This window comes from Streptomyces sp. NPDC091280 (assembly GCF_044768565.1).
Taxonomy (GTDB): domain Bacteria; phylum Actinomycetota; class Actinomycetes; order Streptomycetales; family Streptomycetaceae; genus Streptomyces.
This window is the reverse complement of record NZ_JBIVUZ010000020.1, coordinates 110,664-166,599: the sequence shown is the minus strand read 5'-3', so window position 1 is coordinate 166,599 and position 55,936 is coordinate 110,664. Positions and strand designations below refer to the sequence as shown.

Annotated in this window: 56 protein-coding genes (2 of these 56 only partly in view); 26 read left to right on the top strand and 30 right to left on the bottom strand. The window is 70.3% G+C overall.

Annotation, left to right across the window (positions count from 1 at the left end; all coding sequences use genetic code 11):
- Positions 1-1,590: the 3' portion of a hypothetical protein gene (locus tag ACIQPR_RS44040; RefSeq protein WP_403661605.1), read on the top strand. It extends 315 nt beyond the left edge of the window; only the last 1,590 of its 1,905 coding nucleotides appear in the window; the start codon falls outside the window, past its left edge; the stop codon is at positions 1,588-1,590.
- A gap of 100 nt (positions 1,591-1,690) precedes the next feature.
- On the opposite strand, the gene ACIQPR_RS44035 is transcribed toward ACIQPR_RS44040, so the two are convergent.
- Complete coding sequence (locus ACIQPR_RS44035; RefSeq protein ID WP_019075810.1) at positions 1,691-2,047, bottom strand: iron-sulfur cluster assembly accessory protein; 357 nt, start codon at positions 2,045-2,047, stop codon at positions 1,691-1,693.
- Positions 2,048-2,332: 285 nt separating this feature from the next.
- On the opposite strand from ACIQPR_RS44035, the gene nadA reads away from it, so the two are divergent.
- Complete coding sequence (gene nadA, locus ACIQPR_RS44030; RefSeq protein WP_403661602.1) at positions 2,333-3,517, top strand: quinolinate synthase NadA; 1,185 nt, start codon at positions 2,333-2,335, stop codon at positions 3,515-3,517.
- Positions 3,518-3,538: 21 nt separating this feature from the next.
- On the opposite strand, the gene ACIQPR_RS44025 is transcribed toward nadA, so the two are convergent.
- From ACIQPR_RS44025 to ACIQPR_RS44005, 5 genes are all read right to left on the bottom strand, one after another.
- On the bottom strand, positions 3,539-5,854 hold the full coding sequence (locus ACIQPR_RS44025; RefSeq protein ID WP_403661599.1) for a protein kinase: 2,316 nt from the start codon (positions 5,852-5,854) through the stop codon (positions 3,539-3,541).
- Positions 5,855-5,958: 104 nt separating this feature from the next.
- Positions 5,959-6,642: a response regulator gene (locus tag ACIQPR_RS44020; protein ID WP_403661596.1), complete on the bottom strand. Its 684-nt coding sequence runs from the start codon at positions 6,640-6,642 to the stop codon at positions 5,959-5,961.
- On the bottom strand, positions 6,639-7,859 hold the full coding sequence (locus ACIQPR_RS44015) for a sensor histidine kinase (protein ID WP_403661593.1): 1,221 nt from the start codon (positions 7,857-7,859) through the stop codon (positions 6,639-6,641). Before ACIQPR_RS44015 ends, ACIQPR_RS44020 begins: the two co-directional genes overlap by 4 nt.
- Positions 7,860-8,123: 264 nt before the next feature.
- Positions 8,124-8,402: a hypothetical protein gene (locus tag ACIQPR_RS44010; RefSeq protein WP_403661590.1), complete on the bottom strand. Its 279-nt coding sequence runs from the start codon at positions 8,400-8,402 to the stop codon at positions 8,124-8,126.
- Positions 8,403-8,444: 42 nt separating this feature from the next.
- Positions 8,445-9,245 (bottom strand): PspA/IM30 family protein, encoded by an 801-nt coding sequence (locus tag ACIQPR_RS44005; RefSeq protein ID WP_200716465.1) that lies wholly within the window; start codon positions 9,243-9,245, stop codon positions 8,445-8,447.
- A gap of 248 nt (positions 9,246-9,493) precedes the next feature.
- On the opposite strand from ACIQPR_RS44005, the gene ACIQPR_RS44000 reads away from it, so the two are divergent.
- From ACIQPR_RS44000 to ACIQPR_RS43990, 3 genes are all read left to right on the top strand, one after another.
- A complete protein-coding gene (locus ACIQPR_RS44000; protein ID WP_403661626.1) occupies positions 9,494-10,135 on the top strand; it encodes a DUF3043 domain-containing protein in 642 nt (213 codons plus the stop codon).
- Between the two features lie 83 nt (positions 10,136-10,218).
- Positions 10,219-10,920 carry a class I SAM-dependent methyltransferase gene (locus ACIQPR_RS43995; RefSeq protein WP_403661587.1) on the top strand — a complete coding sequence of 234 codons (702 nt, stop codon included), beginning with the start codon at positions 10,219-10,221 and terminating at the stop codon, positions 10,918-10,920.
- A gap of 75 nt (positions 10,921-10,995) precedes the next feature.
- Positions 10,996-12,072: a S1C family serine protease gene (locus ACIQPR_RS43990; protein ID WP_403661585.1), complete on the top strand. Its 1,077-nt coding sequence runs from the start codon at positions 10,996-10,998 to the stop codon at positions 12,070-12,072.
- Positions 12,073-12,114: 42 nt separating this feature from the next.
- Here ACIQPR_RS43990 and ACIQPR_RS43985 read toward each other — a convergent pair whose 3' ends face one another.
- The gene (locus ACIQPR_RS43985; RefSeq protein WP_403661582.1) at positions 12,115-12,327 is read right to left on the bottom strand and encodes a hypothetical protein; all 213 of its coding nucleotides are present in this window, start codon (positions 12,325-12,327) and stop codon (positions 12,115-12,117) included.
- A gap of 114 nt (positions 12,328-12,441) precedes the next feature.
- On the opposite strand from ACIQPR_RS43985, the gene ACIQPR_RS43980 reads away from it, so the two are divergent.
- Entirely contained in the window at positions 12,442-13,644 is a 1,203-nt protein-coding gene (locus tag ACIQPR_RS43980; protein WP_403661579.1) for a bifunctional adenosylcobinamide kinase/adenosylcobinamide-phosphate guanylyltransferase, read from the top strand.
- Between the two features lie 208 nt (positions 13,645-13,852).
- Here ACIQPR_RS43980 and ACIQPR_RS43975 read toward each other — a convergent pair whose 3' ends face one another.
- Positions 13,853-14,377: a methyltransferase domain-containing protein gene (locus tag ACIQPR_RS43975; RefSeq protein WP_403661576.1), complete on the bottom strand. Its 525-nt coding sequence runs from the start codon at positions 14,375-14,377 to the stop codon at positions 13,853-13,855.
- Positions 14,378-14,515: 138 nt separating this feature from the next.
- Here ACIQPR_RS43975 and cobT point away from each other — a divergent pair, with 138 nt between their 5' ends.
- From cobT to ACIQPR_RS43960, 3 genes are all read left to right on the top strand, one after another.
- Positions 14,516-15,613: a nicotinate-nucleotide--dimethylbenzimidazole phosphoribosyltransferase gene (gene cobT, locus ACIQPR_RS43970; protein ID WP_403661573.1), complete on the top strand. Its 1,098-nt coding sequence runs from the start codon at positions 14,516-14,518 to the stop codon at positions 15,611-15,613.
- Between the two features lie 115 nt (positions 15,614-15,728).
- The gene (locus ACIQPR_RS43965) at positions 15,729-17,495 is read left to right on the top strand and encodes a phosphatidylglycerol lysyltransferase domain-containing protein (protein ID WP_403661570.1); all 1,767 of its coding nucleotides are present in this window, start codon (positions 15,729-15,731) and stop codon (positions 17,493-17,495) included.
- Positions 17,492-18,154, top strand: a complete 663-nt coding sequence (locus tag ACIQPR_RS43960; RefSeq protein WP_403661568.1) for a hypothetical protein — start codon at positions 17,492-17,494, stop codon at positions 18,152-18,154. Before ACIQPR_RS43965 ends, ACIQPR_RS43960 begins: the two co-directional genes overlap by 4 nt.
- A 358-nt stretch (positions 18,155-18,512) precedes the next feature.
- On the opposite strand, the gene ACIQPR_RS43955 is transcribed toward ACIQPR_RS43960, so the two are convergent.
- A complete protein-coding gene (locus ACIQPR_RS43955; RefSeq protein ID WP_403661565.1) occupies positions 18,513-19,280 on the bottom strand; it encodes a hypothetical protein in 768 nt (255 codons plus the stop codon).
- 60 nt (positions 19,281-19,340) lie between these two features.
- On the opposite strand from ACIQPR_RS43955, the gene ACIQPR_RS43950 reads away from it, so the two are divergent.
- The 4 genes from ACIQPR_RS43950 (at position 19,341) to sucB (ending at position 25,494) form a co-directional block, all read left to right on the top strand.
- Positions 19,341-20,126 carry an adenosylcobinamide-GDP ribazoletransferase gene (locus ACIQPR_RS43950; RefSeq protein WP_403661562.1) on the top strand — a complete coding sequence of 262 codons (786 nt, stop codon included), beginning with the start codon at positions 19,341-19,343 and terminating at the stop codon, positions 20,124-20,126.
- Between the two features lie 263 nt (positions 20,127-20,389).
- A complete protein-coding gene (locus ACIQPR_RS43945) occupies positions 20,390-21,907 on the top strand; it encodes a leucyl aminopeptidase (RefSeq protein WP_403661560.1) in 1,518 nt (505 codons plus the stop codon).
- A 326-nt stretch (positions 21,908-22,233) separates the two neighbouring features.
- Positions 22,234-23,622, top strand: coding sequence for a dihydrolipoyl dehydrogenase (lpdA, locus tag ACIQPR_RS43940; protein ID WP_403661558.1), 1,389 nt, complete (start codon positions 22,234-22,236; stop codon positions 23,620-23,622).
- A gap of 57 nt (positions 23,623-23,679) precedes the next feature.
- Positions 23,680-25,494, top strand: coding sequence for a 2-oxoglutarate dehydrogenase, E2 component, dihydrolipoamide succinyltransferase (gene sucB / locus ACIQPR_RS43935; RefSeq protein WP_403661555.1), 1,815 nt, complete (start codon positions 23,680-23,682; stop codon positions 25,492-25,494).
- Between the two features lie 66 nt (positions 25,495-25,560).
- Here sucB and ACIQPR_RS43930 read toward each other — a convergent pair whose 3' ends face one another.
- Positions 25,561-26,181 (bottom strand): hypothetical protein, encoded by a 621-nt coding sequence (locus ACIQPR_RS43930; RefSeq protein WP_403661552.1) that lies wholly within the window; start codon positions 26,179-26,181, stop codon positions 25,561-25,563.
- Positions 26,182-26,429: 248 nt separating this feature from the next.
- Here ACIQPR_RS43930 and ACIQPR_RS43925 point away from each other — a divergent pair, with 248 nt between their 5' ends.
- The 5 genes from ACIQPR_RS43925 to ACIQPR_RS43905 all read left to right on the top strand — a co-directional run bounded on the left by ACIQPR_RS43925 (position 26,430) and on the right by ACIQPR_RS43905 (position 32,322).
- Positions 26,430-27,053, top strand: a complete 624-nt coding sequence (locus ACIQPR_RS43925) for a GntR family transcriptional regulator (protein WP_403661549.1) — start codon at positions 26,430-26,432, stop codon at positions 27,051-27,053.
- 319 nt (positions 27,054-27,372) lie between these two features.
- On the top strand, positions 27,373-30,084 hold the full coding sequence (aceE, locus tag ACIQPR_RS43920; protein ID WP_403661546.1) for a pyruvate dehydrogenase (acetyl-transferring), homodimeric type: 2,712 nt from the start codon (positions 27,373-27,375) through the stop codon (positions 30,082-30,084).
- Positions 30,085-30,156: 72 nt separating this feature from the next.
- Positions 30,157-31,137 carry a helix-turn-helix transcriptional regulator gene (locus ACIQPR_RS43915; RefSeq protein WP_403661544.1) on the top strand — a complete coding sequence of 327 codons (981 nt, stop codon included), beginning with the start codon at positions 30,157-30,159 and terminating at the stop codon, positions 31,135-31,137.
- 78 nt (positions 31,138-31,215) lie between these two features.
- The gene (locus ACIQPR_RS43910) at positions 31,216-31,737 is read left to right on the top strand and encodes a DUF4240 domain-containing protein (RefSeq protein WP_403661623.1); all 522 of its coding nucleotides are present in this window, start codon (positions 31,216-31,218) and stop codon (positions 31,735-31,737) included.
- 57 nt (positions 31,738-31,794) lie between these two features.
- On the top strand, positions 31,795-32,322 hold the full coding sequence (locus ACIQPR_RS43905) for a carboxymuconolactone decarboxylase family protein (protein ID WP_403661541.1): 528 nt from the start codon (positions 31,795-31,797) through the stop codon (positions 32,320-32,322).
- Between the two features lie 38 nt (positions 32,323-32,360).
- Here ACIQPR_RS43905 and ACIQPR_RS43900 read toward each other — a convergent pair whose 3' ends face one another.
- Entirely contained in the window at positions 32,361-32,591 is a 231-nt protein-coding gene (locus ACIQPR_RS43900; protein ID WP_403661538.1) for a hypothetical protein, read from the bottom strand.
- 190 nt (positions 32,592-32,781) lie between these two features.
- Here ACIQPR_RS43900 and ACIQPR_RS43895 point away from each other — a divergent pair, with 190 nt between their 5' ends.
- The gene (locus ACIQPR_RS43895; RefSeq protein ID WP_403661534.1) at positions 32,782-33,912 is read left to right on the top strand and encodes a lipid II:glycine glycyltransferase FemX; all 1,131 of its coding nucleotides are present in this window, start codon (positions 32,782-32,784) and stop codon (positions 33,910-33,912) included.
- A gap of 54 nt (positions 33,913-33,966) precedes the next feature.
- On the opposite strand, the gene ACIQPR_RS43890 is transcribed toward ACIQPR_RS43895, so the two are convergent.
- Positions 33,967-34,785 (bottom strand): peptidoglycan recognition protein, encoded by an 819-nt coding sequence (locus ACIQPR_RS43890; RefSeq protein WP_403661531.1) that lies wholly within the window; start codon positions 34,783-34,785, stop codon positions 33,967-33,969.
- 188 nt (positions 34,786-34,973) lie between these two features.
- On the opposite strand from ACIQPR_RS43890, the gene ACIQPR_RS43885 reads away from it, so the two are divergent.
- The gene (locus ACIQPR_RS43885) at positions 34,974-36,158 is read left to right on the top strand and encodes a MarP family serine protease (RefSeq protein ID WP_403661528.1); all 1,185 of its coding nucleotides are present in this window, start codon (positions 34,974-34,976) and stop codon (positions 36,156-36,158) included.
- A 7-nt stretch (positions 36,159-36,165) separates the two neighbouring features.
- Here the strand turns inward: ACIQPR_RS43885 and ACIQPR_RS43880 are convergent, their stop codons facing one another.
- Positions 36,166-36,654 carry a GNAT family N-acetyltransferase gene (locus ACIQPR_RS43880; protein WP_403661525.1) on the bottom strand — a complete coding sequence of 163 codons (489 nt, stop codon included), beginning with the start codon at positions 36,652-36,654 and terminating at the stop codon, positions 36,166-36,168.
- Positions 36,655-36,727: 73 nt separating this feature from the next.
- On the opposite strand from ACIQPR_RS43880, the gene ACIQPR_RS43875 reads away from it, so the two are divergent.
- Positions 36,728-37,624, top strand: a complete 897-nt coding sequence (locus tag ACIQPR_RS43875; protein ID WP_403661522.1) for a TIGR01777 family oxidoreductase — start codon at positions 36,728-36,730, stop codon at positions 37,622-37,624.
- Positions 37,625-37,862: 238 nt separating this feature from the next.
- Positions 37,863-39,371, top strand: coding sequence for an NAD(P)/FAD-dependent oxidoreductase (locus ACIQPR_RS43870; protein WP_403661519.1), 1,509 nt, complete (start codon positions 37,863-37,865; stop codon positions 39,369-39,371).
- Positions 39,372-39,462: 91 nt separating this feature from the next.
- Here ACIQPR_RS43870 and ACIQPR_RS43865 read toward each other — a convergent pair whose 3' ends face one another.
- Complete coding sequence (locus tag ACIQPR_RS43865) at positions 39,463-40,899, bottom strand: regulator (protein ID WP_403661516.1); 1,437 nt, start codon at positions 40,897-40,899, stop codon at positions 39,463-39,465.
- Between the two features lie 283 nt (positions 40,900-41,182).
- Here ACIQPR_RS43865 and lipB point away from each other — a divergent pair, with 283 nt between their 5' ends.
- From lipB to ACIQPR_RS43845, 4 genes are all read left to right on the top strand, one after another.
- Complete coding sequence (lipB, locus tag ACIQPR_RS43860) at positions 41,183-41,983, top strand: lipoyl(octanoyl) transferase LipB (protein WP_403661513.1); 801 nt, start codon at positions 41,183-41,185, stop codon at positions 41,981-41,983.
- Between the two features lie 74 nt (positions 41,984-42,057).
- On the top strand, positions 42,058-43,023 hold the full coding sequence (gene lipA, locus ACIQPR_RS43855; RefSeq protein ID WP_403661510.1) for a lipoyl synthase: 966 nt from the start codon (positions 42,058-42,060) through the stop codon (positions 43,021-43,023).
- 243 nt (positions 43,024-43,266) lie between these two features.
- The gene (locus ACIQPR_RS43850) at positions 43,267-43,467 is read left to right on the top strand and encodes a hypothetical protein (RefSeq protein WP_262062993.1); all 201 of its coding nucleotides are present in this window, start codon (positions 43,267-43,269) and stop codon (positions 43,465-43,467) included.
- Between the two features lie 59 nt (positions 43,468-43,526).
- The gene (locus ACIQPR_RS43845) at positions 43,527-44,225 is read left to right on the top strand and encodes a DUF4191 domain-containing protein (protein WP_403661506.1); all 699 of its coding nucleotides are present in this window, start codon (positions 43,527-43,529) and stop codon (positions 44,223-44,225) included.
- On the opposite strand, the gene ACIQPR_RS43840 is transcribed toward ACIQPR_RS43845, so the two are convergent.
- From ACIQPR_RS43840 to ACIQPR_RS43765, 16 genes are all read right to left on the bottom strand, one after another.
- On the bottom strand, positions 44,113-46,221 hold the full coding sequence (locus ACIQPR_RS43840; protein WP_403661503.1) for a recombinase family protein: 2,109 nt from the start codon (positions 46,219-46,221) through the stop codon (positions 44,113-44,115). The genes ACIQPR_RS43845 and ACIQPR_RS43840 overlap by 113 nt on opposite strands.
- A 272-nt stretch (positions 46,222-46,493) precedes the next feature.
- Complete coding sequence (locus ACIQPR_RS43835) at positions 46,494-46,940, bottom strand: deoxycytidylate deaminase (RefSeq protein ID WP_403661500.1); 447 nt, start codon at positions 46,938-46,940, stop codon at positions 46,494-46,496.
- Positions 46,937-47,185: a hypothetical protein gene (locus ACIQPR_RS43830; RefSeq protein ID WP_403661497.1), complete on the bottom strand. Its 249-nt coding sequence runs from the start codon at positions 47,183-47,185 to the stop codon at positions 46,937-46,939. Before ACIQPR_RS43830 ends, ACIQPR_RS43835 begins: the two co-directional genes overlap by 4 nt.
- Entirely contained in the window at positions 47,182-47,325 is a 144-nt protein-coding gene (locus ACIQPR_RS43825; RefSeq protein ID WP_403661494.1) for a hypothetical protein, read from the bottom strand. The genes ACIQPR_RS43830 and ACIQPR_RS43825 overlap by 4 nt, the downstream gene beginning before the upstream one ends.
- Before the next feature lie 4 nt (positions 47,326-47,329).
- On the bottom strand, positions 47,330-47,527 hold the full coding sequence (locus ACIQPR_RS43820) for a hypothetical protein (protein WP_403661491.1): 198 nt from the start codon (positions 47,525-47,527) through the stop codon (positions 47,330-47,332).
- A 15-nt stretch (positions 47,528-47,542) separates the two neighbouring features.
- Positions 47,543-49,336 carry a DNA polymerase gene (locus ACIQPR_RS43815; RefSeq protein WP_403661488.1) on the bottom strand — a complete coding sequence of 598 codons (1,794 nt, stop codon included), beginning with the start codon at positions 49,334-49,336 and terminating at the stop codon, positions 47,543-47,545.
- A 184-nt stretch (positions 49,337-49,520) separates the two neighbouring features.
- Positions 49,521-50,231, bottom strand: a complete 711-nt coding sequence (thyX, locus tag ACIQPR_RS43810; RefSeq protein WP_403661485.1) for an FAD-dependent thymidylate synthase — start codon at positions 50,229-50,231, stop codon at positions 49,521-49,523.
- A gap of 58 nt (positions 50,232-50,289) precedes the next feature.
- The gene (locus tag ACIQPR_RS43805) at positions 50,290-50,796 is read right to left on the bottom strand and encodes a hypothetical protein (protein WP_403661482.1); all 507 of its coding nucleotides are present in this window, start codon (positions 50,794-50,796) and stop codon (positions 50,290-50,292) included.
- 76 nt (positions 50,797-50,872) lie between these two features.
- Positions 50,873-52,924, bottom strand: a complete 2,052-nt coding sequence (gene nrdJ, locus ACIQPR_RS43800) for a ribonucleoside-triphosphate reductase, adenosylcobalamin-dependent (RefSeq protein WP_403661480.1) — start codon at positions 52,922-52,924, stop codon at positions 50,873-50,875.
- Positions 52,921-53,478 carry a hypothetical protein gene (locus tag ACIQPR_RS43795; RefSeq protein ID WP_403661478.1) on the bottom strand — a complete coding sequence of 186 codons (558 nt, stop codon included), beginning with the start codon at positions 53,476-53,478 and terminating at the stop codon, positions 52,921-52,923. The genes nrdJ and ACIQPR_RS43795 overlap by 4 nt, the downstream gene beginning before the upstream one ends.
- Positions 53,478-54,272, bottom strand: a complete 795-nt coding sequence (locus tag ACIQPR_RS43790) for a metallophosphoesterase (protein ID WP_403661620.1) — start codon at positions 54,270-54,272, stop codon at positions 53,478-53,480. Before ACIQPR_RS43790 ends, ACIQPR_RS43795 begins: the two co-directional genes overlap by 1 nt.
- A 14-nt stretch (positions 54,273-54,286) precedes the next feature.
- Positions 54,287-54,685, bottom strand: coding sequence for a DUF3310 domain-containing protein (locus ACIQPR_RS43785; protein WP_403661476.1), 399 nt, complete (start codon positions 54,683-54,685; stop codon positions 54,287-54,289).
- A complete protein-coding gene (locus ACIQPR_RS43780) occupies positions 54,682-54,846 on the bottom strand; it encodes a hypothetical protein (RefSeq protein ID WP_403661473.1) in 165 nt (54 codons plus the stop codon). Before ACIQPR_RS43780 ends, ACIQPR_RS43785 begins: the two co-directional genes overlap by 4 nt.
- Positions 54,847-54,878: 32 nt before the next feature.
- Positions 54,879-55,481, bottom strand: a complete 603-nt coding sequence (locus tag ACIQPR_RS43775) for a topoisomerase (RefSeq protein WP_403661470.1) — start codon at positions 55,479-55,481, stop codon at positions 54,879-54,881.
- Positions 55,405-55,761 (bottom strand): CHC2 zinc finger domain-containing protein, encoded by a 357-nt coding sequence (locus ACIQPR_RS43770; protein WP_403661467.1) that lies wholly within the window; start codon positions 55,759-55,761, stop codon positions 55,405-55,407. Before ACIQPR_RS43770 ends, ACIQPR_RS43775 begins: the two co-directional genes overlap by 77 nt.
- A gap of 163 nt (positions 55,762-55,924) precedes the next feature.
- A protein-coding gene (locus tag ACIQPR_RS43765) for a hypothetical protein (protein ID WP_403661464.1) crosses the window boundary here: on the bottom strand, positions 55,925-55,936 show its 3' portion. The gene runs 399 nt beyond the window's last position; 12 of the gene's 411 nt are visible here — the last part of the coding sequence; its start codon lies off the right edge, out of view; the stop codon is at positions 55,925-55,927.

The window sequence follows — 55,936 nt, the reverse complement described above, 5'->3', positions numbered from 1 at the left end:
GAGCTTTCCGAAACCCCCGAACCTCCCGAAGCCGCCCACCCGCACGACGACGCGGACCCCACAGATCACGCGGACCACGCGGACCACCCGGTCCATGCGATCCACGTGGCCCACACCGACGACGAGCCCCCGGCGCGGGCCGGTTCCCGTTCCCGGTCGCCGCTCGTCATCGCCTCCGTGGCCGCCGCCGTGCTGCTCGTCGGAGGTGGCGGCGCGTATCTCGCGTCGTCCTCCTCGTCGGCCGGAGGTTCCGGGGACGGGACCGGATCCGCCGCGTCCGGCGGTGACGGCACTCCCCCGCCGCTCGCGCTCGACGGGTTCGCGCCGGGCGGTACGAGCGGTACGGGCGGGATCGCGTCCGGGGAGCCGAATCCGTACGGCGAGACCTACAAGGCCCAGGGCACCCTGCCCGGTGGACCCGGTTCCGCGGCCGTCTACGCGGCGGAGGGCCAGGTCGCCAAGGACGAGGTGGCGCGGCTGGCGAAGGCGCTCGGTGTCGTGGGGACACCGGTGGCCGAGGGCCAGTACTGGAAGGTCGGCGGGCAGGACGGCAGCGGGCCGAGCCTCCAGGTGAACCGGACGGCGCCGGGCCTGTGGACGTTCAGCCGCTACGCGCCCGGCACCGACACCTGCACGAGCACCGTCAAGTGCACGCACGATCCGGGCACTTCGGCCACCGATCCGGTGAGCGTGGCCGTGGCGAAGCAGGCCGCCGCCCCGGTCCTCAAGGCCGTGGGCCAGGACGACGCGAAGGTGGACGCGAGTCAACTCATGGGCGCGCAGCGGGTGGTGAACGCCGAACCGGTGATCGGCGGGTTGCCCACGCACGGCTGGACGACCGGGCTGACCGTCAGCGCCCAGGGTGAAGTGGTCGGCGGGAGCGGGCAGTTGGCGGCGCCGCTGAAGGGGGACGTGTATCCCGTACTGAGCGCGGCGAAGGCGCTGGCCCTGCTGAACGCGGCGCCGGGGACCGACCACCGCATGGGCATCGGCGGCTGCGCCACTCCGGTACCGCTGAAGGACCGGCTGGAGGCGCCCTGCGGATCGTCGACCGCGGGCTCGGCCACGCCCGCGCGGGCCGCGGCCGTGGTGGAGCACGCGGAGTTCGGGCTCGCCACGTACTCCGTGGGCGGGCGGCAGACGCTGGTGCCGGCCTGGCTGTTCGAGGTGAAGCAGTCGGGCGCGCAGGACACCTTCACGGTGACGTACCCGGCGATCGATCCGAAGTATCTGGCCTCGGCCGGCACGCCCACGCCCACTCCGACCTCGACGGCGACCGCGGCTCCGCACGAGGTGAAGGCGGACGGTTACTCGGCGGACGGGAAGAGCCTCACCGTGGCCTTCACCGGCGGGGTGTGCGCCGACTACCGGGTGACGGCCGCGGAGAGTGCGGACGAGGTGACCGTCACGGTGACCGCGACGCCCTGGCCGAACAAGATCTGCGTGATGATCGCCAAGATCTACCACCGGACCGTGGAGCTGAAGGCGCCGCTCGGGGACCGGAAGGTCGTGGGTGCGGACGGCAAGGCGATCCCCGTGGAGAAGAGCACCGTGCCGACGGCGGGCGCGGGCCCCTCGCTGGCCCGGTGAGCGGCTGAGCACTCCCGCACGGGCACCGGAGAAGCCCGAAGGCGGCGGCCCCGTCGGAGGGGGCCGCCGCCTTCGCCGTGGCGCAACTGCTCTGTGGGGCTCAGCTGAACGAGTCGCCGCAGGCGCAGGAGCCCGTCGCGTTCGGGTTGTCGATCGTGAAGCCCTGCTTCTCGATGGTGTCGACGAAGTCGATCGAGGCGCCGCCCAGGTACGGGGCGCTCATGCGGTCGGTGACCACCTTGACGCCGCCGAAGTCCTTGACGACATCACCGTCGAGGGAGCGCTCGTCGAAGAAGAGCTGGTACCGCAGGCCCGAGCAGCCACCGGGCTGCACGGCGACGCGCAGCGCCAGGTCGTCCCGGCCTTCCTGGTCGAGCAGGGCCTTGACCTTCGCCGCGGCGGCGTCGGACAGAAGGATGCCGTCGGTGACGGTGCTGGTCTCGTCCGATACGGACATCTACATCTCTCCCGGGTTGTACGGAGACTGCTTGCCGACGATGTCAACCGCCGGGGCCGTGGATTCATTCCGGGCCGTGCCCGATGTTTTCCCCCGGCACCTCTCTCCATGCTCGCACACCCCCGCAAGGTGCCCGGCTGAGCGCGTATCGAGCGGCTGCCGGGATTGATGTCACATCGACGCTATGGCCATCGTCAAACTGACGTGAAGCGGTTATGATAGATAACGTCAATTAGACGAAAAGGCCCTACCGGGCCGGTCCGCAGAACAGAAAGGGTGCGTGTCGTGACCACCGCCCAGACCCAGGCGCTCGACGTCCAGCCGACGCCCCTCGCCCTGCTGCTGCTCGGCCGGGAGGCCGACCCGAGGAGCGAGCGGGGTGTCGAGTGCCCCGGCGACCTGCCCTCGCCGTCCGACCCGGACCTGGTCGAGCGGGCCCGCGCGGCCAAGGAGAAGCTCGGCGACAAGGTGTTCGTGCTCGGCCACCACTACCAGCGCGACGAGGTCATCCAGTTCGCCGACGTCACGGGCGACTCCTTCAAGCTGGCCCGGGACGCCGCCGCGCGCCCCGAGGCCGAGTACATCGTGTTCTGCGGTGTGCACTTCATGGCGGAGTCCGCGGACATCCTCACCGGCGACGACCAGAAGGTCGTGCTGCCCGACCTCGCGGCCGGCTGCTCGATGGCCGACATGGCCACCGCCGAGCAGGTCGCCGAGTGCTGGGACACCCTGACCGAGGCCGGCATCGCCGAGCGGGTCGTCCCGGTGTCGTACATGAACTCGTCCGCCGACATCAAGGCGTTCACCGGCAGGCACGGCGGCACGATCTGCACCTCGTCGAACGCGCGGCGCGCGCTGGAGTGGGCCTTCGAGCAGGGCGAGCAGGTGCTGTTCCTGCCCGACCAGCACCTGGGCCGCAACACGGCGGTGCGGGACCTGGGCATGAGCCTCGACGACTGTGTCGTCTACAACCCGCACAAGCCGGGCGGGGGTCTCACCGTCGAGCAGTTGCGGGCCGCGAAGATGATCCTGTGGCGCGGGCACTGCTCGGTGCACGGCCGCTTCTCGCTGGAGTCGGTCGAGGACGTCCGGGCCCGGATACCGGGGGTCAATGTCCTGGTCCACCCCGAGTGCAAGAACGAGGTCGTGGCCGCCGCCGACCACGTGGGCTCGACCGAGTACATCATCAACGCGCTTGAGGCGGCCCCGGCCGGCTCCAAGTGGGCCATCGGCACCGAGCTGAATCTCGTACGACGGCTCGCGAACCGTTTCGCCCCCGAGGGCAAGGAGATCGTCTTCCTCGACAAGACGGTCTGCTTCTGCTCGACCATGAACCGCATCGACCTGCCCCACCTGGTGTGGACCCTGGAGTCGCTGGCCGAGGGCAACCTGGTCAACCGCATCGAGGTCGACAAGGAGACGGAGGCGTTCGCCAAGCTGGCGCTGGAGCGGATGCTGGCGCTGCCGTAACGCTGCCGCGCCCGGCCCCGCTCACCCCGACGTGGACTTCCGCTCGGGGTCGGCGGGGTCGAGGCCGAAGAGCGTGCCGTGGGGTGTCATGACGGTCAGGGCGCCTTCGTAGAGGAACACCTGCGGTTCGGCCGCCTCGTCCGGCGAGGTCGCGTCGGTCCGGGCGGCGGTCTCCCACAGGAGGGCGCCCCCGCGGGCGTCCAGGGCCGCGACCCGGCCGCTGCGGCTGGCCAGGTAGAGGGTGTGGGTGCGGGCGTCGTAGGTCGGGGAACCGGAGTTCTCCACGCTGGTGCGGGTGGTCCAGAGTTCCTTGCCGGTCAGCGCGGACACCGCCGTCACCTGGCCGTTGGAGCTGGTGATCCACAGAGTGTCGGCGGCCAGCGTCGCCGAACCCGGGAAGGTCTTGGCGAGCTTCGTCGTGGTCTGGCCCTTGGTCGTCGGGTCGGCCAGCAGAATCCTGCCGAACTCGGAGTCCGCGAGGGACACCGAGCCGTTCTCCCCCTCGGCGAGGAGCAGCGCGGGCCGGCCGTCGACGGCTCCGACGAGACCGCTCTCGAAGGGGACCTTCAGGCGTACGGCGACCTTCCCGCCGACGCGGTCCAGCTTGAGCAGCCAGGAGTAGTCCACGTTCTGCTCGGTGGGGAAGCACTGGGCGTACAAATCCGCGCCGACCGACGCGAAGGCGCAGTACTGCTTGGCGGGCAGGGTCATGGTCCAGCGGGCCGCGCCGGCGCGCGGGGAGCGGGCCGTGACCTTCCTGCCCGCGGAGTCGGAGGTCAGGACGAGGTCGCCGGACATGGCCAGCCCGACGTTGTCGTCGTTGATCCGCTGCCGCCACAGCTCGGCGCCGGTCGTCGCGTCGAGGGCCACGACGGAGGTCAGATTGGTCGCGGAGTCGTCCTTGACGATGGACTGCCGGACGAGGACCGCGCCGTCCTGGACACCGAGGACCGACGAGGTGTACCCGGTGGGGTCGGTGCCCTTCGGCGCCAGGCCGGCGGCCCGCCAGAGCGTCGCCCCGGTCCGGGCGTCCAGCCGTTCCGGCAGCACGCCGTCGCCCGCGCAGTAGACGGCGGCGCCCTGGCTCAGGCAGGTGGACTGGGCGGTCGGCGGCAGGCCGTCGGCGGCGCCCAGGGCCTTGGCCTCGCCGCGCCGCGCCGCCGCGAAGACCGTGGTCTGCCAGGGCTTCCAGCCGGTGGGGACCGCGGCCCACCGTGAGCCCTGCTCGGGGCTCGGCCCACTGGTCCAGTCGGCCGGGAACCCGGGGCCGTAGGTGAGATAGGCCAGCAGGCCGAGGGCCACCGCGCCGACGGCGCCGGCCGTCGCCCACAGCGGGCGGACACGACGGCCGCGACGGGCCGGGCCGGTACGCCCCCGGTGATCCTCGTCCGTCCCGTCCGGTCCGGGGCGGTTCCAGCGGCCGAAGCCGATCGCCGGTGTGGCCTCGGTGGCGATCCCGAGGGAGACTCCCCGGCCGCGCGGACCGTCCGGGCGCAGGGTCATGGTGACCGGGTCGGCGGGGTCCTCGTCCGGCAGGAACTCGGTGAGTTCCACGGCCAGTTCGTCGAGGGACGGCCGCTCCTTGGCCTCCTTGGCCAGACAGCGTTCCAGGGTCGCGCGCAGCGGTTGGCCGACCGCGTCCAGCACGGGTTCGTTGTGGACCACGCGGTAGGCGGTGAGATAGGGGCTGTCGGCGTCGAAGGGGCCGCGCCCGGTGAGGGAGTACGCCAGCAGCGCGCCGAGCGAGAAGACGTCCGAGGCGGGGCCGACCGAGCGGGCGTCGGTGAACTGCTCCGGGGACATGAAGGGCGGGGTGCCGATCATCTGCCCGGTCTCGGTCAGGGTGTTGTGGTTCTCGGCCGCGCGGGAGATGCCGAAGTCGATGACGCGGGGGCCGTCCTCGGCGAGCAGGACGTTGGCGGGCTTGAGGTCGCGGTGCACGACCCCGGCCCGGTGGATGTCCCGCAGCGCCTCCACCAACCCCAGGGCCAGTCGGCGCAGTTCGGCCTCGCGGAGGGCGCCCTGTTCGCGGATGCGTTCGGCGAGGGAGCGGCCGGGGACGTACTGGGTCGCCATCCAGGGCCGGGCCGCCTCCGGGTCGGCGTCCACGACGGGGGCGGTGAAGGCACCGCTGACCTTGCGCACGGACTCGATCTCCAGGCGGAAGCGGGCCCGGAAGACCTGGTCCTCGGCGTACTGGGCGTGCACCACCTTGACGGCGACCTCGCGGCCGGAGCGGGCCCTGGCCCGGTAGACGATGCCCATGCCGCCGGCCCCGAGCCGGTCGACCAGTCGGTAGCCGCCGACCGATTTCGGGTCGTCCTTCTGCAATGGCACGCCCGAATCCCTTTCCCGCGCACGGCAGTTCGAGACCTCACCATACGCACGCCGACCGGGACGGCGGTCGCTCTCCGGCCAACGGGCGGCCCCCCTGACCCCGTTCAGTCCACCCGCGGCCGGACCAGGCCCGACTCGTAGGCGATGACGACGAGTTGGGCCCGGTCGCGGGCGCCCAGTTTCGCCATGGCCCGGTTGACGTGAGTCTTCACCGTCAGCGGGCTGACTTCGAGCCGTTCGGCGATCTCGTCGTTGGAGTGGCCGCCGGCGACCTGGACGAGGACCTCGCGTTCGCGCACGGTGAGGGCTTCGAGGCGTTCGGCGCGGGCCGGGTCGTGGTCCTCGTCCAGTTCGCCCTGGGCGAGGAAGCGGGCGATCAGGCCCTTGGTCGCCACCGGCGAGAGCAGGGCCTCGCCGGCCGCGGCGACCCTGATCGCGTTGAGGAGTTCCTCGGGCTCGGAGCCCTTGCCGAGGAAGCCGGAGGCGCCCGCGCGCAGCGACTGCACCACGTAGTCGTCGACCTCGAAGGTCGTCAGTATCACCACCCGGACGTGGGCCAGCGACGGGTCGGCGCTGATCATGCGGGTGGCGGCGAGACCGTCCGTGCCGGGCATCCGGATGTCCATCAGGACGACGTCGGCCCGCTGCTCCTTGGCCAGCCGGACGGCCTGCGCGCCGTCCGAGGCCTCGCCCACGACCTCCATGTCGGGCTCGGAGTCGACGAGTACCCGGAAGGCGCTGCGCAGCAGGGCCTGGTCGTCGGCGAGCAGGACACGGATCGTCGTCATACGGGGTCCCCCGAGGCGCGTGGGCGGGTCTTGACCGGCAGGATCGCATGGACGCGGAAGCCGCCCCCGTACCGGGGACCGGTGGTGAGGGTGCCGCGCAGGGCGGTGACGCGCTCGCGCATGCCGAGCAGTCCGTGGCCGCCGCCGGAGTCGGGGTCGTGGTCCTCGCCGGAGCCGTTGTCGAGGACGGTGACCTCCACGTTCGGGCCCACCCGTACGACGCTCACCTCGGCCTTCGCCTCCATGCCGGCGTGCTTCTGCACATTGGTGAGTGCCTCCTGGATGACGCGGTAGGCGGCCAGGTCCACGGCGGCGGGGAGGACGGTGCCGTTGTCCGCGCGGGCCACCTCGACCTGGAGGCCCGCGCTGCGGAAGGTGCCGGCCAGCTCTTGGAGGCGGTCGAGGCCGGGAGCCGGTTCGGTGGGGGCCTCGGGGTCGCCGGACTGGCGCAACAGGCCCACGGTGGCGCGGAGTTCGTTGAGCGCGGAGCGGCTGGCCTCACGGACGTGCGCGAGCGCCTCCTTCGCCTGGTCGGGCCGCTTGTCCATGACGTGCGCGGCGACTCCGGCCTGGACGTTGACCAGGGCGATGTGGTGGGCGACGACGTCGTGCAGGTCGCGGGCGATGCGCAGCCGTTCCTCGGCGACCCGGCGGCGGGCCTCCTCCTCACGGGTGCGTTCGGCGCGTTCGGCGCGCTCGCGGATCGCGTGCACGAACTCCTTGCGGCTGCGTACGGCGTCTCCGGCCGCGGCGGCCATGCCGGTCCAGGCGAAGATGCCGAGGTTCTCCTGCGCGTACCAGGGGAGGGGGCCGCCGAGCATCGCGGCGCCGGTCAGCACGGTCATCGTGAGCAGGCCCACGCGCCAGGTGGTGGGGCGGTCGGTGGAGACGGCGACGGTGAACAGGGCGACCACCGCGCACATCGCGACCGGGGCGCGGGGATCACTGGTGACGCTCTCGACGAGGGAGGCGGTGCCGGTGACCGCGAGGACCGGCATGGGGGCGCGGCGGCGGAAGACGAGCGCGGCGGCGCCGACCGCCATGAGGATCAGGCTGAGCGGGTCCGGGACGCGCAGGCCCCAGCTGACGCCGTGCCCGCCGTGCGGGTCCACGAACGAGCCCGCCACCATGCACACCAGCACCGCGGCGGCGAGCACCACGTCCAGCGCGCAGGAGTGCGCCTTCGCTCGGCAGCGGGCTCGGTCGAAAGCGCTCATTCCGGCAACGGTACGGGGTCCCTGGCGGGGGCGGAATGGGGGTTGGCTGTACGTTCCCTGTGCTTGTGCGGGGTGTTGGTGCGGACGTCTCCGGGGGGCTGCGCCCCCCGAGCCCCCCCGGTCGGCCCTGAAGGGGCCTCGTCCTCAAACGCCGGACGGGCTGAGAAATACGGACCGGACGGCACCGTCCCGGGCTCGCCCGCCGGACGGGCTGAGAAATGCGCACCGGATTGAGCGGTGAACCCAGTCACCCGGGCGGGACGGTCACCCCGGGATCAGCCCGTCGTCGCTCAGCAGGTCGCGGACCTCCTCCAGCGTCGCGTCCGGCGACGGGAGGATCAGCCCGGAGGGCTCCAGGGAGTCGTCCGGCAGCGGCTCGCCCAGTTCGCGGACCTTGGCCAGGAGGGCCTGGAGGGTCTCGCGGAAGGCGGGTCCGTCGCCGTTCTGTACTTCCCTCAGGAGTACGTCGTCCAGCTTGTTCAGCTCGGTGAGGTGGCTGTCGGCCAGCCTCACCTGCCCCTCCCCCATGATCCGTACGATCATGTCGCCCTCCTCAGGCGTGGGCCGTCACATCACTGCTTCACGTCACTGCTTGTCGAAGCGCGGGGTGTCCTGCGGCTGGGAGGAGGACTGCGACTGGGACTGGTCCTTGCCGCCCTCGATCGCCTGCTGCGAGGCCGATCCTCCGGCCAGCTCCGCCTTCATCCGCTGGAGTTCCAGCTCTACATCCGTACCACCCGACAGCCGTTCCAGCTCGGCCTGGATGTCGTCCTTGGCCATGCCGGTCGGGTCGTCCAGCGCTCCGGAGGCGAGCAGTTCGTCGATGGCGCCGGCGCGGGCCTGGAGCTGCTGGGTCTTGTCCTCGGCGCGCTGGATGGCCAGCCCGACATCGCCCATCTCCTCGGAGATGCCGCTGAAGGCCTCGCCGATCCGGGTCTGTGCCTGGGCCGCCGTGTACGTGGCCTTGATGGTCTCCTTCTTCGTGCGGAAGGCGTCCACCTTGGCCTGGAGGCGCTGGGCCGCGAGGGTGAGCTTCTCCTCCTCGCCCTGGAGCGTGGTGTGCTGTGTCTCCAGGTCGGTCACCTGCTGCTGGAGCGCGGCCCGGCGCGAGAGCGCCTCGCGGGCCAGGTCCTCACGGCCCAGCGCGAGCGCCTTGCGGCCCTGGTCCTCCAGCTTGGAGGACTGCGACTGCAACTGGTTGAGCTGGAGCTCCAGACGCTTGCGTGACGTGGCGACGTCGGCCACACCCCGGCGCACCTTCTGAAGCAGCTCCAGCTGCTTCTGGTACGAGTAATCGAGGGTTTCGCGCGGGTCCTCGGCCCGGTCAAGGGCCTTGTTCGCCTTCGCGCGGAAGATCATCCCCATACGCTTCATGACACCGCTCATGGGCTTCGCGCGCCCCCTTCTGACGGACTCCAGCTCCAGCGACTGCAACAGAACCCACAGTACGGGCCCTGCATCCATTACCGCACTGTTCGGGGACGGATGCGCTCATCCCCAAGGACGACTGCCTACGGTCCCGCTCCGGCGTAAGGAGTAGGTGTTCCCCGGGTAACGCCCCCGAGTCGACCGTCCGCGGTGTCTCCCCTGTCCCCCTACAGACGACTGGTGTTGCCGGATCGTTCCCCACGGGACTGGGGTCCAACCGCGTCCACCCCGTAAGCTTGGGTTTTGTGTTCCGTAGCCGTGCCAAGGAAGAGAAGGCCGCGACCGCCGACCAGGCCTCGCCGACCGACTCCAAGCAGCCCCGAGACCCGCAGGCCCCCAAGGGTCGGCCCACGCCCAAACGCAGTGAGGCCCAGACCCAGCGCCGTAGCGTGGCCAACACCACGCTGACGCGCAAGGACGCCTCCAAGCGGCAGCGCGACGAGCGGCGGGTGCAGCTGGAGCGGCAGCGCCAGGCGCTGGCCGGCCGCGGCAACGAGCGGGATCTGCCGCTGCGCGACCGGGGCCCGGTCCGCAAGTTCGCGCGTGACTACATCGACGCGCGTTTCAACGTCGCCGAGTTCTTCCTGCCGATGGCCGTGGTGATCCTGGTGCTCAGCGTGGTGCAGGTGCCCGCGTTGCAGAACATCGCGCTGCTGCTGTGGCTCGTGATCATCGTCCTGATCGTGGTCGACTCGTTCCTGAACGTGTTCCGGCTGCGCAAGCGGCTCGCGGAGCGCTTCCCGGGCCAGGACACCAAGGGCACGGTCTGGTACTCGCTGATGCGCTCCCTCCAGATGCGTCGACTCCGGCTGCCGAAGCCGCAGGTCAAGCGCGGAGAGCGGCCCTGAGCGCGGACTCCTTCTCCGGGGGTGCGGCGGATACGTGGCTGGCCGGGCTGGGCGGGCTGCGGGACGTCGTACGACAGGAGCTCGTGGCCCGGCAGCTCGACGAGCAGATAGCCGGGCGCTATCCGGTGGGACAGCGGCTGCGGGTGCTGGACGTCGGGATGGGGCAGGGCACGCAGGCGTTGCGGCTGGCCCGGGCCGGACATCAGGTGACCGGGCTCGAACAGGAACCGAAGATGATCGCCGCGGCCCGCGCGGCGCTGTCCGGCGAGCCGGAGGGCATCCGGGAGCGGGTGCGGATCATCGAGGGCGACGGCCGGGACACGGGCGTGCACTTCCTGCCGGGCAGCTTCGACATCGTGCTCTGTCATGGCGTACTCATGTACGTCTCCGAGCCCGATCCGCTGCTCGCGGGTCTCGCCCGGATGCTGGCGCCGGGCGGGCTGCTGTCGCTGCTGGTGCGCAACGCCGACGCGCTGGCGATGCGGCCCGGACTGTCCTGGGACTGGGCGAGCGCGTCGACCGCGTTCGACTCGACCGCGTACCGCAACCGGCTGGGTCTCGATGTGCGGGCCGACCGGCTGGGCACCCTGACGGCGACCCTGGCGGGGATCGGGGCGCCGCTCCAGACCTGGTACGGCGTGCGGGTCTTCACCGACACCGCCCCGGAAGGCGTCGGGATCCCGGACGACGTGGAACCGCTGCTGGCCGCCGAGGAGCGGGCCGGGCGGACGGATCCGTACCGGGCGGTGGCCGCGCTGCTGCATCTGTGCGGCGTGCGGGGCTGAGCGGAGCCCGACCGCGGGAGCCCGTTCGGGCGAGCAGCACGAGCCGGACATTCACCCAGAAGTGACACTCGGCGTATGGACTCTCCCCGTACCCGTGCCCTTCGCCCCATGGCGCTCCTCGTCTGTTCGCTGGCGCTGGTCGCCGGGTGTTCGGGCGCCGGGTCGTCGTCCTCCGCGAAGAAGGACGGCTCGACCACGCAGGCCGCCGAGGCCGCCCTGCCGATGGCCGGTGACGACCTCCAGAGCGACTACCAGAAGGTGATCAAGGAGGTCCTGCCGTCGGTCGTGCAGATCCAGGCCAGCAGTGATCTGGGGTCGGGGGTCGTGTACGACGACCAGGGGCACATCGTCACCAACGCGCACGTGGTCGGCAGCGAGAAGACCTTCAAGGTGACCACCGCGAACAGCGAGGACGCGCTCACCGCGAAGCTCGTGTACTCCTACCCCGAACAGGACCTGGCCGTCGTCAAGCTCGACAAGGTGCCGGACGGGCTGAAGGCGGCGACCTTCGCCGACTCCTCCAAGGTCGAGGTCGGGCAGATCGTCCTCGCCATGGGCTCGCCGCTGGGGCTGTCGTCCAGCGTGACGCAGGGCATCGTGTCGGCGACCGGACGGACCGTCAGCGAGGGCAGCAGCGGCGGCGGCACGGGCGCGACCATCGCCAACATGGTGCAGACCTCGGCCGCGATCAACCCGGGCAACAGCGGGGGCGCGCTGGTCGATCTGAACGGGCAGGTCATCGGCATCCCGACGCTCGCGGCGACCGACCCGAACCTCGGGGGCGGCGCCGCGCCGGGTATCGGGTTCGCGATCCCGTCCTCGATGGTGACGACGGTCGCCGGCCAGATCGTCAAGGACGGCAAGGTGACCGACTCGGGGCGGGCCGCGCTCGGCATCACCGGCCGCACGGTCGTCGACGACACCTACCAGGCCGCCGGTGTGGCCGTGGTCGCGGTGAAGAGCGGCGGGGCCGCGGACAAGGCCGGCGTCCGGGCCGGCGACATCATCACCCGGCTGGGCGACACGGGGATCAGCACGATCACCTCGCTGTCGGAGGCGCTGGCGTCCGACAGACCGGGGCAGCGCACGACCGTGACGTACACGCGCGACGGCAGGTCGACGAAGGTCGACGTGACGCTGGGCGAGCAGTGAGCGAGGGGGCGGCCGGTGTTCCTCCGGCCGCCCCCTCCCCCGTTACGCCTCCTCGGCGTGCAGGCTCATCGGGCCGTAGATCTCCGTGGAGTCCTCGAACAGCCGCACCTGGTCCGCGCCTCCCGCGACGAGGTCCTTCCACACCTCGCCGAGCCAGGACTCCGCGTCCCCCTGCGTGGTGAACTCCTCAGGCGCGACCGTGGGTTCGACCTCGGTCCCGTCGGACTTCTCGAACCGCCAGATCCATGCCGCCATGTACGCCTCCAAGGTCTCAGCGCATGCAGAGCAGAAGCCGGATCTTGGTCCGGCTTCTGCCGAGAAGCCTAGTCGGATGCGCAACACCTGGTCAGACGCGCGAAAATCGACACCGTGGAACTCACTCTGCTCGGCACCGGTGCCCCCGCTGGACTCCCCCGCTCCGACTGCCCCTGCGCGGCCTGCGCCGTGTCGCTCGGGGCGGATGCTCGGGCGGCCACCGCCGTGCTCGTGGACGGGACGCTGCTGCTCGATCTGACGCCGGGCGCGGCCTTCGCCGCCGCGCGGGCCGGGCACTCGCTGGGGGGCGTACGGCAGGTGCTGCTGTCGCATCCGCACGACGGGCCCGCCGTCGAGGTGCCGGTGGGGCTGCCGCAGCCGGGGCGGGTGCCGGACGGGCGGGAGCTGGCGCTGCTGACCGGGCACCGGGTGCGGGCCGTGGCGATGGACGCGCCCGGCACCGGGTACGCCGTCACCGGCCCGGACGGGCAGCGGGCGCTGTATCTGCCGCCCGGGGCCGCTCCGGCCGGGCTGGAGGAGGGGGCCGTCGAGTCGTACGACATGGTGCTCGCCGATGTGGTGGGGCGGCCGGACGCGCTGGCCAAGCTGCGGGCGGTCGGCGCGGTGGGGCCCGCGACCGATGTGGTCGCCGTGCATCTCGACCACGACGTGCCGCCGGGCGCGGAGTTGCGGCGGCGGCTGGCCGCCGTGGGGGCGCGGGCCGTGCCGGACGGGTCGACGCTGACCGTGGGGGTCTACGAGGACGTGCCCGACGTGCCCCGGCGCACCCTGGTCCTGGGCGGGGCGCGGTCCGGGAAGTCGGTCGAGGCCGAACGGCGGCTGGAGGCCTTTCCCGACGTGCTGTACGTCGCCACGGGCGGCTCGCGCAACGGGGACACCGAGTGGGCCTCCCGGGTCTCCGCGCACCGGGAGCGGCGGCCGGGTTCGTGGCGTACGGCGGAGACCTGCGACCTGGTGCCGCTGCTGGCGGAGGACGGGCCGCCGCTGCTGATCGACTGTCTGTCGCTGTGGCTGACGGACGCGATGGACTCCGTGGGGGCGTGGGACGACACGGAGTGGGGGGACGGCGGGGAGAAGCGACTGCGGGAGCGGGTACGGGAGTTGACCGCCGCCGTGCGGGCCACCCGGCGCACCCTGGTCGCCGTGTCGAACGAGGTCGGCTCGGGAATCGTCCCGGCGACCGCGTCCGGGCGCCGCTACCGCGACGAACTCGGGCGGCTGAACGCAGCGGTCGGCGGCGAGTGCGAGCACGTCCTGCTGGTGGTGGCGGGCCAGGCGCTCGCGCTGCGCGGATAGGTCGTGTCCGCGAAGTCCCGTCGTTCGCCCGGAGGGCGGGCCTCGCGGCGTCCGGTGCGTGCGCCGGGGTCCCCTCCGGCCGGAGGCTGGGGCGCGCCGCGGCGAGCGGGCGTGCCGGGCGTCGCGAGGCGGGCGGGACTGCGCGGACACGGCCTGGTGCCTGCCGGCGAGGTCCCGCCCGGCGCTGCGCGGTGCGCCATGGGTTGCGCTACGCCTTGCGCTGCGCCTTGCGCGCGATGAGTCGGCGAGGGGGCGGCAGGCGGTCCTGGAGGGCTCGGGGTTCGGTGACGAACTCGCAGTCCTGGGAGTCCAGTTGCGTGCGCAGGTCGTCGGAGCCGGCCTCCACGAGGAGGAGGCCGCCGGGGCGCAGGACCGTGAGGGCCGCGTGGAGTTCGGCGGCGGGGTCGGGGGCGGGGGTGCGGTCGCGGAGGAGGGTGACGACGTCGTAGCGGGCGTGCAGGGCCGAGGTGATGTGCGGGTCGGTGAGGTGGCCGGCGTAGGCCTCCTCGACGCGTTCGGCGGCGCGGGCCCGGACCACCCGGGGGGTGGGGTCGACGCCGTCGAAGGACGTGTACGGGAAGAGTTCCTTCGCGCACGCGGGGAAGCGGGCGTCGCCCGTGCCGACGTCGAGCCAGCTCTCCGGTTCGGGGAGCAGGCGCAGGATCGCGCGGGCCAGGGTCCGGTGACGGCGTCGCTCGTCGAGGGCGCTGACGCGGGTGCGCAGGCTGTTCATGGACGGCTCCCGAGGACGTACGACAATACGGTGCAAAACGATACGTACGGGATCTCGATCTTCGAGGCAAGGACGTCCCGGGGGCGTGGTGACCATGTGGCTCCGTGGCGTTCGATCGCTGCCGGTACTGTTCGGCGAATGAGCTCGCTTAATCTCGACGACTTCACCGATCTGATCGAGCGCCCCGACGGCGGTGTGCGCCGTGACGCCGAGGCGCGGCGTGAACGTCAGATCGTGCCGCCCGGGGCGCTGGGCCGACTCGACGACCTGGGTGAGTGGCTGGCGGCGGCGCAGTCCTCCGTGCCGGTACGGCCGGTCGAACGGCCCCGGGTGGTGCTCTTCGCGGGCGACCACGGCATCGCCGAACTCGGCGTGTCGGCCCGGCCGGCGGGCAGCGCCGGGGAGTTGGTGCGCTCGGCGCTGGAGGGCGGCAGCCCGGCCGCGGTGCTCGCCCGGCGGCTCGGGGTGCCGGTGCGGATCGTGGACATGGCCCTGGACTGCGAGCCCGGCGCGCTGCCCGACGAGATCGTGAAGCACCGCGTACGGCGGGGCAGCGGGCGGATCGACATCGAGGACGCGCTGACCCTGGAGGAGGCGACGGCCGCGTTCGAGGCCGGTGTCGCGGTCGCGAACGAGGAGGCCGACTCCGGTACGGATCTGGTGGTGCTCGGCGATGTGAGCGTCGGCGGTACGACCCCGGCCTCCGTGCTGATCGCCGCGCTGTGCGGCACCGACGCGTCCGTGGTCACCGGGCGGGGCGGCCTCGCCATCGACGACCTGGCGTGGATGCGCAAGTGCGCGGCGATCCGGGACGCGCTGCGCCGGGCCCGGCCGGTGCTGGGCGACCAGTTGCAGCTGCTGGCGACGGTGGGCGGGGCCGATCTCGCCGCGATGACCGGGTTCCTGCTCCAGAGCGCCGTACGGAAGCTGCCGGTGATCCTGGACGGGGTCGTGGCCGCCGCCTGCGCGCTGGTGGGGCAGCGGGTCGCGTTCCGGGCGCCGGACTGGTGGCTGGCCGGGCAGAGCAGCGGGGAGCCGGGGCAGGCGAAGGCGCTGGACCGGATGGCGCTGGAGCCGCTGCTCGACCACGGGGTGACGGTCGGTGAGGGCGCGGGCGCGCTGCTCGCGCTGCCGCTGGTGCAGGCCGCGGCGGCGCTCGCGGCCGAACTCCCGCTCAGGCCGGAGGAACCGGCCGAGGCGACGGAGACCGAAGAGGCCGAGAAGCCCGAGGAGTGACCGGGGATCGACCGGGGTGTGATCCGAGGAGAGATCCCAGGAGTGATCCGAGTGTGATCATTGCGGCGACGGAAAAGAAACGTTCGCCGCAACAACACCCATATGATCCTCCTTCATGGGAGATGTCCGGGTCGGGCCCGCACAAGAACGTCACAGCTCAGGCGCCTCGCGGCGGTCCGCGGCCTTCGCCGTCTGGTATCTGCGGGCCGTCGCGTTCATCAACTTCCTCAGCGCGGCCTGGGTTTCGCTGGGGCAGGACGTACGACGGCACAACCAGGAGAACTTCTTCACGCCGTACCTGCTGACGGCCGGTTTCGCGTCCGGGGTGTTCACGGCGTTCCTCGCCATCACGATGCGGCGCCGCAAACGCGCCGCGTGGATCCTGAATCTGGTGGTCAGCGGGCTGTTCCTGGCGCTGTTCGGGTTCGCGATGTCGTTCGAGGAGATCCGCCAGTACGCGCAGAACTGGATCTCCCTGGTCCTGACCGCGGCCTTCGTCGCCGCGCTGCTGGTGGGGCGCCGGGAGTTCTACGCCAAGGGCGACCGGTCCAACCCCCGGCTCGCCGCGGTCGTCGCGGTCGGCGGCACGCTGGCCGCCTCGCTGCTGGCCGCGCTGCTGGTGACGGTCACCAACCAGGCGCACGACGCGTCCCGTTCGACGTTCCTGGAGCGCTGGCACTACGGCTCGTTCCGGCTGGTGTCCATCTCCGCCCCGGAGAACCGCTTCCCCGGGATCTGGACCCCGAACTGGGCCAACGTCACCATCAACGTGCTCAGCACGGTCCTGGTCCTCGCGGTCTTCTACGCCGCGTTCCGCTCCCGGCGCGCCGTCGACCCGCTCACCGAGGACGACGAGAAGAAGCTGCGGGCGCTGCTGGACCGGCAGGGCGAGCGGGACTCGCTCGGCTACTTCGCGCTGCGCCGGGAGAAGAGCGTGGTGTGGTCGCCGACCGGCAAGGCGGCCGTCGCGTACCGGGTCGTGGGCGGGGTCTCGCTGGCGTCCGGCGACCCGATCGGCGACCCGGAGGCATGGCCCGGCGCGATCGAGCCGTGGCTCGCGGAGGCCCGCGCGCACGGATGGATTCCGGCCGTGATGGGCGCGAGCGAGGAGGCGGGCACCGTCTACGCGCGGCACGGCCTCGACGCCCTCGAACTCGGGGACGAAGCCCTCGTCGAGGTCGCCGAGTTCACGTTGGAGGGGCGTGCCATGCGGACCGTCCGGCAGGCCTACAACCGGGTGAAGCGGGCCGGCTACACGGTCCGGATCCGCCGCCACGAGGACATTCCGGCCGAGGAGATGGCGTACCTCCTGAAGCGGGCCGACGACTGGCGGGACGGGGCGACCGAGCGCGGCTTCAGCATGGCGCTCGGGCGGCTCGGGGACCCCGACGACGGGCAGTGCGTGATGCTCGAATGCACCGACGGGGAGGGCGAGTTGAGGGCGGTGCTGTCCTTCGTGCCGTGGGGTCCGCACGGACTGTCCCTCGACCTGATGCGCCGCGACCGCGACTCCGACAACGGCCTCATGGAGTTCATGGTGATCGAACTCCTGCGCCGCGCCCAGGAGATCGGGATCACTCAGGTGTCGCTCAACTTCGCCATGTTCCGCTCGGTCTTCGAGAGGGGGGCGCGGATCGGCGCCGGACCGGTGCTGCGGCTGTGGAGGTCACTCCTCAGCTTCTTCTCCCGGTGGTGGCAGATCGAGTCGCTGTACCGCGCCAACGCCAAGTACCGGCCCATCTGGGAACCCCGGTTCCTGCTCTTCGAGAAGAGCGCGGACCTGCTGCGCATCGGCCTCGCGTCGGCGCGCGCGGAAGGGTTCCTGGAAGCACCGGGACTGCCGAAGTGGCTGCACCGCAAGCACCTGGAGACGCACAGATGAACCGCCTCGCCCGCTGGGCCCGCGCCGAATGGGGACTGCTGTACGTCACCGTGCGCGAGCCGCTGCTGAAGCGGCGTTGGCGGGCGATCCCGATGACGATCGGGGCGGTACTGCTCACGGCGGCCCTCCAGTTCGTGCAGAACCGGTCGTGGGGCTATCAGTTCGTGCAGGACATGGGCGGCGTCCGGGCCGTCGACCCGCTCTGGCTGTCCCTCCTGCGCACCCCCCTCTCCCTCTTCGTCCCCGCCCTCGACCTCCCCGTGTGGGGCGCCCTGGCCCAGATCCTCTTCGTGTTCGGCATCGCGGAGATCTGCCTCGGCCGCTGGCGCACCCTGGTCATCGCCTACGCCGCGACCCTCGCCGGCACGCTCTACGCCCGCCTCGGCATCCGGCTCGGCTTCGACAACCCCTTCGGCCTGCCCGGCTCGGACCGCCTGGTCGTGGACACGGGCCCCTCGGCGGCGGTCGTCGGCCTCGCGGTGTTCGTCGCCTGGCGCTACGGCGCGTACGCGACCGCCCTCGCGGTGACCGGCGCGATGGCCGTCGAGGTCATGCTCAAGGGCAACCTCGCGGGCAAGGAACACCTGGCAGCAATCATCGCGGTGGGCCTGCTGTGCCTGACCTCGGCAGTACGACATCGACGGCTGCGGGTGCGGTAGTTGTCGGGTGGGGGGGGCGGAGCGCACCCGGGCCCGGCGACTGAGCGAGCCACCGAGCGCGGCGCGGGCCCGCTCGCGGCCGGGCGGGCATCCGCGACGGCGACTGCGCGTGCGGTAGGCACGGGCGAGGGAACCCCAGCCCAGACCCGGCGACCGCACGTGTCGTAGACGCGGCCGACAGAACGAGCCCGGCACCCGCGACTGCGTGTGCCGTAGACGCGGAGAGTGGAGCGGGCCCGGCAACTGCACGTGCCGTAGGCGCGGACGACGGAACCAGCCCAGACCCGGCGCCCGCGCCCGCCCCCGCGCCCCCACCGCCCGCCGCCCGCCGCCCGCGCCAAGCGCCGCGCCAGCCCCCTCATCGTCCGCCGGGGATCCGTGCCGGCATCGGGTCCGGCTTGCCGCCGATCCAGTCCTGGAAGGCTCGGCGGGGGCCCGCCCAGCGGCGGTCGTGGTGGTAGGCGCGGAGGGTGGAGCGGGCGCGGGCCCGGTGGCGGCGGTTGCGGTAGAAGCGTTTGGCCCAGGGGGAACCGGGGCGGGCCAGCCGGATCGCGCCGATGAGGGCGACCAGCGGGACGAGGACGCCGAACACCGCCGTGCGGGCCTTGCCCTTGCTCAGGGCGATGAGGGAGAAGAGGAAGTTGATGCCGACGCTCACGATCACGCCGGCGCGGTCGTGGAGTTCGGCGGCGGTGAGGTCGTTGACGCCGAACGGCGAGAAACCGGCGAGGACGAATCCGACCAGGGCCGCCGTGAGGACGACCGCCTCGACGCTCTTGCGGCCGGCCTCGGTCCAGTAGACGTCGTCGAGGTAGAGGATCAGCGCGAACTCGTCCAGGACCAGGCCCGCGCCGATCCCGAAGACGATCGCGAACAGCGCCGACCCGACGCCGTAGCGCGTGCTGGCCACCGCGCCGAAGCCGCCGAGCACGGAGAGGACCACGCCCGGGACGACATGGTGGATGTGCACGTCACCGGCCTTGATGTTGCCGAAGGGGCCCTTGCCCGCGCGGATCAGGCGGGTGATGACACGGGTGACGAGGAAGGTCAGGACGAAGGCGGTGAGCGCGAGGAGGAGGGGCAGTTTGCCCGGCTCGACGATGTTGCGGTGCAGCCAATGTCCCATATGGGCACTTTAGCGACGGCCGCCGGGAGCGCCCCCTCGACCGCCGGGTAACCTGCGCCGGTGTCCAAGACCCCGCCCCTCGGCAGCCTCCGCTTCGCGTTCGGCACGCTGACCGCTCTCCCGGTCAGGGTGGTCCGCTGGGACCGTGACGCCGCGCGCGCCGGGATGCTGGCCGCGCCGCTCGTGGGGGTGGTCGTCGGCGGGTGCGCGGCCGGGCTCGGGCTGCTGCTGCTGTTCCTCGGCGCGGGCCCGCTGCTCGCGGCCGTCGCCACGGTCGCCGTGCCCGCCGTCCTCACCCGGGGTCTGCATCTGGACGGGCTCGCGGACACGGCGGACGGGCTCGGCAGCGGGAAGCCCGCCGAGGACGCGCTGCGGATCATGAAGCAGTCGGACATCGGCCCGTTCGGGGTGCTCGCTCTCGTCCTCGTCCTGCTCGCCCAGGTCGCCGCGCTGGCGCAGCTCTACGGCGACTCGTGGGCGCGGGGAGCGGGCGCGGCGATCGTGTCGGCGGTGGCCGCGCGGCTCGCGTTGACCTGGGCCGCGCGGGCGGGAGTGCCCGCGGCCCGGCCGGAGGGGCTGGGGGCCGCGGTCGCGGGGGTGGTGCCGGTGGGGGGCGCGGTGGCCATGACTCTGGCCTACGTGGTGGTGTGCGCGGCGCTCGGGCCGGTCTTCGGGGGGCAGGGCAGGGTCCGGGCGGTCGTCGCCGTCCTCGTGGCGCTGGCCGTCGCCGAGCTTCTGCTGCGGCACTGCCGGCGGCGGTTCGGCGGGGTGACGGGCGACGTGTTCGGGGGGCTCGCGGAGACGGCCGCCACCGCCGCGCTCGTGGTGCTCTCGCTGGGCGGGTGAGCGCCGGTCCGGTCGTGACCGGTCACGAGGGGACCGGCGGGGGGGACACAGTGGTGGTCCCCCACGACCGGCAGCACGCGCTGCGCCGAGGCCCCCCGCGTGAACGCCCCGCCGCGCACACGCGCGTAGGCTCCGTTCTGGGCCGTCACCAGCCCCCTGTGTCCACCGCCGCCGCAGGTCGGAAATAGGGTCGGTTGCCGGGCCCGGTCGACCCACCCCGTTCGACCGAAGAAACTTCACATCGGAAGCGAGAAATCACCACTGTGACTGCTCTCACTCTCAGCACCGCCGCGGCGCCCGGCCTGCGGGCCGACGCGATCGTCATCGGTGTCGGCAAGGGCGGCAAGGGCCCGGTCGTCGCACCGGGCGCCGACGCCGTGGACAAGGCGTACGACGGCGGGCTCGCCGGCGTTCTGGAGACCCTGGGCGCCACCGGTGCCGAAGGCGAGATCACCAAGCTGCCCGCCCCGGCCGGATTCAAGACCCCGCTCGTGATCGCGGTGGGTCTCGGCAAGGAGCCCGCGAAGGGCGAGGCGTACGACGCCGAGGCGCTGCGCCGGGCCGCCGGTGTCGCCGCCCGCGCGCTGACCGGCGCCAAGAAGGCCGCCTTCGCGCTGCCCCTGGCCGACGCGGCCGACGCGGGTGTGATCGCCGAGGGCGCGCTGCTCGGCGCGTACTCCTTCGACGCGTACAAGGACAACGGCAAGGACGCCAAGGGCAAGGGCCCGCTCGGCGAGGTCGCCCTGCTCGGCGGCAAGCCCCGCGACAAGGAGTACAAGGCGGCCGTGGAGCGTGCGCTCGCGGTCACCGAGGAGCTCAACCGCGCCCGCGACCTGATCAACACCCCGCCGAACGACCTCGACCCCGAGGCCTTCGCCGCCGTCGCGCAGACCGCGGCCAAGGAGCACGGCGTCAAGGTCGAGGTGCTCGACGAGAAGGCCCTCGAAGCGGGCGGCTACGGCGGCATCCTCGGCGTCGGCGCCGGATCCGCCGCGGGTCCGCGGCTGGTGAAGCTGTCGTACACGCACGAGGCGGCGAGCAAGCACCTCGCGTTCGTCGGCAAGGGCATCACCTACGACTCGGGCGGCATCTCGCTCAAGCCGGCCGGGCACAACGAGACGATGAAGTGCGACATGAGCGGTGCGGCGGCGGTCTTCGCCGCCGTGGTCGCCGCCGCGCGGCTGGGGCTTGAGGTCAATGTGACCGGCTGGCTGGCGCTCGCCGAGAACATGCCGTCCGGTTCCGCGACCCGTCCCGGTGACGTGCTGCGCATGTACAGCGGCAAGACCGTCGAGGTCCTCAACACGGACGCCGAGGGCCGGCTCGTCCTCGCGGACGCGCTGTGGGCGGCGTCGGCGGAGAAGCCGGACGCGATCGTGGACGTGGCGACGCTGACCGGGGCGATGGTGCTGGCGCTGGGGAGCCGGACCTTCGGGGTCATGGCCAACGACGACGCGTTCCGCGCGGCGATCGTCGACGCGGCGGAGGAGGTCGGTGAGCCGTCGTGGCCGATGCCGCTGCCGGAGCACCTGCGCAAGGGCATGGACTCTCCCACGGCCGACATCGCGAACATGGGTGAGCGGATGGGCGGCGGGCTGGTCGCCGGCCTGTTCCTGCGGGAGTTCGTGGGCGAGGGCATCACCTGGGCGCACCTCGACATCGCGGGACCGGCGTTCAACGAGGGCGGCCCGTTCGGCTACACCCCCAAGGGTGGGACCGGGACCGCGGTGCGTACGTTGGTGCGGCTCGCGGAGCTGACGGCGGCCGGGGATCTGGGCTGACGTTCGCCCGATGGCTCGATGACTGAGGGGCGCGGGCGGCCGCGGGCCGGTGGTGGCCGGTCGCGCCCCGCGGCGGAGCCGCGCATCGACACGGCCCCGCGCCCCTGGGGTGTCGCACCCCGGGCGGCTCACCGACGCGCCGTCTCTCATGTGAGCGTGTGGTGTCTCACACCCCGGCCCGGCGTCTCGTTGGCCCCCGACAAGTGCGAAGATGGGCTCGGCAGGACAGGGCCCCCACCACAGGGCCGAAGAAAGAGCGGCCGGACACCAGCCGCCGCGCGGTCACTGACGACCGGCGTACGGCGCACATGCATGGAGGACGTGACGTGGCGAACGACGCCAGCACCGTTTTCGACCTAGTGATCCTCGGCGGTGGCAGTGGCGGTTACGCCGCGGCGCTGCGCGGGGCGCAGCTGGGACTGGACGTCGCCCTGATCGAGAAGGACAAGGTCGGCGGCACCTGCCTGCACCGGGGATGCATCCCCACCAAGGCCCTGCTGCACGCGGGCGAGATCGCCGACCAGGCCCGCGAGAGCGAGCAGTTCGGCGTCAAGGCCACCTTCGAGGGCATCGACGTACCGGCCGTCCACAAGTACAAGGACGGTGTCATCTCCGGCCTGTACAAGGGACTCCAGGGGCTGATCGCCTCCCGGAAGGTGCACTACATCGAGGGTGAGGGCAGGCTCTCCTCCCCCACCTCCGTCGACGTGAACGGCCAGCGCGTCCAGGGCCGCCACGTCCTGCTGGCGACCGGCTCCGTGCCGAAGTCGCTGCCGGGCCTGGAGATCGACGGCAACCGGATCATCTCCTCGGACCACGCCCTCGTCCTGGACCGCGTGCCGCAGTCCGCGATCATCCTGGGCGGCGGTGTCATCGGCGTGGAGTTCGCCTCCGCGTGGAAGTCCTTCGGCGCCGACGTGACGATCATCGAGGGCCTCAAGCACCTCGCCCCCCTTGAGGACGAGAACTCCTCCAAGCTTCTTGAGCGCGCGTTCCGCAAGCGCGGCATCAAGTTCAACCTGGGCACCTTCTTCTCGAAGGCCGAGTACACCGAGAGCGGTGTCAAGGTCACGCTCGCCGACGGCAAGGAGTTCGAGGCCGAGCTGCTGCTCGTCGCGGTCGGCCGCGGGCCCGTCTCCGCCGGTCTCGGCTACGAGGAGCAGGGCGTCGCCATGGACCGCGGCTACGTCCTGGTCGACGAGTACATGCGGACGAACGTGCCGACCATCTCCGCCGTCGGCGACCTGGTCCCCACGCTCCAGCTCGCGCACGTCGGCTTCGCCGAGGGCATCCTGGTGGCGGAGCGGCTGGCCGGTCTGAAGGCCGTCCCGATCGACTACGACGGTGTCCCCCGGGTGACGTACTGCCACCCCGAGGTCGCCTCCGTGGGCATCACCGAGGCCAAGGCCAAGGAGATCTACGGCGCCGACAAGGTCGTCGCTCTGAAGTACAACCTCGCGGGCAACGGCAAGAGCAAGATCCTCAACACCTCGGGCGAGATCAAGCTCGTCCAGGTGAAGGACGGTGCCGTGGTCGGCGTCCACATGGTCGGCGACCGCATGGGCGAGCAGGTCGGCGAAGCCCAGCTGATCTACAACTGGGAGGCGCTGCCCGCCGAGGTCGCACAGCTCATCCACGCCCACCCGACGCAGAGCGAAGCGCTCGGCGAGGCCCACCTGGCGCTGGCCGGCAAGCCTCTCCACTCCCACGACTGACCCCCTCGGTCGGACGACGACACAGACTTCCGCAATTCGTAAGGAGCAACCGAAACCATGGCGGTTTCCGTAACCCTTCCGGCGCTCGGTGAAAGCGTCACCGAGGGCACTGTCACCCGCTGGCTGAAGGCCGAGGGCGAGCGCGTCGAGGCCGACGAGCCGCTGCTGGAGGTGTCGACCGACAAGGTCGACACCGAGATCCCCTCGCCCGTAGCCGGTGTCCTGGCCTCCATCAAGGTGGCCGAGGACGAGACCGTCGAGGTCGGCGCCGAACTGGCCGTGATCGACGACGGCACCGGCGCTCCCGCCGCGGCCCCCGCCCCGGCGGCCGAGCCCGCCCCCGCCGCCGCTCCGGCCCCGGCGCCCGTCGCCGAGGCCCCCGCGGCTCCGGCGCCCGCCCCGGCCGCCCCGGCCCCCGCCGCCGCCGCTCCGGCGGGCGGCGCCTCCGGTACCGACGTCGTGCTGCCCGCACTGGGCGAGTCGGTCACCGAGGGCACCGTCACCCGCTGGCTGAAGGAGGTCGGCGAGGAGGTCGCGGAGGACGAGCCCCTCCTTGAGGTCTCCACCGACAAGGTCGACACCGAGATCCCCTCGCCGGTCGCCGGCGTGCTGCTGGAGATCCTGGTCGGCGAGGACGAGACCGCCGAGGTCGGCGCCAAGCTCGCCGTCGTCGGCGCCCCGGGTGCCGCTCCGGCGGCTGCCCCGGCTCCGGCCGCCCCGGCTCCGGCTCCGGCGGCTGCCGCCCCGGCCGCCCCCGCGGCCCCGGCTCCCGCGCCGGTCGCACCCCCGGCCCCCGCCCCGGCTCCGGCGCCCGCTCCGGTCGCCGCGGCTCCGGCTCCGGTCGCTCCCGCCGCCCCGGCCCCCGCGCCGGTCGCGGCTCCGGCTCCGGTGGCCCCGGCCGCTCCGGCGCCCGCCGCCGCGCAGGCCTCGGACGACGGCGCCTACGTGACCCCGCTGGTGCGCAAGCTCGCCGCCGAGAACAGCGTCGACCTGTCCACCGTCAAGGGCACCGGCGTCGGCGGCCGTATCCGCAAGCAGGACGTCCTCGCCGCCGCCGAGGCCGCGAAGGCCGCCGCCGCCGCTCCGGCTCCCGTGGCCGCCGCGGCCCCGGCCGCCACCGCGAGGAAGACGCCGACGCTGGAGGCCTCTCCCCTCCGCGGCCAGACCGTGAAGATGCCCCGCATCCGCAAGGTCATCGGCGACAACATGGTCAAGGCGCTGCACGAGCAGGCTCAGCTGTCCTCGGTCGTCGAGGTCGACGTCACGCGGCTGATGCGGCTGCGCGGCCAGGCGAAGGACTCCTTCGCGGCCCGTGAGGGCGTCAAGCTCTCCCCGATGCCGTTCTTCGTGAAGGCGGCGGCCCAGGCGCTGAAGGCCCACCCGGCCATCAACGCCCGGATCAACGTCGAGGACGGCACGATCACCTACTTCGACACCGAGAACGTCGGTATCGCGGTGGACTCCGAGAAGGGCCTGATGACCCCGGTCATCAAGCACGCGGGCGACCTGAACATCGCCGGTATCGCCAAGGCCACCGCCGAGCTGGCGGGCAAGGTCCGGGCGAACAAGATCACCCCGGACGAGCTGTCCGGCGCGACCTTCACCATCTCCAACACCGGTTCGCGCGGCGCGCTCTTCGACACGATCATCGTGCCCCCGAACCAGGTCGCGATCCTCGGCATCGGCGCCACGGTCAAGCGCCCGGCCGTCATCGAGACGGAGGAGGGCACGGTCATCGGCGTCCGCGACATGACGTACCTGACCCTCTCCTACGACCACCGCCTGGTGGACGGCGCCGACGCGGCCCGTTACCTGACGGCCGTCAAGGCGATCCTGGAGGCGGGCGAGTTCGAGGTCGAACTCGGCCTGTAACCAGGGCAGTCGTCGTGTCGCGGTGCCCCCGTCCGGATCTCTCCGGGCGGGGGCACCGCGCGTTTCCTACAGCGTCCGGTCGCTCCACAGCACCAGCGTCTCCACCCACACGTTCGGGATGTAGAGCCTGGGCGCGGGCGTCAGATGCCGGGTGCGGTACGCGCGCAGCACGTCGTACGTGGCGTCCAGGCAGTCCCGTGAGGTGAGTTCCCCGGTCCTCGGGTCGACACCGACGAGGAAGCCGCGCCGCTCGACCTGCCGGACCATGGCCCGCGCCGCCGTCACGTCACTGGTCGAGGATCCGGTGCAGCGGTACCGGCTGTACTCGCCCCGGGTCATCCGGCCGAGCATCCGGGCGTACGATCCCGTCGTGTGCCAGGCGCCGATGTCGCCGCCCGGCGGGGTGTACAGCCTGTTGCTCGGGTTCTCGACGGCGCCGTACTCCCAGGTGTCCGTGCCGGTGACGCGGAAGCCCCAGCCGACGTGGCCCAGCTTCTGCGCGCCGTCCGGTTTCACGAAGACGCAGGCGGCGCCGGCCGCGGTCCCGGTCATGGTCCGGAGCTGTGAGCCGGTGACCCCGGCCGCGTGCGAGGGCGTCGGACGGCACCCCGCCACGCCCACCACCAGCGCGGCGACGGTCATCAGCCCGAGTCCCGTCCTCCGCAGCAGTCCACTGTTCATCGCCATCCCCCGATGCGCCGAGGGGTACCTCCTGCGGGACCCCTGCTGAAGGCCACACCGCGCGGGGCCGGGTCGGTTCTGCCGGTGACACGGCGGTGACGGCTCCGCGCCGGACCCGGTACGGGTCTTTACGGAGCGCGCTGCCCCGACCGCGTGTAAGTCTCGTCTCACCTGCATGAAAGCGCCCCCGTGCGCCCCTCCCGAGCGGGCGCGCGGCCTTATCGTCTAAAGGTCAAACGCCCTAAGGAGCTCTCATGACCGCGCCCGTCGTCCACTCGCTGCGCGAACAGATCCGCGAGCACATCGTGGAGGGGATCGTCAGCGGGCGCTGGAAGCCGGGCGAGCGGATCGTGGAGCGGCGGATCGCGACCGAGCTGGAGGTCAGCCAGACGCCGGTGCGGGAGGCGCTGCGCGAGCTGGAGTCGCTGCGGCTGATCGAGTCGGCGCCGAACAAGGGCGTCCGGGTGCGGAATCTGACGGCGGCCGACCTGGAGGAGAGCTATCCGGTGCGGGCCGGCCTTGAGGCCATCGCGGCGGAGCTGGCGGCCGAGCGGCTGGCCGCGGACTGCTCGGCGCTCGAACCGCATGTGGCCGCGCTCTACGAGGCGGACCGCGCGGCGGACGGGACGGGCCAGGTCCGGCACACGGTCGGCTTCCACCGCGATCTGGTCCGGGCGGCGGGCAACTCGGTGCTGCTGCACACCTGGGAGGGCCTGGGCATCGAGGTGTTCACCGCCCTGTCGATCCGTTGGCTCGGGACGGTCCAGCAGTCGTACGCGGAGGAGCACGAGGAGCTGGTGGCCGCGTTCCGGCGCCGGGACCCGCGGATCGCGGAGCTGGTGAAGGCGCACGTTCTGGGCTGCGCCCCGCGCCCGTGACACGACCAGGAACCGCCGGGCGCACCGCCGGGCGCAGCTCCGCGCACACCGCCGGGCACATCTGCGCGCACCCTGGCTCACCTGCGAAAACCTCGCCGGAACCCGACACCCTGTGCCGCCGCTCAAGGCACCCCGTGCCGACTTTCTCGTAATCAAGATATTTTGCCCGGGAACCTTTGATCGATCATCGATCAGGGAGTTACAGTCACCGACGGGCTCCTACACAGAGCCCGCCGCCCTGTCCTGCCAAAGACCAAGGGCACCCCCGACATCCCCTTGCCGACGAGGGAACCCCCCTTCGACTGAGGAAGGCGGCGTTATGACCGACCCCTACGCCATCCAGCCGAGCGAACTCGACCAGCTCCCGGACCGCGACCCCGAGGAGACCGCCGAATGGCAGGCCTCCCTGGACGCCGTGACGAAGGCTGCCGGCCCGCACCGTGCCGCGTACCTGATGCGCCGCACACTGGAGCGCGCGGAGGGCAACGGCATCGCGCTGCCCAAACTGCTTGAGACGGACTACGTCAACACCATCCCGACCGCCGCCGAGCCGTCCGCGCCCGGCGACGAGGAGATGGAGCGCCGGATCACCGCGTGGAACCGCTGGAACGCGGCGGCCATGGTGACCCGGGGCGCGAAACACGGCGTCGGCGGCCACATCGCCACCTTCGCCTCGGCGGCCTGGCTGTACGAGACCGGCTTCAACCACTTCTTCAAGGGCAAGGAGTCCCAGGAAGCGCCGGGCTCGGGCGACCAGCTCTACATCCAGGGCCACGCCTCCCCCGGCATCTACGCCCGCGCCTTCCTCGACGGCCGCCTCACCGAGGCGCACCTCGACAACTTCCGCCAGGAGGCGGGCGGTGACGGCCTCCCGTCGTACCCGCACCCGCGCCGGCTGCCCTGGCTGTGGGAGTTCCCCACGGTGTCGATGGGCCTCGGCCCGCTCTCCGCGATCTACCAGGCGCGCTTCAACCGCTATCTGACCGCGCGCGGCATCAAGGACCTCACGTCGTCCCACGTCTGGGCCTTCCTCGGCGACGGCGAGATGGACGAGCCCGAGTCGACGGCGGCCCTGGCCCTGGCCTCCCGCGAGGGTCTGGACAACCTGACCTTCGTCATCAACTGCAACCTCCAGCGCCTCGACGGCCCGGTCCGCGCGAACTTCAAGATCGTGCAGGAGCTGGAGGCCCAGTTCCGGGGGGCCGGCTGGAACGTCGTCAAGTCCCTGTGGGGCAACGCCTGGGACGAGCTGTTCCAGCTCGACACCACGGGCGCGCTGGTCCGCCGGCTGCGCGAGGTGCCCGACGCCCAGGTGCAGACGTACCAGACGCGCGACGCGGCCTACATCCGCGAGGACTTCTTCGGCAAGGACCCGGCGCTGGTCGAGCTGGCGAAACTGCTGAGCGACGACAAGATCCTGGAGTGCTTCCACCTCTCCCGCGGCGGCCACGAGTCGCGCAAGGTCTACGCCGCGTACAAGGCGGCCGTGGAGCACAAGGGCGGCCCCACGGTCATCCTGGCGCAGACGGTCAAGGGCCACACCCTCGGTGAGGGCTTCGCGTCGAAGAACGCCAACCACCAGATGAAGAAGCTCTCGACGGACGAGTTCAAGCAGATGCGTGACCTGCTCGAACTCCCCATCAAGGACAGCGACTTCGTCGACGGGGTCGTCCCCTACGGCCACCCCGGCGCCGACTCCCCCGAGGTCCGCTACCTCCAGGAGCGCCGCGCGGCCCTCGGCGGCCCGGCCCCCGCCCGCCGTACGCACGCGCTGCCCGCGCTGCCGGCCCCCGCCGACAAGACCTTCGCGTCCTTCGACAAGGGCTCCGGCAGCCAGAACGTCGCCACCACCATGGCCTTCGTCCGTCTCGTCAAGGACCTGGTCCGCGACAAGGAGACCGGGAAGCGCTGGGTGCCGATCGTCCCGGACGAGGCGCGCACCTTCGGCATGGAGAGCCTCTTCCCGTCGCTCGGGATCTACTCCCCCAAGGGCCAGACGTACGAGCCGGTCGACCGCGACCAGCTGATGTACTACAAGGAGGCCAAGAACGGCCAGATCCTCAACGAGGGGATCACCGAGGCCGGTTCGATGGCGGACTTCATCGCCGCGTCGACGTCGTACGCGACGCACGGCGAAGCGATGATCCCCTTCTACATCTTCTACTCGATGTTCGGCTGGCAGCGCACCGCCGACCAGATGTGGCAGCTCGGCGACCAGCTCGGCCGCGGCTTCCTCGTCGGCGCGACGGCCGGCCGTACGACCCTGACGGGCGAGGGCCTCCAGCACGCGGACGGCCACTCGCCGGTGATCGCGGCGACGAACCCGGCGGCGCTGTCGTACGACCCGGCGTTCGCCTACGAGGTCGCGGCGATCGTCAAGGACGGCATCCGCCGCATGTACGGCGAGGCCGCCCCCGGCGAGGACCCGAACGTCTTCTACTACCTCACCGTCTACAACGAGCCGATCCCGCAGCCCGCGAAGCCGGCCGCGCCCGGGGTCGACGAGGGCATCGTCAAGGGCCTGTACCGCTTCAACACGGCGGAGTCGGCGGGCCTCTCGCCCGCCGCCAACGCGGCCCGCATCCAGCTCATCGGCTCCGGTACGGCGATCCACTGGGCGCTGAAGGCGCAGCGGCTGCTCGCCGAGGAGTGGGGCGTGGCGACCGATGTCTGGTCGGCCACGTCCTGGACCGAGCTGCGGCGGGACGCGCTCGACGCGGACGCGGCGCTGCTGCGCGGCGAGGAGCGGGTGCCGTACGTCCGGCAGGCGCTGCACGGGGCCGAGGGTCCGGTGCTCGCGGTCTCCGACTACATGCGGCAGGTGCCCGACCAGATCGCGCAGTGGGTCGAGCAGGACTGGTCGTCGCTGGGCGCGGACGGCTTCGGCCTCTCCGACACGCGGGACGCGGCCCGCCGTTACTTCGGCGTCGACGCGGAGTCGATCGTCGTGGCGGCGCTGGCGCAGCTGGCGCGGCGCGGCGAGGTGCAGGCGACGGCGGTCAAGGAGGCGCGGGAGCGCTACGGGCTGTAGCACCGGCTGATTCAGGTCGAGGCCCCCCGGTCGTGCCGGGGGGCCTCGACGTGTTCGTTGCATGATGGCCGCATGCGCGCTGCCCGCCTGATCAAAATGGTGCTGCTGCTCCAGTCCCGCCCTTCCATGACCGCCGCCGAACTGGCGCGCGAGCTGGAGGTGTCCGAACGGACGGTGACCCGGGACGCGCAGGCGCTGTCCGAGGCGGGTGTCCCGGTGTACGCCGAGCGCGGCCGGGCCGGCGGCTACCGGCTGATCGGCGGTTACCGGACGCGGCTGACCGGGCTCGCGCGCGGCGAGGCGGAGGCGCTGTTCCTGAGCGGTGTGCCGGGCGCGCTGCGCGAGATGGGCCTGGAGGACGCGGCGTCGGCGGCCCGGCTGAAGGTGTCCGCCGCGCTGCTGCCGTCCCTGTCGGACGCCTCCCGCGCGGCGGCCCAGCGGTTCCATCTGGACGCGCCGGGCTGGTTCACGGAGCCGAGGACGCCCGAGCTGCTGCCCGTCGTGGCGGACGCGGTGTGGGACGACCGCAGGGTGGTGGCGCGCTACCGCCGTGGGGACACCGACGTGGAACGCGAACTGGAGCCGTACGGGCTCGTCCTCAAGGCGGGTGTCTGGTACCTGTGCGCGCGGGTCGCGGCCGGTGATTCCTTCCGGGTGTACCGGATCGACCGTTTCACGGCGGTCGGCCCGGCGCCGTCCGACGGGCGCTTCACGCGCCGCCAGGACTTCGACCTCCCGGCGTTCTGGGCGGACCGCGCGGAGCAGTTCGCGCGGTCGATCCTGCGGGCGGAGGTGGTGGTACGGGTCTCCCCCGAAGGCGCGCGAAGACTGCCGTACGCCGTCGATCCCACCGCCGCGCGGGAGGCCCTGGAGCGCGCGCAGGCACCGGGCGGGGACGGGTGGGTGACGGTGACCCTGCCGGTGGAGTCCGAGGAGGTGGCCCACGGACAGCTCGCGGGGCTGGGGCCGGAGGTGGAGGTGGTGGCTCCGGCGGGTCTGCGGGAGCGGTTCGCGGCGGACGCGGCGCGGCTGGCGGCGCTCTACCGCCCATAACGATCTGCCCCACTCCAGGTGACAATCCGCCCTACTCCACGTGCGCGCCACCGGTACAGGACCGATGCTTGACCCGTGATGGACGAGACGGAGTTCTGGGAGCTGGTGGACGCCACCCGCGAGGCCGCCGAGGGCGACCCCGAGGAGCAGGCGGACCTGCTCGTGGACCGGCTGCTCCTGCTGGATCCGGAGCTGGTGCTGGACTTCGCCCGTCACTTCGAGGCCCGTTACAACCGCGCCTACACCTGGGACCTGTGGGGTGCGGCCTGGGTCCTGCTCGACGGGGCGAGCGACGACGCGTTCGACTTCTTCCGCTGCTGGCTGATCGGCCAGGGCCGCGAGGTCTACGAGGGTGCCGTGCACGACGCCGACTCGCTGGCCGACCTGATCGACGACTTCGACGACGAGATCGACGGCGACGGCGAGGAACTGGGGTACGCGGCCGACGAGGCGTACGAGCAGCTCACCGGTGCCGTCGCCCCCGACCTGGGCATTCCGCCGGCCCCCGCCGAACCGCTCGGGGCGCCGCTCGACCTGGAGAACGAGGCCGTGCTCGCGGAGCGCTTCCCGAAACTGCGGGAGAGGTTCCGGCAGGAGTGAGAGGGGTACGGCGAAGGGTGCCCGTCCGCCGGCCGACTCGATCCCTGTGAGGTCACCGTGGCCCGAATACCGTTCCCGGAGCGTTCCGCCGACGCCCTCGACCGGCTCCCCACCCCGCTGAACGCGTTCCGCATGCTCTCCCACGCCCCGGAGCTGACGGGTCCGGCGATCGACCTGGGGATGGCGGTGCTCGGGTCGTCGTTGCCGGCGCGGTTGCGCGAGGTGGTGGTGATCGCGGTGGCGGCGCGCACGGACTGCGCGTACGGGGTCGTGCAGCACCGTCCGATCGCGCTGCGCGCGGGGGTGACGGCCGATCAGCTGGACGCCCTCGTCGAACTCCGGGCGGAGGAGGCCGAGTTCGACCCGGTCGAGTCGGCGGCGCTGGCCGCGACGGAGGAACTGCTGGCCCGGCGCACCCTCACGGACGGCACATTGGGCTCCCTGCGCAAGCATTTGACGGACCGTCAGGTGGTCGAAGTGATCACGACGGTCGGCTACTACACGATGCTGGCCGGCCTCTTGAACGGCCTGGGCGTGGACATCGACCCGGTGGGCGAGCAGTACTGGGACCTGGGCCGAAGCTGACCGACACCGGAACCGACCGGCGCCGCCCGCAGGTCCGGCTAGGCGGCGCTGCGGCGGCGGGTCGAGTCGGTCGGGATGTAGGCCTGGTTCTGGTCGGCCCGTACCGCGTGGTGCATCGGGGCCGCGTTGGCCTGGTCGAGCGCCGAGGCCGTGACGGCGGCCGGGCCGAGGATCACGGTCGCGACCGCGCAGACCACCGCCCAGGGGCCGCGGGCGGACTTGGTCCAACCGGCCGACTTCTCCGTGGTGTTGGTGTGACTGTTGTTCATCTTCCCCACCTCCAGTCAGTGCGTGTGCATGACGATAGGGAGCCTGTCTCGGGGGGACCGTTGAGTTGCCTGCGAGAAACCTGTGAGCGCGGCGCCGCCAAGTGTTGGCCCGGTTCACAGACTTGAGGTCTTGACCCGTGCCGTGCTGTCCGGCTTACGGTGGCCGCCGCCGAACAGGAGCGCCGCGCCCATGACCAGCCCGTACGTGAAGGGGATCACCCGCGAGGAACACCTCGCGCAGCTCCGGCTGCACCCCGACGCGAGCCATCTGCAACGTCCCGAGTGGGCCGACGTGAAGCCCGACTGGACGGCGGAGAGCGTCGGCTGGTTCGAGGGGGACGCGCTGATCGCCACGGCCCTCGTGCTGTACCGGGCGTTCCCCGGGACCGGGCGCTCGCTCGCCTACCTCCCCGACGGCCCCGCGATCGACTGGCGCGGCCAGCGCCTGGAACGCCTGCTGGACCCGCTCCTGGCGCACCTGGAGAAGGAGGGCGCGTTCTCGGTCCGCATCGGCCCGCCGCTCGTGGTCCGGCACTGGGACCCGGCCACCGTCGCGGCGGGCGTCGCCGACCCCGCCGTACGGCATCTGCGGGATCTGCCGACGGACGGGATCGACGGGTACGCGCTGGACGTGGCGGACCGTCTCGAACGGCTGGGCTGGCGGCGGTGCAAGGAGGACGAGGACAGCGGCTTCGGGGTCGGACAGCCCCGCTACGGATGCCGGATCCCCCTGACCGGACGGTCCGTCGACGAACTCCGAAGCGGGCTCGCGCCGCACTGGTTGCAGGCCCTGCGGACCGCCGAGGGAGGCGGTGTCGGGGTCTTCTGGGGGTCCGCCGACGACCTGCCCGCCTTCTACCGCCTGTACCGCGCCACCGCCGAACGGGACGGCTTCAAGGCCCGCCCCCTCGACTACTTCCGCCGCATGTGGCAGGCGCTCAACGCCGAGGAGTCCGACCGGATCCGGATCTATCTCGCCGAGTACGACGACGAGGTGCTGTCCTCCGCGCTGATGATCAGCGCCGGCCCCCGCGTCTGGCACTCGTACCCCGCCTCCGGCCGCCGGGGCCGTGAACTCCGCCCCAGCAGCCTCCTGTTGTGGCGCATGCTCTGCGAGGCCCTGGACTCCGGTGCCGACACCTACGACCTGCGCTCCATCACCCCCTCCCTGGTGGCCGAGGACCGCCTGGTGGGCCGGCTTCTCTTCAAGACCGGCGCGGGCGGGCAGGCCGTGGAGTACCTGGGGGAATGGGAACGCCCGGTGGGCACCCAGGGGAAGATGCTGCAACGGGCGTTGGCGGTCTATCTGGGCCGCAGATAAGGCTTTCAGGGGCGGCAGCCCCGGGGACGGGTCGGGCAGGGGCGGCGGGGGCGATCAACGCCCCTGCAACCGAGCCGCAGCCACCCGAACCTCCGGCAGCCGCGCCAGCAGCGCCGCCCCCGGGCAACTCGTCATGTACCCGTCCTTGTGCCCCGCGAGAGCGGGAAGCGTGGCCGACGTGCCCGCCGCATAGCGGCTGAGGCTGTTGCTGGACACCAGGTGGGCCTCGGTCCGCGGGTCCACGTCCGCGAGCCCGAGTTTCCAGGCCGCCAGTGCCGCTATCGCGTCCGTCATCGCCTTCGGCACCACCATCCCGGCGGTGAACGTCCCGATCGCCGCGATCCCGGCCGTACGGTGGTTGAACCCCTGTGTGTGCGCACCGGTGACCGCCCGGCCGACCCCGCCCGCGCGCCCCTCGTAGATCGTCCCGCACCGGTCGACGAGGAAGTTGTAGCCGATGTCGTCCCAGTCCCGGACACCGGTCTGCCCGGCGTACAGGTAGCGGATGATGCGCGGCGCGTCCGCGCAGTCGTAGCCGTTCGGCGAGTCGGTGTGGTGGACGAAGACGGCGACGACCTTGTCGTCGTAGCGCGGCGGCGGCTGCGCGTGCCGGGAGAGCGCGTCGAGCCAGGCGGAGCGGGGCACGATGCGCGGCTGCGGCGCGGTGTGCCGCAGCGTCGCGGGGCGGGCCGCGACCGGGACCCGCGGGATGGTGCCGCTCAGGTGTCCGACGCCGTTCGCGCACAGCGCCAGCACCAGCACGGCGGCGAGGCCTGGCAGGCAGGCCAGCAGCACGAGCGCCGGGCGCGGTATCCGGATCCGGCGCCGACGCCGGGCGCCCGGCGTTCTTCTCGGACTTCTCGGAACACGCATGATCACACTCTCGGCCGGAAAGCCTCGGCCCGCGATGTGTGCTGTGCCACCCGGTGGAACCATCGTCCCGGTCCGGCACGTTTCTGGGGGTACACGCACGCGTGGCGGCTTCCCGCGGGTCACGCGCGCCCGACTGATCAGTGGGCGCGTTCCTCGCGTACTAAGGGTTCCGAGAGAAAGGCGGCTCCGTGGACCTGCTCGACCTGCTGTTGTTGCTGGTGATCCTCGCCTACGCGGCGTCCGGGTACCGGCGCGGCCTCGTCGCCGGATGTGTCTCGCTCGCCGGGTTCGTGGGCGGCGCGGTCGTCGGCGTGTGGGTGCTGCCCTGGGTGATGGACCTGGTGACACCGGGGACCACGGCGGCGACGGTGACCGCGGTGCTCACCGTGCTGGTACCGGCGGTGATCGGGCACGAACTGGCGGGGCGGCTCGCGCTGAAGCTGCGCAAGGAGCTGGACCGGGGGCCGCTGCGGGTGGCCGACGGGATCGGCGGGGCGGCGGCGAACTCGGTGGCGGTGCTGATCGTGGCGTGGGTGGTCGCGAGCGTGCTGGGCGCCTCCTCGTCCGCGCTGGTCACCACGGCGATCCGGGACTCGACGCTGCTGGGCAGCGTGCAGAAGCTGATGCCGGACACGACACCCGCGTGGTTCTCGCGGGCGACCTCCGCGCTCACCGAGGCGGGCTTCCCCCAGGTCTTCAACCCGTTCGAGAACGAGTCGACGGCCGAGGTCGCCAAGCCCACCGGGGACAGCGTCACGGCCGCCGCGACGAACGCGGCCAAGCGGAGCACGGTCAAGATCGAGGGCTCCTCGGGCACCCAGGGCCGCGAGGGCAGCGGCTTCGTGTACGCGCCGCAGCACGTGATGACCAACGCGCACGTGGTGGCGGGCATCGACGACCCGACCGTCCGCATCGGCGGGGTCGGACGGTCGTACCAGGCGCGGGTGGTGCTCTTCGACCCGGCCAAGGACGTCGCCGTGCTGTACGTGCCGGGGCTGAACGCGCCGGTCCTGCGCTTCGACGACAGCGCGGAACGCGGCGACTCGGCCGTGGTCGCGGGCTATCCGCAGGACGGCGACCTGAACCTCCAGGCGGCGACCGTCGCCAACCGGGTGAACGCGACCGGGCAGAACATCTACAACGACGGGACCGTCACCCGCGAGATCTACTCGATCCGCTCCACGGTCCGCCCCGGCAACTCCGGCGGCCCGCTCCTGACGACCGGCGGCAAGGTCTACGGCGTGGTGTTCGCCCGCTCCACCTCGGACGACGAGACGGGGTACGTGCTGACGGCCGACGAGGTCTCCGGGGACGCGCGGCGGGCGGCGACCGCGACCGCGGAGGTCGACACGGGCGACCTGATCACGTCGTAGGTCACCGTCACAGGGCGCGGCCCATGAGGACGTCGTCGACGTACTCCCCGTCGAGCAGGAACTCCTCCGGGAGCACGCCCTCGACCGCGAAGCCCTCGGCCGCGTAGAGCCTGCGCGCCGGGGTGTTGTGACCGAGCACGCGCAGGGTGAGCCGCCGGGCGCCGCGCCGCCGGGCCTCCTCGACGGCGGCCCGCACCAGCGCCCGGGCAACCCCGTGCCCGCGCGCCTCCTCGGCGACGGCGAGCCCCTGGATCTGCCGGACGTGCGTGTTGCAGGCGAGCGGGGTGGCGAAGGCGAGCCGGATGTAGCCGACGATCCGGCGGTCGAGTTCGGCGACGAGATGGTCCTCGGGCGCGTGCCGCTCGTCGAAGAAGGGGCCGTACGGCGGCTGCGGGCGCGGCATGACCGCGTGCAGATGGGACCAGGTGGCGCGGTCCAGGGCCCCGAGTTCCTGGTCGTCGTCGGGCAGGGCGGTGCGTATGTACGGCTCGGACATACGCGCCACACTACGACGGGGGCAGTGCCGTCCTCATGGGGCTTTTATCGATCAACGAGGCAGGATGGACGCCATGGAACACTCGCGAATCGCGGTGACCGGCGCCTCCGGTCTGATCGGCAGCGCGCTGGTGCGGTCCCTGACCGCGGACGGCCACGAGGTGGTGCGCCTGGTGCGGCGGGCCGCCCGGGGCGCCGACGAGGTGTGCTGGGACCCCGAGGGGCAGTACGTGGACGCGGCGGCGCTCGACGGGTGCGACGCCGTGGTGAACCTCGCCGGTGCCGGAGTCGGCGACCACCGCTGGACGGACGCGTACAAGAAGACGGTCCGCGACAGCCGGGTGCTCGGCACGGCGGCCCTCGCGGAGGCGGTGGCCGCGCTGGACCGGCCGCCGCGCGTGTGGGTGAACGGCAGCGCGATCGGCTTCTACGGCGAGACGGGCGACCGTGCCGTCGACGAGGACGCGCCGCCCGGGGACGGCTTCCTGCCCGCGCTGTGCGTGGAGTGGGAGGAGGCGACGGCGCCCGTCCAGGAGGCGGGCGTGCGGACGGTGTTCGCGCGGACCGGTCTGGTCGTCGCGAAGGACGGCGGGGCGTGGGCCAAGCTGTTCCCCCTCTTCAAGGCGGGGGTCGGCGGGCGGTTCGGCGACGGACGGCAGTACTGGTCGTTCGTCGCGCTGCACGACGAGGTCGCGGCGATCCGGCACCTCATCGACACCGAGGGCCTGTCGGGACCCTTCAACCTCACCGCCCCGAACCCGCTGACGAACCGTGAGATCACGGCCGCGATGGGCCGCGTGCTGCGCCGCCCGTCCCTCTTCACGGTGCCGGCGCCCGCGCTGAAGCTGGTCCTCGGCGAGATGTCGGGGGATGTGCTGGGGAGTCAACGGGTGCTGCCGAAGCGGCTGTTGGAGTCGGGGTTCACCTTCGCGTTCCCGGACATCGAGGGGGCGATCCGGGCGGCACTGTGACCGTCCGTCCGGGGGCCGGCCCGGGCCTGCCCCGGGCCTGACCAGGACCCGACCGGCACCTGGCCCCCGCGCGCGGTGACACACGGCGACCGTATGCGACCGCCGTGCGACCGTGCCCTGCGTATGCGCGACTTCCGCCGACCGATCACGGCCCTAACCTCGACCCGAACTCGGGTATCCCTGGAGGCTGTTGGGGGCATGACGCATCCACCGGCCGCGCAACCCTGAGGAGGGGCACGTGCTTGAGCACGCGTACCAGGCGGACGTCGTCGTCGTGGGAGCCGGGGTCGCCGGACTCGCCGCGGCGCATCGGTTGACCAGCGCAGGAGTAACGACCGTAGTCCTGGAGGCCGCCCCTTACGTGGGCGGCCGTATGTCGACCGAGAAGGTCGACGGTTTCCGGCTCGACCGGATCGGACAGCTCCTGTCCACCTCGTACCCCGAACTGCGCCGTACCCCGGGCCTCGACGCCCTGGTGCTGTGCCCCTTCGCCCCGGGCGTCCTCCTCCACAGCGACGGCCGCCACCACCGCGCGGGCACCCCGGCGCCCGGAGGGAGCGCATGGGGCGCACTCCACGCGGTACGCGCCCTGGCAAGCGCCCCCAGGGCGGGGACGGTGAACCGCAAACCCTCCCTCCGGGGCGAGAGGACGGTCGCCGCCGACCCCGCCGGGGCCTCCCGGGGCCGACCGGCGCCCAGGAGCCGTACGGACTCCTCCTGGGGCGGCCCGGCGGTCAAGGACCGTTCCGGGGACGCCCGGAGGGTCGCCGCGGTGCCCAGGCCGCGGAGCGGTGCCCCGGTCGGCGGTCCCGTCGACCAGGCGCGGCTCGGGGCCGCGCTCACCCGGCTCGCGGGGACGCCCGTCGAACGGCTCCTGTCCCGCCCCGAGTCGCCCGCCGGGCAGGCGCTCGCCGCGCGCGGGGTGCCCGCCCGCACCATCGACGGGTTCCTGCGCCCGCTGCTCGCCGCGCTGCTGTGCGACCCGGAGCTGACCACGTCGAGCCGGTGCGCCGACCTCGCGCTGCGCGCCTTCGCGGGCGGGCGGCTGTGCCTGCCGGAGGGCGGCGCGGAGATGCTGCCCGAGGTGCTGGCCGCCGCGCTGCCACCGGGCACCGTGCACACCGGCGTACGCGTGACCGCCGTGTCGACGACAGCGGTGACCACCGCCGAACACGGCGAGATCCGCTGCCGGGCCGTGCTCGTCGCGACGGACGCGCGCGCGGCGGCCGAACTCCTGCCGGGCCTGCGCGTACCGGACTTCCATCAGGTGACCGTCGTGCACCACACGACCGACGACCCGCCCACGACCGGAGCCGCCCTCCTGGTGGACTCCGACCGCGGCGGCCCGGTCGCGCACACCGCGATCGTCAGCAGGGTCGACCCGAGCCGCGCGCCGGCCGGCCGCTGCCTCGTCTCCTCGACGGTCCTCGGCCCGCCGCCACCGGACGTCGAGACCGCCGTACGCACCCATCTGTCCCGCCTCTACGGCACCTCGACGGCCCGCTGGGAGACCCTCGCCGTCCACCACACCGCCGAGGCCGTCCCGGCCATGCGCCCGCCGCACGATCTACGGCGCTCCGTAAGGCTGTTGGCGGGCCTGTACGTGTGCGGCGACCACCGGGACACGAGCACGGTCCAGGGGGCGCTGCACTCGGCGCACAGGGCCTCGGCGGCGATCCTCGGGGACCTCACGGCGGCAGGTTCGATGCACCGGGCGGACCCGGTCCGGACGACACGGGCCGCCTGACCCCACGCGGGGGCGCGGGGGGCTGACCACCCGGCCGCCATCACGGCGCCGCACAGTCCCCCGAACCGCGCCCCGCACCCCGCCCCCGGCCTCATCCGAACGCGGCGACCTTGTCGCGATACCCCCGCACCGGAGCGGCGTCCTTGTACGGCTCGAGCCGCCGCTCGAAGTCCCGGACGTACTCGACCGCCCGCACCGACCGCATCTCCGCCGCCTGACCCGCCGCCTCCGCCCCCAGCACGCACGCCTGGTCGAGTTCCCCGAGCCCGAGCCGGGCGGAGGCGAGCACGATCCGGCAGAAGAGGCGGCTGCGGGCGAACGCGGGCGCCCGCAGTTGCAGCGAGCGCTCCGCGTGCTGGGCGGCGGCCCGGAACTGCTGGAGGTCGCGGTGGGCGTGCCCGAACTCGTCGGCGAGCTGCGCCTCGTCGAAGAACCGCGCCCAGTAAGGGACTTCGTCCCCGGCCCGTGCCGTTTCGAGGGCGCGCTCGGCCCTGACGAGCGCCGAGGTGCACGCCCGTACCTCCCCGAGCACCCCGTGCGCCCGCGCCTCCACGGAGTGCAGCAGCGCCTGCACGACGGGCGGCGCGTTGGTCCCGACGCCCTGCTGCGCCACCCGCGCGAGCTGCACGGCCTCGCGCCCGTGCCCGAGGTAGACGGCCTGCCTGCTCATGGTCATGAGCACGTAGGAGCCGTAGGCCCGGTCCCCGGCCGCCTGGGAGAGCCGCAGCGCCTGCACGAAGTAGCGTTGCGCGAGCCCGTGCGCGGCGATGTCGTACGACGTCCAGCCCGCGAGCCGGGTGAGGTCGGCCGCCGCCGCGAACAGGCGCCGGCCGGTCTGTTCGCCGTAGGTGCCGCGCAGCATCGGCTCGGTCTCGTGCTCCAGGTAGCGCACGAGGGCCTGGCGGGCGTGGCCGCCGCCGTAGGCGTTGTCGAGGGTGCGGAAGAGTTCGCCGACCGAGCGGAGCGCGGAGATGTCGCCGCCGGTGACCTTCTGGCCTGGGCCGCGTTCGGCGGCGCCGCGCTGGCGGGGTACGGCGGGGCGGCCCTGCGGGGGCACCCGGTTCGTGGCCTCGGCGCGGCCGACGCGGTCGTCGGCGCGGCCGATCAGCCAGTCCCGGCTGGGCACGACGAGACCGGCCGGGGTGAAGGCGATCTTGCGCAGTTCGGCGTGGCTGCCGGAGTCCTTGCGCCACAGCCCGCTGACGATGTCGACGGCCTCCTCGGGGGTCGCGGCGAATTCGAGCCCGGCGTACACCGGCGCGCAGGCGTCGAGGCCGAGGTCCTGCGCGGTGAGCCGGCGCCCGAGCCGGCGGGTGAAGACCTCGGCGATGAGGGCGGGGGTGGTGCCGCGGGGCTGCTGCCCGCGCAGCCACCGGGTGACCGACGTCTTGTCGTATCTCAGATCAAGCCCGTGTTCGAGACCGAGTTGGTCCACGCGACGGGCGAGCCCCGCGTTGGAGAACCCCGCTTCTGCGATGAGCGCGGCGAGTTGACGGTTGGGAGTGCGCTGCGCGGGTCGTTCCGTCATCTGCGGTGCGGTCTCCTGCCTTTCGGGCCTCACGGCGGCCGATGCGGCCACCGCCTGCCCGGATTGCCTGTGAGCAGCCCTTTTGGCCTCGTGAACGGCGCGAATGTAGCGGAGCGTAAGCGGCTCGTCGCACATTCCGACGTGCATTCATCCGATCGTGTGAGGATTGGTCGTAGGGCTGACGGTCCCGGCCGCCCGGTGGGCTGTCAGCGGTCGGTCGTACAGTGGCGTAGGCATGTTTCATGCCTTACGACTCGTGGGTGCTGTGAGGGAGGCGCTTGCCGTGGGTGAGTTGCGGTTCGTCCGGATGGGGTTCGGCGCGGAGGCCGTCGAGTACCAGGAGGCGTGGGACGAGCAGCGCCGGGTGCACGCGGCCCGCTTCGAGGACGCGGTCCCGGACACCGTGCTCCTGCTGGAGCATCCGCCGGTGTACACGGCCGGCCGCCGCACGGCGGACAGCGAGCGCCCGCTCGACGGCACCCCGGTCGTCGACGTCGACCGCGGCGGCAAGATCACCTGGCACGGCCCGGGCCAGCTGGTCGGCTACCCGATCCAGAAGCTGCCCCGCCCGGTGGACGTCGTCGCGCACGTACGGCGGCTGGAGGAGGCGCTGATCCGCGTGTGCGCGGAGTTCGGCGTCGAGACCAGCCGGGTCGAGGGCCGCAGCGGGGTGTGGGTGCTGGGCGACCCGGTCGAGCGGCGCCCGTCGATCGGCGGGCTCTCCCTCGACTTCGACCCCCGGCTGCACGACGAGGAGTTCGACCCGCGGATGAACGGCCCCGAGTACGCGCCGTCGAACGCCGGCCAGCGCCGCGAGGACCGCAAGATCGCCGCGATCGGGATCCGCGTGGCCAAGGGCGTCACGATGCACGGCTTCGCGCTGAACGTGAACCCGGACAACCGCTGGTTCGACCGGATCATCCCGTGCGGCATCCGCGACGCGGGCGTGGCCTCGCTCGCGGCCGAGCTGGGCCGGGACGTGACCATCGCCGAGGTGCTGCCGGTGGTCGAGCGCCACCTGAAGGACGTACTGGAGCACGCGGACCTGAAGCCCAGGGTGATCGAGAAGACACCGGCCGCCTGATCGGGGCAACGGGCATTCAAATCCACGGGCGTACCCTTGGGGACGCCGAAGAATCAATCGCTAGGGAGCCCATCGTGTCCGCAGTCGCACCCGACGGACGCAAGATGCTGCGCCTGGAGGTCCGGAACGCCCAGACCCCCATCGAGCGCAAGCCCGAGTGGATCAAGACCCGGGCGAAAATGGGTCCCGAGTACACGAAGATGCAGGCCCTCGTGAAGAGCGAAGGTCTGCACACGGTCTGCCAGGAAGCCGGCTGCCCCAACATCTACGAGTGCTGGGAGGACCGCGAGGCGACCTTCCTCATCGGCGGCGACCAGTGCACCCGGCGCTGCGACTTCTGCCAGATCGACACCGGCAAGCCCGAGGCGCTGGACCGCGACGAACCGCGCCGGGTGGGCGAGTCCGTGGTCACGATGGACCTGAACTACGCCACGATCACCGGCGTCGCCCGCGACGACCTGGAGGACGGCGGCGCCTGGCTGTACGCGGAGACGGTCCGTCAGATCCACGAGCAGACGGCGTCCCGCGAGGCCGGCCGCACCAAGGTCGAACTCCTCGCCCCCGACTTCAACGCCGTCCCGGAGCAGCTCGCCGAGGTCTTCTCCTCCCGCCCCGAGGTCTTCGCGCACAACGTCGAGACGGTCCCCCGCATCTTCAAGCGCATCCGCCCCGGCTTCCGCTACGACCGCTCGCTCAAGGTCATCACCGAGGCCCGCGACTACGGCCTGGTCACCAAGTCGAACCTGATCCTCGGCATGGGCGAGACCCGCGAGGAGGTCAGCGAGGCGCTGCGCCAACTGCACGAGGCGGGCTGCGAGTTGGTGACCATCACGCAGTACCTGCGGCCGTCGGTGCGGCACCACCCGGTGGAGCGCTGGGTGAAGCCGCACGAGTTCGTCGAACTCAAGGAGGAGGCCGAGCAGATCGGCTTCTCCGGGGTCATGTCCGGCCCGCTGGTGCGCTCTTCGTACCGCGCCGGGCGCCTCTACCAGATGGCGGTGGAGAAGCGTGGAGCCTACGTGGCCTCGCAGGCGGTCTGACCCGCACACCGTGTGAATTCACGCACAAGCGACTACCAGCCGGTAGCATCGGCTGTCGGTGCGGCCCTGACCGTCCTCCCAGTTGAGGGCGCCCATCAGGGCCGCGTCAGCGTCCGGGCCCCTCGCATCAAGGCTTCATTGGCGTTTGACCGGTCGGTCACGCCCTGGTAACACCGAACAGTGACACTCGACTCACAGCACGTAGCCCCATACCGAGAGCCGTTCCGAGGGGGGACCTCCACCATGCAGGCCGCACCCGTCCGCGCCACCGCCATCCCGTCCGTCACCGACGCCCTGCGCGCCGTCGAGTCGCTCCTGATGAGCGGCGGCCAGCGCACCGCCCGCCGCAACGCGTGGACCTCCGTCCTGGAGGACCGCCGTCGCGCCAAGGACCGCGTCGAGGCCCAGCTCGTCCTCGAACAGTCCCTCACCTCCCGCTCCTGAACCCCCTCGCCCCGGGCACCGCCGTCGTCGGCGCTCCGGGAGCCACGTAGACTCGTGGCATGGCGAGGAAGGACACGACAGCGGACAACGCTGCGAACCCCGGGCGACTCAAGCAGATCGCCCTGACGTACAAGATGACGCGCAAGGCCGACAAGACGATCGGTCTTGTACTCGCGGCTGTCGGAATTGTCACCTTCGGTGTCTTCCTCGCGATCGGCTTCTTGCTCGGTCACCCCATCTATCTGGGCATTCTCGGCCTGCTGCTCGCCTTCCTCGCGACGGCGATCGTCTTCGGACGACGCGCCGAGCGGGCCGCCTTCGGGCAGATGGAGGGCCAGCCGGGCGCCGCGGCGGCGGTACTGGACAACATCGGCCGGGGCTGGACGACGACCCCGGCGGTGGCGATGAACCGCAGCCAGGACGTGGTGCACCGCGCGGTCGGCAAGGCCGGCATCGTCCTGGTCGCCGAGGGCAACCCGAACCGGGTGAAGTCCCTGCTGGCCGCCGAGAAGAAGAAGATGAACCGCATCGTCGCGGACGTCCCCGTGCACGACGTGATGGTGGGCACCGGCGAGGGCCAGATCCCGCTGAAGAAGGTCCGCACGACGATGCTGAAGCTCCCGCGCGTCCTGACCGGCCCGCAGGTCACGGCGACCAACGACCGCCTGCGCGCGATGGGCGACCTGATGAGCAACATGCCGCTGCCGAAGGGCCCGATGCCTGGACGTGGGACATCCGGTCGCCCGCCTCGCCGCTAGTCGCAGCAAGAATCACGCCAGGCCGGACCTTGCCGGTCATCTCCATCTTGGGGAGTCGGTGACGGGGGGCTACAGGCACCCCGTCACAGTCCCTCATCAGCCACAGCGCGCGGTCCCAACGACCTTGCTTGCTCCAGCGCTTCCAGTGACCTATCAGGCCCGTAGAACCGTGCTCAGCGTCAAGCTCGGGCCAGGCCACCCCTGTGCGCGCCTTCTTGAGGAACGCCTCAAAGACGGTGCGCGGGGCAAGTCCTCCCTTCTGACGAGAGACAAGCCCTCCAGCCGGGAAACCCTCCGTCTCAACAATCTGCTCCCAGATCTCGTCATTGAGAGTGGGCACCAACCGCTCGTTGTCGCGGAACCACTCCCCGATCGTGCACGTGATACCCCGGTGCATCGGCGGAGGCGTCTCCAGGATCGTCACCTTGATGTCCAGCAGCGCAATCCAATCCGCCTGCTGCGCGGGGGTGTACTTGTCCAGCCGACCGTTCGCGGTCTGCGCGAGGGCCAGCAGGTCATTCGCTCGCTGGTCCGCCTGTTGGGCGTCCGCCTGCCAGGCCTCAATATCAGCTCGCTCGCTACGAAGCTGGTCCAGCTCGTCATACAGCGGCTTGAGCTTCCTCTCCACGGCAGCTTCAGCCGCGAATCCGGTCAGGCCCTCTCGGGTCACCTGCTTCGCAGCCACGGCCATCATGAGGTCGATCGTCCCGTCCTTCTCGGCGATCTTCTGGTCCAGGGACGCAAGGCGAGAGGAGTAGTCGATCTTCTGCTTGGCGGCTTCCCCGACCCACTCATCCGCCAGAGCTAGCAGCCGGTCCCTGTCCCCGAGCAGGTCACAGACGTTGCCCCACACCCACTCTTCGACACCTTGGGCGTAGATCTGGGGGCATGAGCAGGTAGCCGCGCCGGCGTACTCCGCGGTCTTGCCGTTGCACCTGTAGTTGAGGGTGGTTGCCTCGGCAGAGCTACCGCCGACGTAGTGCCCACCGCACAGGCTCATCAGGCGCCCCGAAAGCGGATACACCCGCCCCTGGACGGGAGACTTCCGGCCGGGCTTCGCCGCCGCTGTCCGCAGCTCCACCACTTCTTCCGGTGTGAAGACCGGGGGAAGGCTCAGAGTGATCGACTCGCCCCATACCGGAGTACCGTCCGGGCCGTACTGGGCGTGCTTCTCGCTTCGGAAGACGTACCTGGCGTTCAGGAGATCCTCGTCCAGCATGCGGCCCCGGATGTTGGGGGCGGTCCAGGGCTTCCCCGAGCGCGTGAAGAAGCCTTCAGCGTTCAGGTAGAGAGCAACCTTCTCCCAGTTGCCTCCGACCCTCAGCAAGATGTTCCGAGCGAACCTCAGAACCTCGGTCTCGTGCACGGCGTCACAGGGGTCAGTGCGGGTGCAGGCCTCGTTTCCGTCGCAGAGGTCCAGGACCAGTTCCTGTTCGCCCTTGATGCCTTGGTTCGCGATGCGGTAGCCGTAGCGGTGCTTGCCTCCCGGGAAGCCCCCCATCTCCGCCTTCTCCTGAATGCCGCCCTGTGTGCGCTTCCGGATCTTGGCGAGTTCCTTGAACGACTCGTTGGCCTTGTCGCGCATCCGCGCCTCGCCCTCTTCGGTCGTGTTGTCGATGTCCTCATCGACAACAGCCACGAAAATGCCGAGGTCTTGGAGCTTCCAGACCCATTCCCAGAAGACTCGGTTCTTCCGCCCGATGGCGCGGGTCTCGTAGACACAGACCAGGTCGAACGGGCGCGGCTCCTGTACCGCGAGTTCCATGATCTTGGATGCGCCCTCGCGCAACTCCCACGGGAGGGTGCCGGACTCGCCTTCGTCCTTGAAGGTGCCGACGTGATCCCAATTCTTCCGAGCGATGTGGGCGGCGGTCCGCTTGCCCGTGTAGGCGATGCCGTATCCCTTTGCCTGATCTTCAGTGGATACGCGCAGATAGTCGACGGCCCGGAGCTGCTTTCCGGTGATGGCCCGAGCTGCAATGTCGATTGCAGACATGACAGACTTACCCATGTCAGTCCCTTCGCGACTGGCAGGACCCCCCAGAGCGTTTTCCAGGCCCTCCGGGGGGTCCACTCATGTGGATTGCGTGATCATACGTCAACCCCCAAGGCTTGGGGAGAACAGAAGTTCGAGCATCTGCCGGTGCGCGACCAGGGCGCCGTGGCCCTCTGCCGCAACCCAAGTCACCGTGTTGCCTTCTGAGTCCGTGTGAGACCACTGGGCAGGAGTCGGCTCCTGGCCCTCATCGCTACCAGCTCCGGGCTCTGTCAGATCGTCAACCGCCTTATCTTCGTGCCGAGTTCAAGCCAGACGACCTCTCGGATCCCTACGCCGCGGATGAGTTTCCGGCAGTCGCCGCATGGCTCCCACGTCGCGTAGAGGGTGGCGCCGATGCGGTCCTCAGGGCGGCTCCACATGATTGCGTTGGCCTCAGCGTGGTACTCGATGCAGCCCTCATAGCCGGTGCCGGCGGGTACGTCGCTCAGGCAGCGTTCGCACTCGCCGGCCTTGCAGCTCGGCCCTCCTGGTTCGCTGCCGTTGTAGCCCGTGATGGCCGTTCGGCGGTCCGGACGGACCAGGACTGAGCCGACTTCCTTACGGATGCAGTCGCCGCGCGCTTTTGCGGCCTCCGCGATCCCGAGGAAGTAGCAGTCCCAGCAGGGTCGCTTCTCTCCGAGGAGGACGGTGCAGGCATGCAGGATGCCGCAGGTCACTCCTCGTCCTCCTCCAGGTGGTGAACGACCTCGATCGTGGGCGCCATCTCTGAGACCCAGTAGTCCTGTGCCATTTCCTTGGCCATCTCGTACGGGATGCCACGATCCAGCGCGGCCCGCAACACAGTGCCGGCCACTTCGGCGACAGCGACCGCGACCAGGGCCCGCTTCTCCAGCTCGGCGAGGGCAAACGTGTCCTCTATCGACTTCATGACGGACTCAACATCTTCGGGCTTGTCGGTCATTCGCACCTCTCCACGGTGTTGCTGTCAGCACAGTCGGCACACAGGCCGGTTTCTACGTCGTCCAGGCTGAAGAGCCCCACGGCGTCGTTGAGCTGGCACCATTCGCACAGCTCGATGTCGTCCAGCTCGTCTTCGTACAAGGACTCAGCTCACGACGTATGCGAGAGGCGCAGTGATGGTCTCGCTGCCGCCCCAGACCCTGACTTCGTCCTTCTCCACGTGAGTTCCGGCCTCCTCGTAGGTGCTGCTGGCACAGCAGCCGCATCCCGGATCGCGGACGACGACGGGAATGTCTCCGTGTTCGGCAAGGGTCTTCTGGGCGTCCTCGATCAGGTCAGTCATCTTCAAATTTGCCTCCTAGTGCTTGCTGTCTTCGAGGTCGAGAATGGAGCCCCAGGAACGGTCTCCGATCTCTCCTTCTGCGGGAATCAGCACGCCCTTGACCGTGAATTCCATGATCTTGGCGGCTTGCTTTGTCAGTTCCGTCGCCCGGTCCTTCGGGAAGGAAAAAACGATTTCGTCGTGAATGACGAGGCGGATCCATGGAGTAAATCCGGCCTTGTCGAGGTTGATCACGGCGCGGGCTGTGATATCCCGGCTTCCGCTCTGAATGTAGTAGTTAAGGGCCGCGTACGCGCGGGAGCGGTCCACGGGGAGCCGACGCCCGGTGACGGTGTAGATGAAGCCGGTCCTGCGGGCTTCGCCCATGAGTTTCTTCGACAGCTTCCCGACCCATGTATAGGTCGCGTTGAAGGCGTCGATGGTTTTCCGTGCGGTACCCTCATCGATTCCGGCCTGTTGCATGAGGGCCTTCCAACCGCCGCCGAAGACAGTGAGGAAGTTCGCCATCTTTCCTGTCTTGCGGACGACTCCGGCAGCGTCGGCCGTAATCTGGTGCAAGTCCTTGTCGTTGAGGAAGGCGTCCATCATGACCGGGTCTCGTGACTCGGCTGCCAGGAATCGCAGCTCCATGTTTCCGAAGTCGATGCTGACGGAGACGTGTCCTTCTTCGGCGAGGAACATGTTTCGGACGTATCCGGTTCCTGCTGGGAACGTCTGGGCCGGGACGCTTCCCGTGATGCTCATCCGGGCGGTGCGGGCCTGGATTGAATTAATGGATGGGTGTACCCGTCCCTCGGAGTCCCGGCCGGCCAGTGCATTTTCGAACCACGTCTTCCGCCACTTGGCGGCCTTGGTCGCCTTCTTGACTGCCTCGGCTAGCGGGTGATCGATGGAGTCGAGAACCTCGGCGTCCATACTGAGGTTCCCCTTGGGGGTTTTCTTCGTGAGCTTGTAGCCGAGCTTCTGAAATGCCTCGATCAGTTGCTTGTCGGAGTTGACGTTCTCAACCCACTGGCTTGCGAACGCGACCCATCGCGCTTCCTCGGCTCTCAGCTCGGCGATACGCAGTTCTGCGTATTCTTCGTCCACCAGATAGCCGGTTCGCTCCATCTTGGCCGTGATGTGTGCGAGTCGGTGTTCCCAGCCGATCAGCCCTCGCGCCTTCGAGCGTGCCGGCACCTTGGGCAGGAGGATGTGAAGCAGTCGGTAGGCCCAAATGGGGTCCATTCCCGCGTAGAGCAGGTAATCGGGGTCGAAGGTTTTGACGATTGGCCATATGGCCTCTTTTTTGACCTTGTAGCGTTTGGCTATCGCGGTCATGGAGCCTTTGACCTCGGTGGCCAGAACGGGGTCAATGTAGAACTTGATCAGCTCTTCGAGTTTCAGGCCGGGCCCGGACTCCTTGACCTGCCGGGGGTCCACGAGGTGAGCAAGGATCTTGGTGTCGAACATCTTGGGGGCCAGCTCTTCGAGCGGGACGCCGAGGGTCCGTTCGCTGACGTGCTGGTCATAGGTGCCGTTATGGGCGATCAGCCACCGGGCCTTATGGAGTGCCCAGATGGCAGCGGCCTTGAACTCCGGGTTGGTCTCGACTGGGAGGACCCAGCTCTCGACGCCGTTACCGAACTGGGCGAGACGTATTCGGAATCCGCGGTCGGAGTCCCACCAGTTGAGTCCGGTTGTCTCGGTGTCGTAGCCGAGGATCGGATTGGCGAAGATGAAGTCTGCGAACTTGTCCAGGTCCCACGTGGTCTCAGCTACGTTGATCCGTACCGTCTGACGCTTGACCGTGTAGGTTATGACCTGCATTAAGACCCTTCAGTTGTCTCCTTGCATACGTGGTCCCGGGCTGCGTTTACGAGGTCGCTCAAGAGCACTTCGTTGTCGTCGCAGCAGTCACAGCCGCCTTCGGCAAATCCCTGACCGCAGAGGAAGCAGAAGAGTTCGACTCCGCCGTTGTCCAGCCCGACGACTTGGACTAGGCGCAGGTTCATCACGGTGCGACTCTCCCGAGCTGTTCGAAGGCAGCAGCGGTTTCCGGCATCAGCACCTGGAAGTGGTCTTCCATCTGGTCGGCAACCATCTGAATTTCCAGTTGCGGGAACGACGGGACGCGCGCGCTGTCGCGCTTCGTCCGGAGGCTCAGGAAGTTCATGAGCGACCGGGCATTGCACGTGGCATAGAACGATGTGTAGATGTTCAGCGGAAGAGCCATCCTTGCCACTTCGCGTGCGACGTCCATGTCCAGCATGCGTTTGTAGGTGCTGTATGCCTCGGTGCTGATTCGGCGCAGGTCACCGCTGACGGTCATGTACTGCTGGTAGGTGCCGAGCGTGAATTCGTACGCCCCCGGCTTCCCGATCTGCCTCAGGGGGCGCTTGCCGTCCGGGACGTAGAAGAGGGGCTTCAGTTCGGAGTAGCGCCCTGATTCTTCGTTGTAACTCCATCCGGCCCTGTGTCTGAAGTGCTCCCTGGCGACGAATATGGGAGCTTGCACGAAGAAGGTCATCGAGGCGTGCTCGAATGGGCTGCCGTGCCGGTCCCGCATCAGGAAGTGAATCAGGCCCTGGTCACGCTGGGGGTCGCGCTCGAACTGCTCTAGGATCTCGTCCCCCTGGGTAGAGACCCGGGCCGCATCGGTAACGTCGGTATCGGCAGCCGAATGCTTGATGAGGTGGACGGTCATGTCGGAGCGAAAATGCATGGTTCCTCAGACGAGAGGGGGGGCCGAGCGGGAGCCCGGCCCCCATTGCGACTAGTGACTATCGGGCCTTGAAACTGCCGTCCTTCTGGCGCCACAGCGGATCGCACTTGTCGCCGTCCTCGCCGTTGCAGAACATGGCCGCCCAGTTCGCCTTTTCCACCAGGCTGCGGCCGTGCGGGCAGTCGTCGTCGGCGACGGCTGGCTTCTTCGGCTGGACCTTGCCACCCTGGAACTTCTTCGGCGCTGATCCGCCGCCGGGGTTTCCTGCGCTGCCCTTGAACTGGCTGCGGGTGTATTCGGCAGCCTTCGCGGTGAGTTCGATCAGCCCTTGGTTCTTCATGGCGGCGAGCAGATCGGCGCCGCGCTGGGCGGTTTCCTCAGCGTCGTGACCGTAGACGGTCGGGGTCAGCCATTCCGCGTCGAATCCGCTGGCGGCCTTGAACGTGAAGCCGATCTTGAAGGGGGCAGGTCCGTCGGTGGCAGCAGTCAAAGGCTTCTCCTTCTTCGGGGGTTCGGGATTTTCGTCCCACGGGGACTTTTCCTCGAAGGGGTCGGGATAGCTCAAATGCTTTCCTCTCCTCAATTTCGATATTGACCGAGACGCGTCTCGGACTCAACTTTTTAGGTAGTGATGTGGGCCACTAAATGGGACAGGCCCCGCTTGCACAGATCTCGTCGTACGACGTGTCTGTGGACTCCTGGCCCAGCTCGGCGACCAGGCGCTCGTACTCCTCGCGCGTGATGCGCTCATAGGGCGCCTGTGCGCGGCTCAGCTCGGGGAAGATCGTGCTGCCCTTCAGGATGGGCATGAACTCCCAGAGGATCGAGGCGACTTCTTCCACGGTGTACTTCTCGGGATCCACCGAAGCCGTGTAGCTGACGGCCTGGTCCGCCCAGTACCGCTGATACATGGCCTGCACGCCCAACATGTCGTCAAGCGTGAGCTGGCCGGCGTGCTGGATGACCGATGGGTCCTCCACCTGGTCAACAAGGGGGTCCTTGGTCGGGATGCTCACCACTGCCGTGTTCGCGGCGTAGACGCAGTCCTCGACCTGGTAGCCCCGAAGCCGGTACTCCTCCACCGTCCGCTTCTCCTCGGGCTCCACCATCGAGAAGCGGATGCGGCGAATGAAATAACTGCCGAAGGGAGCGTGGATCCCCTCGCCTGAGGCGCCGGCCAGCTTGGACGTGGTGCCGGTCGGCGCGATGACCCTGGTCTTGATCGGGGTCGGGATCCGCAACTGGCTCGCGTACTCGGCTGCGGCCTTGTCGACCGTCTTCGCCCACACGACGAGATCGGTTTCCACCTCCCAGTCGTCAGGGGCCTCCGAGTAGCGGATGCCACGCTTGGCCAGGTAGTCAGCGAATCCGAAGTGCCCGACGCCGATCCGGCGGTAACGGGCGATGGCCGCAGCCGACTTCGGGTCGTGGACCGGCGCGAAGGTCGCCCTGATCAGGTACCGGGTCATCAGCCGGTGGGCTTCGTCCTGGCCGTCGAAGTCGGGCTGTCCGTCCTCGGTGACGAAGGCGCCCAGGTTGATCGACCCGAGACAGCACGGTTCTCCGGGGAGCAGCAGCGCCTCCCCGCATGGGTTGGTGGTGAACACGCCGTCGACTTCGCCCTCGGCCGAGAGAGCCGAGTTCCAGAAACCGGGCTCGCCGTTGGTCACTGCCCCGTGAGCGAGGGTGCTCAGGATGTGCTGAGCGTCTTCGTCGCCGTCGTAGAGGGCCTTGAGGAAACCGTCATCGATCTCGACTGAGATGTTGGTCGTCCAGTGCCGGGTCTGGTCCGCCTTGCAGGCCATGAACTCGTCGATGCTGGGGTCCGACCAATGCATGATCGACATGCGTGCCGACCGCCGCACGCCACCGCTGACGATGCACCGAGCGATCTCGTGATCGATCGCCATGGCGTCCATGCCGGTGAGCCGGGAGCCGATCAGGCGGACCAGGCCCACAGGATCCGCGTCATCGATGTCCACGCGGCTGGCCAGGGTCTTCCCGACCTCGACCATCATCTCGGCGAACGGGGCGGGACCGCTGGCGGTGCCTCCGAACTTCCTCAGCGGAGCGCCCTTCGGCCGGACGCGGGATACGTCGTAGACACGGTCCACGTGCCGGGTCGTCGGGTTGTGTGCGGTCCGGATCAGGTCGGCCAGGGCGTCAGCCCAGCCCTGTCGGCTGTCCTCTACTGGGAAGGCGCCGGCCCAGCCAGCGGCGTACTGGTCCGAGAGAAGGCCCGCGGCCTTCATCTCCTCATAGTCCTTGTGCCAGGTGTCGCAGACGATGTGCACGCGGACCGGGATGGCGACGGCCGGAAACTCGTCCAGGTACCGGGCCGAGTAGTTCGATCCGACGCCTCCGCCCTCGGCAAGCCTGAGCAGGGTGAATGCGTAGTGCTCGGCCGGGTCCTGCGGGTTCCATCCTGCTGCCCAGCAGTTGTTGAGCGCGTAGTCGGTGACCCCGGATGCCTTGAGGTGTCGCCCGGCGGGGAGGATCTTCCAGTCCTCGATCAGCTCGACCAGGCGGTCACGCTCACCGGGTTCGATGTACCGCTCGTCCACCAGGGCGAGGTTCCCGTCAACGACTCTGCGAACGGTCTCGGGCCAGGTCTCCAGTTCGCCGGTCGGCTTCTCGCGTCGGTAGGTGCGCTCGTAGACGGTCTTCGCGGTCTCGGTCTTCCAATTGGTCATGCAGCTCCCTTGGTTCGGAGATGTCGGTTCATGGCGAGGGCCAGGGCGTCAACGGCCCGGTAGCCGCGCCGCTGCTCGGCGTCGTCCTGCGGCGGGAGGCCGTAGACGAACTGGCGCATGAGCAAGTCCCGGTAGTCCGGGCTGAGTTTGTTGATGGCCTTCGAGGCGTCCATCCGCGCGGACAGGATGTTGTCGGCGACGGTGCATCTGGTGAGGTCGTCCTTCTTGCCGATCGACTGGCCGATCTCGTCGTCGGTGTAGATGAAGGACCGCAGCACTCCCCTGACCTCTTCGGGGGTGTAGTAGTACTGATCGTCCATGAGGTCGCGGTATGCCCGCTCCTTGGCCGCGTAACGGCGGCCGGAGGTCCAGAAGATCTTCCGGACGAGTTCCTCGTCGTGCTGATGGCGCGCGAGGATGTGACGCTCCTCCAGGGCGTGAACCAAGATTTCCTGCTTCACGTCGTCGGCTTCGACGATCGCCCACTTGCCCGCGATCTCGCGGGCCACTCGACCCGCCAGTTCCCCGAGGCGTTCCCAGTCCAGCTCTGCCATCAGGCTGCCGCCTTCCTCGCCGCGAACTCTCCTCGCGGGCCGCGCTTGATCTCTCCGAACCGCTGGCCTTCCACCACGAACGAGCCGTCGTCCTCGACCGGGATCGCGTGCGGGACCGCGTTGTACTTGCCGACGTAGAACAGGCCGAAGCCGCGTTGCCAGTTGGCCGGGCCGTTCTTGAGGTAGCCCGCCCGCCTCACATCCATGAGGTGGCCGACCTCGAAGCCGTAGATCGTCTTCAACTTCCCGTTGTGCCCTGTGGTGTGGGGCGAGACGGCCAGCCGGTGAGTGTGGCCCATGACCACGCTGGTGCCTGCCTTCACGGCCTTCAGCCGGGCCGTGGCACCGGGGACCTGGTTCATGCCGGGGCTCTCGTGGCCGTGAATGGCGACCCAGCCCGGCGCGAACGCGTAGTAGGGTTCGGCCTTCTCGACGTCGAAGGCCCCGAAGTCCAACAGGTTCTCGAAGCGGTAGAAGGTGTCCTCTGCTGCGAGGGCCGGCGCCTTGCTTGCCAGGTACTTCCGCGGCCTCTCGTCGTGGTTGCCTTCGAGCACCCGGACCGGTCCGCCGTAGACCTCTCGCAGAGGCTTGAGGAAGTTCTCCTTGGCGTACTCCGAGTCCCGGATGACGTTGCCTTCGAACTCCGCCCGGGTGCCTGCGGACCAGCGGGACGGTGCCGGGTAGTCGACAAGGTCACCGATCTGAATGACCTCGTCGGGCTGGTAGTCGCCCACGAAGGCGATGACGTTGCGCAGCGCTCGCTTGTCCTCGAAGGGGATCTGAGTGTCAGAGATGACGACTATTCGCTTCAGTTGGACTCCAGGCGCTTGAGTTCGAACTGTATGTACCAGAGGGCTTTCTTCAGGTCCTCGACGGCATCTCCCTTGTGCCCGGCACGCATGAGGTACTTCAGGGCGTTGCCGATGACGAAAGAGAAGTGCTGCGTGATGTCGATGACTTCGATACCTGGGAGCCACGTGTAGTGAGCCGGGTGGTTCACCGGGTCGCTGGCGTTCTCGGTTTCCAGGGCGGGAGTGATCTCCTCGGCGGTGAAGCCGAGTGTGTAACCGTTCTTGAACGTGACTCCGTAAGGGAAGGCTTCTCCCTCGTGGATTTCCGTGATGACGGCCCGATGGTCCTTGAACTGCTTGGTGTAGGGCGTCCCGGGGTTCCAGATGATGACGATGTCACCGACTTCGAAATTCACACAGCCTCCAGTTCATCGTCTCGGAAGTAGGCGCCCATGCTCGGCCAGCCCCCCAAAGGCGTGTCCATGAGTACGGAGGTGGCTTCTTCGACGTCGGCGTAGTTCACGCGCTCGATGACGCCTGTCATGCCGGCCGTTCCGTCCTTGACGGATGACTTCACCCGGACTCGTGTGCCGGGTAGCCAGACACTCTTCAAAGACCGATCCTTTCTCGCATGACCAGAGGGCCGTGCGCGTGCATGAATGAATTGGAGTCGTGCCCCTGGCCCAGGACTATGAGCTTGGAGTTGTGGGCCAGCTCGGCGGCGCGCTTCTCGCCGGCCTCGATACCGGGTTCGTCGTCATCAGCGACTTGGAACACCGTCTCGAACCCCAGATAGGCGGGAGTGAAGTGAGGGCGCCAGGCTGAGGTTCCCTGGTATCCCGTGGCCGGGACTCCTGCGACCGCCCAGGCCATCACGTCGAATTCGCCCTCGGTGTTCACGATGAAGGGACTCGTCGTGATCAGTGCCGGGGTATTGAAAAGGCGCGGGCAGTCGCCGGGGATCGTGAGGTACTTGCCGTGCTTGTGGTGGCTCTCCTTGTGGAGAGGGGCGAGGTATTCCCCGGATTCGTCCTTCACGCATTCGTCGCGGATGCAGCGGAACCGCACCGTGGCGACGCCGTGAGGTCCGCCCGCAGGTCGGAGGTAGGGGATGACCAGGGATCCCCGGTACTGCTCATGGCCCGTAAGAGCCGAACCGACGTAGCCGATTCTGAACTTCTCCGCGACGCTGCCGAGTCCGCGGGCCTCCATGTACGCCTCGGCGGGACTCCCCTTGTACTGCTGGAAGTATGCCTTCGCTGCTTCCACTGAACCGGGAACGTGCAAACGCCTGTGCTTCTCTGAAGCCAATCCGCTCCTCACGCTGGATTACGTCGTAAGAGTCCTCGGAGACGTCGCACACGAAACAGGACCAGCGCTGTTTCTCTGCATTGACCGAGGCACTCGGGTTCTCTTCGGCGTGGAGCGGGCAGAGCATCTTTTGCCACCCTGCCCGCTCCTTCACCTCGATGCCGTAGAAGTGCTTGAGCACTTCGGCGATCGGGGGCTTAGTGATCACTGGTCGGTGACGGGGCCGGTTCACCGACCTTGCGGGTTGTCACCGGGAAGTCGTACCTTCGGTAGGCGGAAACCAGGAGTTCCTTCTCACCGCGCCACTTGCGGTAATCGAACTTGGTGGAGTTCTCGGCCACGGCTCATCCGGCCTT

Coding starts and splice junctions, on each gene's coding strand:
- ACIQPR_RS44035 (WP_019075810.1), bottom strand. CDS start 2,047: ATGTCCGTATCGGACGAGACCAGCACCGTCACCGACGGCATCCTTCTG.
- ACIQPR_RS44020 (WP_403661596.1), bottom strand. CDS start 6,642: ATGACGACGATCCGTGTCCTGCTCGCCGACGACCAGGCCCTGCTGCGC.
- ACIQPR_RS44015 (WP_403661593.1), bottom strand. CDS start 7,859: ATGAGCGCTTTCGACCGAGCCCGCTGCCGAGCGAAGGCGCACTCCTGC.
- ACIQPR_RS44010 (WP_403661590.1), bottom strand. CDS start 8,402: ATGATCGTACGGATCATGGGGGAGGGGCAGGTGAGGCTGGCCGACAGC.
- ACIQPR_RS44005 (WP_200716465.1), bottom strand. CDS start 9,245: ATGAGCGGTGTCATGAAGCGTATGGGGATGATCTTCCGCGCGAAGGCG.
- ACIQPR_RS43990 (WP_403661585.1), top strand. CDS start 10,996: ATGGACTCTCCCCGTACCCGTGCCCTTCGCCCCATGGCGCTCCTCGTC.
- ACIQPR_RS43985 (WP_403661582.1), bottom strand. CDS start 12,327: ATGGCGGCATGGATCTGGCGGTTCGAGAAGTCCGACGGGACCGAGGTC.
- ACIQPR_RS43975 (WP_403661576.1), bottom strand. CDS start 14,377: ATGAACAGCCTGCGCACCCGCGTCAGCGCCCTCGACGAGCGACGCCGT.
- cobT (WP_403661573.1), top strand. CDS start 14,516: ATGAGCTCGCTTAATCTCGACGACTTCACCGATCTGATCGAGCGCCCC.
- ACIQPR_RS43965 (WP_403661570.1), top strand. CDS start 15,729: ATGGGAGATGTCCGGGTCGGGCCCGCACAAGAACGTCACAGCTCAGGC.
- ACIQPR_RS43960 (WP_403661568.1), top strand. CDS start 17,492: ATGAACCGCCTCGCCCGCTGGGCCCGCGCCGAATGGGGACTGCTGTAC.
- ACIQPR_RS43955 (WP_403661565.1), bottom strand. CDS start 19,280: ATGGGACATTGGCTGCACCGCAACATCGTCGAGCCGGGCAAACTGCCC.
- sucB (WP_403661555.1), top strand. CDS start 23,680: ATGGCGGTTTCCGTAACCCTTCCGGCGCTCGGTGAAAGCGTCACCGAG.
- ACIQPR_RS43930 (WP_403661552.1), bottom strand. CDS start 26,181: ATGGCGATGAACAGTGGACTGCTGCGGAGGACGGGACTCGGGCTGATG.
- ACIQPR_RS43925 (WP_403661549.1), top strand. CDS start 26,430: ATGACCGCGCCCGTCGTCCACTCGCTGCGCGAACAGATCCGCGAGCAC.
- aceE (WP_403661546.1), top strand. CDS start 27,373: ATGACCGACCCCTACGCCATCCAGCCGAGCGAACTCGACCAGCTCCCG.
- ACIQPR_RS43915 (WP_403661544.1), top strand. CDS start 30,157: ATGCGCGCTGCCCGCCTGATCAAAATGGTGCTGCTGCTCCAGTCCCGC.
- ACIQPR_RS43910 (WP_403661623.1), top strand. CDS start 31,216: ATGGACGAGACGGAGTTCTGGGAGCTGGTGGACGCCACCCGCGAGGCC.
- ACIQPR_RS43900 (WP_403661538.1), bottom strand. CDS start 32,591: ATGAACAACAGTCACACCAACACCACGGAGAAGTCGGCCGGTTGGACC.
- ACIQPR_RS43895 (WP_403661534.1), top strand. CDS start 32,782: ATGACCAGCCCGTACGTGAAGGGGATCACCCGCGAGGAACACCTCGCG.
- ACIQPR_RS43890 (WP_403661531.1), bottom strand. CDS start 34,785: ATGCGTGTTCCGAGAAGTCCGAGAAGAACGCCGGGCGCCCGGCGTCGG.
- ACIQPR_RS43880 (WP_403661525.1), bottom strand. CDS start 36,654: ATGTCCGAGCCGTACATACGCACCGCCCTGCCCGACGACGACCAGGAA.
- ACIQPR_RS43875 (WP_403661522.1), top strand. CDS start 36,728: ATGGAACACTCGCGAATCGCGGTGACCGGCGCCTCCGGTCTGATCGGC.
- ACIQPR_RS43865 (WP_403661516.1), bottom strand. CDS start 40,899: ATGACGGAACGACCCGCGCAGCGCACTCCCAACCGTCAACTCGCCGCG.
- ACIQPR_RS43850 (WP_262062993.1), top strand. CDS start 43,267: ATGCAGGCCGCACCCGTCCGCGCCACCGCCATCCCGTCCGTCACCGAC.
- ACIQPR_RS43845 (WP_403661506.1), top strand. CDS start 43,527: ATGGCGAGGAAGGACACGACAGCGGACAACGCTGCGAACCCCGGGCGA.
- ACIQPR_RS43840 (WP_403661503.1), bottom strand. CDS start 46,221: ATGTCTGCAATCGACATTGCAGCTCGGGCCATCACCGGAAAGCAGCTC.
- ACIQPR_RS43830 (WP_403661497.1), bottom strand. CDS start 47,185: ATGACCGACAAGCCCGAAGATGTTGAGTCCGTCATGAAGTCGATAGAG.
- ACIQPR_RS43820 (WP_403661491.1), bottom strand. CDS start 47,527: ATGACTGACCTGATCGAGGACGCCCAGAAGACCCTTGCCGAACACGGA.
- ACIQPR_RS43815 (WP_403661488.1), bottom strand. CDS start 49,336: ATGCAGGTCATAACCTACACGGTCAAGCGTCAGACGGTACGGATCAAC.
- thyX (WP_403661485.1), bottom strand. CDS start 50,231: ATGCATTTTCGCTCCGACATGACCGTCCACCTCATCAAGCATTCGGCT.
- nrdJ (WP_403661480.1), bottom strand. CDS start 52,924: ATGACCAATTGGAAGACCGAGACCGCGAAGACCGTCTACGAGCGCACC.
- ACIQPR_RS43795 (WP_403661478.1), bottom strand. CDS start 53,478: ATGGCAGAGCTGGACTGGGAACGCCTCGGGGAACTGGCGGGTCGAGTG.
- ACIQPR_RS43775 (WP_403661470.1), bottom strand. CDS start 55,481: ATGGAGGCCCGCGGACTCGGCAGCGTCGCGGAGAAGTTCAGAATCGGC.